This window comes from Bradyrhizobium lablabi (genome assembly GCF_001440475.1).
Classification (GTDB): domain Bacteria; phylum Pseudomonadota; class Alphaproteobacteria; order Rhizobiales; family Xanthobacteraceae; genus Bradyrhizobium; species Bradyrhizobium lablabi.
The window spans coordinates 1-57,671 of record NZ_LLYB01000123.1; the positions used below are offsets into that span (position 1 = coordinate 1).

48 protein-coding genes and 1 pseudogene (1 of these 49 running past the window's edge) are annotated in these 57,671 nt (G+C 64.3%); 27 read left to right on the top strand and 22 right to left on the bottom strand.

The window, feature by feature from the left end; genetic code table 11:
- From infB to CQ14_RS33925, 6 genes are all read left to right on the top strand, one after another.
- Positions 1 to 2,033, top strand: a 2,033-nt coding sequence (infB, locus tag CQ14_RS33900; RefSeq protein ID WP_057862116.1) for a translation initiation factor IF-2, incomplete at its 5' end; no start/stop codon positions are given.
- A 153-nt stretch (positions 2,034 to 2,186) separates the two neighbouring features.
- Positions 2,187 to 2,600 carry a 30S ribosome-binding factor RbfA gene (gene rbfA / locus CQ14_RS33905; RefSeq protein ID WP_057862117.1) on the top strand — a complete coding sequence of 138 codons (414 nt, stop codon included), beginning with the start codon at positions 2,187 to 2,189 and terminating at the stop codon, positions 2,598 to 2,600.
- Positions 2,600 to 3,733, top strand: a complete 1,134-nt coding sequence (gene truB / locus CQ14_RS33910; RefSeq protein ID WP_057862118.1) for a tRNA pseudouridine(55) synthase TruB — start codon at positions 2,600 to 2,602, stop codon at positions 3,731 to 3,733. The genes rbfA and truB overlap by 1 nt, the downstream gene beginning before the upstream one ends.
- A gap of 2 nt (positions 3,734 to 3,735) precedes the next feature.
- The gene (gene rpsO / locus CQ14_RS33915; protein WP_028347859.1) at positions 3,736 to 4,005 is read left to right on the top strand and encodes a 30S ribosomal protein S15; all 270 of its coding nucleotides are present in this window, start codon (positions 3,736 to 3,738) and stop codon (positions 4,003 to 4,005) included.
- A gap of 321 nt (positions 4,006 to 4,326) precedes the next feature.
- On the top strand, positions 4,327 to 6,483 hold the full coding sequence (gene pnp / locus CQ14_RS33920; RefSeq protein ID WP_057862119.1) for a polyribonucleotide nucleotidyltransferase: 2,157 nt from the start codon (positions 4,327 to 4,329) through the stop codon (positions 6,481 to 6,483).
- Positions 6,484 to 6,710: 227 nt separating this feature from the next.
- Positions 6,711 to 7,460, top strand: a complete 750-nt coding sequence (locus CQ14_RS33925; protein ID WP_057862120.1) for a superoxide dismutase — start codon at positions 6,711 to 6,713, stop codon at positions 7,458 to 7,460.
- A gap of 83 nt (positions 7,461 to 7,543) precedes the next feature.
- Here CQ14_RS33925 and katG read toward each other — a convergent pair whose 3' ends face one another.
- Positions 7,544 to 9,697: a catalase/peroxidase HPI gene (katG, locus tag CQ14_RS33930; RefSeq protein ID WP_057862121.1), complete on the bottom strand. Its 2,154-nt coding sequence runs from the start codon at positions 9,695 to 9,697 to the stop codon at positions 7,544 to 7,546.
- 104 nt (positions 9,698 to 9,801) lie between these two features.
- On the opposite strand from katG, the gene CQ14_RS33935 reads away from it, so the two are divergent.
- Positions 9,802 to 10,776 (top strand): LysR substrate-binding domain-containing protein, encoded by a 975-nt coding sequence (locus CQ14_RS33935; protein ID WP_057862122.1) that lies wholly within the window; start codon positions 9,802 to 9,804, stop codon positions 10,774 to 10,776.
- On the opposite strand, the gene CQ14_RS33940 is transcribed toward CQ14_RS33935, so the two are convergent.
- Entirely contained in the window at positions 10,760 to 12,757 is a 1,998-nt protein-coding gene (locus CQ14_RS33940; RefSeq protein ID WP_245320741.1) for an autotransporter family protein, read from the bottom strand. The two genes, CQ14_RS33935 and CQ14_RS33940, sit on opposite strands and share 17 nt — an antisense overlap.
- Positions 12,758 to 12,929: 172 nt before the next feature.
- On the opposite strand from CQ14_RS33940, the gene CQ14_RS33945 reads away from it, so the two are divergent.
- From CQ14_RS33945 to CQ14_RS33955, 3 genes are all read left to right on the top strand, one after another.
- On the top strand, positions 12,930 to 13,385 hold the full coding sequence (locus CQ14_RS33945) for a GNAT family N-acetyltransferase (RefSeq protein ID WP_057862124.1): 456 nt from the start codon (positions 12,930 to 12,932) through the stop codon (positions 13,383 to 13,385).
- A gap of 80 nt (positions 13,386 to 13,465) precedes the next feature.
- Positions 13,466 to 14,296, top strand: coding sequence for a hypothetical protein (locus CQ14_RS33950; protein WP_057862125.1), 831 nt, complete (start codon positions 13,466 to 13,468; stop codon positions 14,294 to 14,296).
- A 32-nt stretch (positions 14,297 to 14,328) separates the two neighbouring features.
- The gene (locus tag CQ14_RS33955; RefSeq protein ID WP_057862126.1) at positions 14,329 to 14,925 is read left to right on the top strand and encodes a glutathione S-transferase family protein; all 597 of its coding nucleotides are present in this window, start codon (positions 14,329 to 14,331) and stop codon (positions 14,923 to 14,925) included.
- Positions 14,926 to 14,993: 68 nt separating this feature from the next.
- On the opposite strand, the gene fabV is transcribed toward CQ14_RS33955, so the two are convergent.
- The 3 genes from fabV to fabA all read right to left on the bottom strand — a co-directional run bounded on the left by fabV (position 14,994) and on the right by fabA (position 18,055).
- On the bottom strand, positions 14,994 to 16,163 hold the full coding sequence (fabV, locus tag CQ14_RS33960; RefSeq protein ID WP_057862127.1) for an enoyl-ACP reductase FabV: 1,170 nt from the start codon (positions 16,161 to 16,163) through the stop codon (positions 14,994 to 14,996).
- An 84-nt stretch (positions 16,164 to 16,247) separates the two neighbouring features.
- The gene (gene fabB, locus CQ14_RS33965) at positions 16,248 to 17,471 is read right to left on the bottom strand and encodes a beta-ketoacyl-ACP synthase I (RefSeq protein ID WP_057862128.1); all 1,224 of its coding nucleotides are present in this window, start codon (positions 17,469 to 17,471) and stop codon (positions 16,248 to 16,250) included.
- 62 nt (positions 17,472 to 17,533) lie between these two features.
- The gene (gene fabA / locus CQ14_RS33970; RefSeq protein WP_057862129.1) at positions 17,534 to 18,055 is read right to left on the bottom strand and encodes a 3-hydroxyacyl-[acyl-carrier-protein] dehydratase FabA; all 522 of its coding nucleotides are present in this window, start codon (positions 18,053 to 18,055) and stop codon (positions 17,534 to 17,536) included.
- A 336-nt stretch (positions 18,056 to 18,391) separates the two neighbouring features.
- Here fabA and irrA point away from each other — a divergent pair, with 336 nt between their 5' ends.
- Positions 18,392 to 18,883, top strand: coding sequence for an iron response transcriptional regulator IrrA (irrA, locus tag CQ14_RS33975; protein ID WP_057862337.1), 492 nt, complete (start codon positions 18,392 to 18,394; stop codon positions 18,881 to 18,883).
- 136 nt (positions 18,884 to 19,019) lie between these two features.
- On the opposite strand, the gene CQ14_RS33980 is transcribed toward irrA, so the two are convergent.
- A complete protein-coding gene (locus tag CQ14_RS33980) occupies positions 19,020 to 19,547 on the bottom strand; it encodes an SH3 domain-containing protein (RefSeq protein ID WP_057862130.1) in 528 nt (175 codons plus the stop codon).
- 344 nt (positions 19,548 to 19,891) lie between these two features.
- Here CQ14_RS33980 and CQ14_RS33985 point away from each other — a divergent pair, with 344 nt between their 5' ends.
- Positions 19,892 to 20,893 carry a 2-hydroxyacid dehydrogenase gene (locus CQ14_RS33985; RefSeq protein ID WP_057862131.1) on the top strand — a complete coding sequence of 334 codons (1,002 nt, stop codon included), beginning with the start codon at positions 19,892 to 19,894 and terminating at the stop codon, positions 20,891 to 20,893.
- A 105-nt stretch (positions 20,894 to 20,998) separates the two neighbouring features.
- On the opposite strand, the gene CQ14_RS33990 is transcribed toward CQ14_RS33985, so the two are convergent.
- Positions 20,999 to 21,913 carry a LysR family transcriptional regulator gene (locus CQ14_RS33990; RefSeq protein ID WP_057862132.1) on the bottom strand — a complete coding sequence of 305 codons (915 nt, stop codon included), beginning with the start codon at positions 21,911 to 21,913 and terminating at the stop codon, positions 20,999 to 21,001.
- A 121-nt stretch (positions 21,914 to 22,034) separates the two neighbouring features.
- On the opposite strand from CQ14_RS33990, the gene CQ14_RS33995 reads away from it, so the two are divergent.
- Positions 22,035 to 23,042, top strand: a complete 1,008-nt coding sequence (locus tag CQ14_RS33995) for an aldo/keto reductase (RefSeq protein WP_057862133.1) — start codon at positions 22,035 to 22,037, stop codon at positions 23,040 to 23,042.
- Positions 23,043 to 23,081: 39 nt separating this feature from the next.
- On the opposite strand, the gene CQ14_RS34000 is transcribed toward CQ14_RS33995, so the two are convergent.
- A complete protein-coding gene (locus CQ14_RS34000; RefSeq protein WP_057862134.1) occupies positions 23,082 to 24,182 on the bottom strand; it encodes a hypothetical protein in 1,101 nt (366 codons plus the stop codon).
- 80 nt (positions 24,183 to 24,262) lie between these two features.
- On the opposite strand from CQ14_RS34000, the gene CQ14_RS34005 reads away from it, so the two are divergent.
- Positions 24,263 to 24,952 carry a TetR/AcrR family transcriptional regulator gene (locus CQ14_RS34005; RefSeq protein WP_057862135.1) on the top strand — a complete coding sequence of 230 codons (690 nt, stop codon included), beginning with the start codon at positions 24,263 to 24,265 and terminating at the stop codon, positions 24,950 to 24,952.
- Here the strand turns inward: CQ14_RS34005 and CQ14_RS34010 are convergent.
- Positions 24,921 to 25,724 carry a HesA/MoeB/ThiF family protein gene (locus CQ14_RS34010; RefSeq protein ID WP_057862136.1) on the bottom strand — a complete coding sequence of 268 codons (804 nt, stop codon included), beginning with the start codon at positions 25,722 to 25,724 and terminating at the stop codon, positions 24,921 to 24,923. The genes CQ14_RS34005 and CQ14_RS34010 overlap by 32 nt on opposite strands.
- Before the next feature lie 157 nt (positions 25,725 to 25,881).
- On the opposite strand from CQ14_RS34010, the gene CQ14_RS34015 reads away from it, so the two are divergent.
- A complete protein-coding gene (locus CQ14_RS34015; protein ID WP_057862137.1) occupies positions 25,882 to 27,258 on the top strand; it encodes a serine protease in 1,377 nt (458 codons plus the stop codon).
- A gap of 129 nt (positions 27,259 to 27,387) precedes the next feature.
- Here the strand turns inward: CQ14_RS34015 and ggt are convergent, their stop codons facing one another.
- A complete protein-coding gene (gene ggt, locus CQ14_RS34020) occupies positions 27,388 to 29,067 on the bottom strand; it encodes a gamma-glutamyltransferase (RefSeq protein WP_057862138.1) in 1,680 nt (559 codons plus the stop codon).
- A 247-nt stretch (positions 29,068 to 29,314) separates the two neighbouring features.
- Here ggt and CQ14_RS34025 point away from each other — a divergent pair, with 247 nt between their 5' ends.
- A complete protein-coding gene (locus tag CQ14_RS34025; RefSeq protein ID WP_057862139.1) occupies positions 29,315 to 30,085 on the top strand; it encodes a ParA family protein in 771 nt (256 codons plus the stop codon).
- A gap of 116 nt (positions 30,086 to 30,201) precedes the next feature.
- On the opposite strand, the gene CQ14_RS34030 is transcribed toward CQ14_RS34025, so the two are convergent.
- Both CQ14_RS34030 and mutM read right to left on the bottom strand, forming a co-directional pair.
- Positions 30,202 to 30,768: a GNAT family N-acetyltransferase gene (locus tag CQ14_RS34030; protein ID WP_057862140.1), complete on the bottom strand. Its 567-nt coding sequence runs from the start codon at positions 30,766 to 30,768 to the stop codon at positions 30,202 to 30,204.
- Positions 30,756 to 31,637, bottom strand: coding sequence for a bifunctional DNA-formamidopyrimidine glycosylase/DNA-(apurinic or apyrimidinic site) lyase (gene mutM, locus CQ14_RS34035; protein WP_057862141.1), 882 nt, complete (start codon positions 31,635 to 31,637; stop codon positions 30,756 to 30,758). The genes CQ14_RS34030 and mutM overlap by 13 nt, the downstream gene beginning before the upstream one ends.
- Before the next feature lie 79 nt (positions 31,638 to 31,716).
- Here mutM and ubiE point away from each other — a divergent pair, with 79 nt between their 5' ends.
- From ubiE to trxA, 11 genes and pseudogenes are all read left to right on the top strand, one after another.
- Positions 31,717 to 32,478, top strand: a complete 762-nt coding sequence (gene ubiE, locus CQ14_RS34040) for a bifunctional demethylmenaquinone methyltransferase/2-methoxy-6-polyprenyl-1,4-benzoquinol methylase UbiE (RefSeq protein ID WP_057862142.1) — start codon at positions 31,717 to 31,719, stop codon at positions 32,476 to 32,478.
- Positions 32,475 to 34,049: a 2-polyprenylphenol 6-hydroxylase gene (ubiB, locus tag CQ14_RS34045; RefSeq protein ID WP_057862143.1), complete on the top strand. Its 1,575-nt coding sequence runs from the start codon at positions 32,475 to 32,477 to the stop codon at positions 34,047 to 34,049. Before ubiE ends, ubiB begins: the two co-directional genes overlap by 4 nt.
- Before the next feature lie 59 nt (positions 34,050 to 34,108).
- Positions 34,109 to 35,545 carry a bifunctional phosphopantothenoylcysteine decarboxylase/phosphopantothenate--cysteine ligase CoaBC gene (coaBC, locus tag CQ14_RS34050; RefSeq protein ID WP_057862144.1) on the top strand — a complete coding sequence of 479 codons (1,437 nt, stop codon included), beginning with the start codon at positions 34,109 to 34,111 and terminating at the stop codon, positions 35,543 to 35,545.
- Positions 35,542 to 36,000: a dUTP diphosphatase gene (gene dut / locus CQ14_RS34055; RefSeq protein WP_057862145.1), complete on the top strand. Its 459-nt coding sequence runs from the start codon at positions 35,542 to 35,544 to the stop codon at positions 35,998 to 36,000. Before coaBC ends, dut begins: the two co-directional genes overlap by 4 nt.
- A 172-nt stretch (positions 36,001 to 36,172) precedes the next feature.
- Positions 36,173 to 38,692 carry a PAS domain-containing sensor histidine kinase gene (locus CQ14_RS34060; RefSeq protein WP_057862146.1) on the top strand — a complete coding sequence of 840 codons (2,520 nt, stop codon included), beginning with the start codon at positions 36,173 to 36,175 and terminating at the stop codon, positions 38,690 to 38,692.
- Positions 38,689 to 40,209: a tRNA (adenosine(37)-N6)-threonylcarbamoyltransferase complex ATPase subunit type 1 TsaE gene (gene tsaE / locus CQ14_RS34065; RefSeq protein WP_057862147.1), complete on the top strand. Its 1,521-nt coding sequence runs from the start codon at positions 38,689 to 38,691 to the stop codon at positions 40,207 to 40,209. The genes CQ14_RS34060 and tsaE overlap by 4 nt, the downstream gene beginning before the upstream one ends.
- A 92-nt stretch (positions 40,210 to 40,301) precedes the next feature.
- A complete protein-coding gene (locus tag CQ14_RS34070; protein WP_057837488.1) occupies positions 40,302 to 40,625 on the top strand; it encodes a PilZ domain-containing protein in 324 nt (107 codons plus the stop codon).
- A gap of 128 nt (positions 40,626 to 40,753) precedes the next feature.
- Positions 40,754 to 41,476: a nucleotidyltransferase family protein gene (locus CQ14_RS34075; protein ID WP_057862148.1), complete on the top strand. Its 723-nt coding sequence runs from the start codon at positions 40,754 to 40,756 to the stop codon at positions 41,474 to 41,476.
- 222 nt (positions 41,477 to 41,698) lie between these two features.
- On the top strand, positions 41,699 to 44,842 hold the full coding sequence (gene addB / locus CQ14_RS34080; protein ID WP_057862149.1) for a double-strand break repair protein AddB: 3,144 nt from the start codon (positions 41,699 to 41,701) through the stop codon (positions 44,840 to 44,842).
- A pseudogene (gene addA / locus CQ14_RS34085) lies at positions 44,836 to 48,368 on the top strand (double-strand break repair helicase AddA). The gene addB and the pseudogene addA overlap by 7 nt, the downstream one beginning before the upstream one ends.
- Before the next feature lie 71 nt (positions 48,369 to 48,439).
- Complete coding sequence (gene trxA, locus CQ14_RS34090; protein ID WP_016847387.1) at positions 48,440 to 48,760, top strand: thioredoxin; 321 nt, start codon at positions 48,440 to 48,442, stop codon at positions 48,758 to 48,760.
- A 166-nt stretch (positions 48,761 to 48,926) separates the two neighbouring features.
- Here trxA and CQ14_RS34095 read toward each other — a convergent pair whose 3' ends face one another.
- The 10 genes from CQ14_RS34095 to rpsA all read right to left on the bottom strand — a co-directional run.
- Positions 48,927 to 49,667: a metallophosphoesterase family protein gene (locus CQ14_RS34095; protein WP_057862151.1), complete on the bottom strand. Its 741-nt coding sequence runs from the start codon at positions 49,665 to 49,667 to the stop codon at positions 48,927 to 48,929.
- Between the two features lie 242 nt (positions 49,668 to 49,909).
- Entirely contained in the window at positions 49,910 to 51,250 is a 1,341-nt protein-coding gene (locus CQ14_RS34100) for a bifunctional folylpolyglutamate synthase/dihydrofolate synthase (protein ID WP_057862152.1), read from the bottom strand.
- Positions 51,247 to 52,188 carry an acetyl-CoA carboxylase, carboxyltransferase subunit beta gene (accD, locus tag CQ14_RS34105; RefSeq protein ID WP_057862153.1) on the bottom strand — a complete coding sequence of 314 codons (942 nt, stop codon included), beginning with the start codon at positions 52,186 to 52,188 and terminating at the stop codon, positions 51,247 to 51,249. Before accD ends, CQ14_RS34100 begins: the two co-directional genes overlap by 4 nt.
- A 103-nt stretch (positions 52,189 to 52,291) precedes the next feature.
- On the bottom strand, positions 52,292 to 53,128 hold the full coding sequence (gene trpA, locus CQ14_RS34110; protein WP_057862154.1) for a tryptophan synthase subunit alpha: 837 nt from the start codon (positions 53,126 to 53,128) through the stop codon (positions 52,292 to 52,294).
- The gene (gene trpB, locus CQ14_RS34115) at positions 53,125 to 54,342 is read right to left on the bottom strand and encodes a tryptophan synthase subunit beta (protein ID WP_057862155.1); all 1,218 of its coding nucleotides are present in this window, start codon (positions 54,340 to 54,342) and stop codon (positions 53,125 to 53,127) included. Before trpB ends, trpA begins: the two co-directional genes overlap by 4 nt.
- On the bottom strand, positions 54,339 to 54,998 hold the full coding sequence (locus CQ14_RS34120; protein WP_057862156.1) for a phosphoribosylanthranilate isomerase: 660 nt from the start codon (positions 54,996 to 54,998) through the stop codon (positions 54,339 to 54,341). The genes trpB and CQ14_RS34120 overlap by 4 nt, the downstream gene beginning before the upstream one ends.
- A 63-nt stretch (positions 54,999 to 55,061) precedes the next feature.
- The gene (locus tag CQ14_RS34125; RefSeq protein ID WP_057862157.1) at positions 55,062 to 55,454 is read right to left on the bottom strand and encodes a LapA family protein; all 393 of its coding nucleotides are present in this window, start codon (positions 55,452 to 55,454) and stop codon (positions 55,062 to 55,064) included.
- Positions 55,455 to 55,534: 80 nt separating this feature from the next.
- Positions 55,535 to 55,840, bottom strand: a complete 306-nt coding sequence (locus CQ14_RS34130; protein ID WP_057837498.1) for an integration host factor subunit beta — start codon at positions 55,838 to 55,840, stop codon at positions 55,535 to 55,537.
- A 171-nt stretch (positions 55,841 to 56,011) separates the two neighbouring features.
- Positions 56,012 to 56,992 (bottom strand): signal peptide peptidase SppA, encoded by a 981-nt coding sequence (gene sppA / locus CQ14_RS34135; RefSeq protein ID WP_057862158.1) that lies wholly within the window; start codon positions 56,990 to 56,992, stop codon positions 56,012 to 56,014.
- A 311-nt stretch (positions 56,993 to 57,303) separates the two neighbouring features.
- Positions 57,304 to 57,671 carry the final stretch of a 30S ribosomal protein S1 gene (rpsA, locus tag CQ14_RS34140; protein WP_057837500.1) on the bottom strand. The gene runs 1,333 nt beyond the window's last position, so the window shows 368 of its 1,701 coding nt (coding positions 1,334–1,701); the start codon falls outside the window, past its right edge — the gene reads right to left on this strand; it ends in the stop codon at positions 57,304 to 57,306.

Below are 57,671 nucleotides of genomic sequence, written 5' to 3' on the forward strand. Positions count from 1 at the left end.
CCGCGACGCCGGCTGCGCGCACGCCCGTCGCCGCCGATGGCTCCGACGAGGACGAAGGTCCGCGTCAGGTTCGGCGCGGCCCCGGCGGCGCCATGCGCCCCGTGGCGGCTCCCAAGACCACCCACAAGCCCGGGCCGCAGAAGGAGCGCGGCCGCCTGACGGTGGTCACCGCGCTCAATGACGATGTGCGCGAGCGCTCGATCGCCTCGTTCCGCCGCCGTACCCAGCGCCTGAAGGGCCACGCCTCCAACGAGCCGAAGGAAAAGCTGATCCGCGAGGTCACGATTCCGGAAGCCATCACCATCCAGGAACTCGCCAACCGTATGTCGGAGCGCGCGGTCGACGTCATCCGCCTGCTGATGAAGCAGGGCGCGATGCACAAGATCACCGACGTGATCGATGCCGACACCGCGCAACTGATCGCCGAGGAATTGGGCCATACCGTCAAGCGCGTCGCCGCGTCCGACGTGGAAGAGGGCCTGTTCGACATCGTTGACGACACCACCGATACCGAGCCGCGCTCGCCGGTCGTCACCGTGATGGGCCATGTCGACCACGGCAAGACCTCGCTGCTCGACGCGCTGCGCCATGCCAACGTGGTGTCGGGCGAAGCCGGCGGCATCACCCAGCATATCGGCGCCTATCAGGTGACCTCGCCGGAAAGCGGCAAGAAGATCACCTTCATCGACACCCCCGGCCACGCCGCGTTCACCGCGATGCGCGCCCGCGGCGCCAAGGTCACCGATATCGTGATCCTGGTGGTGGCGGCCGATGACGGCGTCATGCCGCAGACGGTGGAAGCGATCAACCACGCCAAGGCGGCGAAGGTACCGATGATCGTGGCGATCAACAAGATCGACAAGCCCGACGCCAAGCCGGAGCGCGTGCGCACCGAACTGCTGCAGCACGAGGTTCAGGTCGAATCGTTCGGCGGTGAAGTCGTCGACGTCGAGGTCTCCGCCAAGAACAAGACCAATCTCGACAAGCTGCTCGAGATGATCGCGCTGCAGGCCGAGCTGCTCGATCTCAAGACCAATTCGGAACGGCCCGCCGAGGGCACCGTGATCGAAGCCAAGCTCGATCGCGGCCGTGGCCCGGTCGCCACCGTACTGGTCCAGCGCGGCACGCTGCGGGTCGGCGACATCATCGTGGCCGGCGCCGAGATGGGCCGCGTCCGCGCGCTGATCTCGGATCAGGGCGAGAACATTGACGAGGCCGGACCTTCGGTGCCGGTCGAGGTGCTCGGCTTCAACGGCCCGCCGGAAGCCGGCGACCGCCTTGCTGTCGTCGAGAACGAGGCCCGTGCCCGCCAGGTCACGAGCTACCGCGCCCATCAGAAGCGCGAGAACGCCGCCGCGTCGATTTCCGGCATGCGCGGCTCGCTCGAGCAGATGATGTCGCAGCTCAAGACTGCGGGCCGCAAGGAATTCCCGCTGATCGTGAAGGCCGACGTGCAGGGCTCGCTCGAAGCGATTTTGGGATCGCTGGAAAAGCTCGGCACCGAGGAAGTCGCCGCGCGCATCCTGCATGCGGGCGTCGGCGGCATCTCCGAATCCGACGTCACGCTGGCGGAAGGCTTCAATGCCGCGATCATCGGCTTCTCGGTGCGCGCCAACAAGGAAGCTGCCGCGGCCGCCAAGCGCAACGGCATCGAGATCCGCTACTACAACATCATCTACGATCTCGTGGACGACATCAAAAAGGCGATGTCCGGCCTGCTCGCGCCGACGCTGCGCGAAACCATGCTGGGCAATGCCCAGATCCTGGAAGTGTTCAACATTTCCAAGGTCGGCAAGGTCGCCGGTTGCCGCGTCACCGACGGCACCGTGGAGCGCGGCGCCAATGTTCGCCTGATCCGCGACAACGTCGTGGTGCACGAGGGCAAGCTTTCGACGCTGAAGCGCTTCAAGGATGAAGTGAAGGAAGTGCAATCCGGCCAGGAATGCGGCATGGCGTTCGAGAATTACGGCGACATGCGTGTCGGCGACGTCATCGAGTGTTATCGCGTGGAGACGATCCAGCGCTCTCTGTAAGTCCAAACCTTACGAAGAGCTTCGGATTTTATAGACTGAGAATGTGGCGTCATGGCCGGACTTGTTCCGGCCATCCACGTCCTGATCCTGATTTAACAAGCAAGACGTGATGCCCCGCGAGACGCGCGGGCTTGACGGCTATGAGAGACTCTAATGCCCCGTCACCACAACAAGGGTTCCGCTCCCGGCGGCTCGCAACGACAATTGCGCGTCGGCGAAACCGTGCGCCATGCCCTCGCCGATATTCTGTCGCAGGGTAACGTTCACGACCCCGACCTCGAAGGCCACATCATCACAGTTCCCGAGGTGAGGATGTCGCCTGACCTGAAGCTCGCGACGATTTACGTGATGCCGCTCGGCGGCCGCAACACCGACATCGTGCTCGCGGCGCTCGATCGCAACAAGAAATTCCTGCGCGGCGAGATCGCTCACCGCGTTAACTTAAAATTTTCCCCCGAACTCCGCTTTCGCGTCGACGAACGATTCGACGAAGCGGAACGGATCGAGAAATTACTGAGAACACCTGCGGTGCAAAGAGACCTCGCACCCGATTCGGACGACAAGTGATGACGATGCCCACCGCCAACCGCGTGATCGCGCAGCAAACCGCCGATTCGCACGCCGCTGAAAAAAATATTTTTTCAGGTGAGTCGCGCGACGACGACGAACGCCGCGTCAACGAAGGTGAGCGCCGCGCCAACAACGATCCGCGCCAGAAGCAGCCGCGCCAGAACAATCAGCCGCGGCGCGACAAGCGCGACGTTCATGGCTGGGTCGTTCTCGACAAGCCGATCGGCATGACCTCGACGCATGCGGTTGCGGTGCTCAAGCGCCTGTTCCAGGCCAAGCGCGCCGGCCATGCCGGCACGCTCGATCCGCTGGCCTCCGGCGGCTTGCCGATCGCGCTCGGTGAAGCCACCAAGACCGTTCCCTTCGTGATGGATGGCCGCAAACGCTACCGCTTCACGGTCGCCTGGGGTGAGGAGCGCGACACCGACGATACCGAGGGCCGCGTGGTCAAGACCTCCGACCTCAGGCCCTCGGCGGAGGCGGTGCGGGCCCTGCTGCCGCAGTTCACCGGCCTGATCGAGCAGATCCCGCCGCAATATTCGGCGATCAAGGTCCAGGGCGAGCGGGCCTATGATCTGGCGCGGGACGGCGAAACCGTCGAATTGAAGCCCCGGCCGGTCGAGATTCACGAATTAACCCTTGTGGAACATGGAGATAACGGCCAGTCCGTGTTCGAGGCCGAGTGCGGCAAAGGTACTTATGTAAGGGCGCTGGCCCGCGATATCGGCCGGATTCTGGGCTGTTTCGGCCATATCTGCGCGTTGCGGCGGACTTTGGTCGGCCCATTCCGCGAGACGGACATGATTCCGCTGGAAGAGTTGGAGGCTTTATGCAATAGAGCCGCGTCTGGCGAGGGAAGCCTCGCCGACGCGCTTTTGCCCGTTGAGACCGCGCTGGACGACATCCCGGCACTGGCCGTCACACGGGCTGATGCGGCAAGGCTCCACAGGGGCCAGGCCGTTTTGTTGCGCGGACGGGATGCGCCCAATAGTAGCGGCACAGTCTATGTCACGGTGGCAGGCCGGCTTCTGGCCCTCGCCGAAATTGGCAATGGCGAACTCATCCCCAAGCGCGTGTTCAACCTGACCGGGCTGACTGCCAGCCCCGGTCGCAGCAATGAAAGAGTTTGACGATGTCGATTACCGCCGAACGCAAAGCGGAAGTCATCAAGACGAATGCCACCAAAGCCGGCGACACCGGCTCGCCCGAGGTCCAGGTTGCGATCCTTTCGGAACGCATCAACAATCTCACGGGCCACTTCAAGACCCACGTGAAGGACAATCATTCACGCCGCGGCCTGCTGAAGCTCGTGTCGACGCGCCGCTCCCTTCTCGATTACATCAAGAAGAAGGACGAGGCGCGTTACAAGGCATTGCTCGAAAAGCATAACATTCGTCGTTGATTTGAGAGTACGCGCGCGCAGATTGCGCGCGTTTTCGCATGATTTCCCGAAGAAAACGGACTCCGATTGTTGGAGACGATCATGCGCAAGGAGCATCATCCGACAAGGATCGTGCTCGACAAACGCCCAGCAGCAATCCGGCCGCTGGGCAGGGCAAGGTGCCCGTGACTGCCGAGAGGATGGACGCCATCCGAAATATAAAGACCATGGCAGGATCGCCAGATGCTGATCTCGCAAAAGCGACCAGCATCTCGCCGTCTTGCGCATGGTCTTTGTGTTTTTGGGCTCCGCGCTCTCGTGAACCCATGAAAGAAGACCACTATGTTCAATAAGCATTCCGTCGAGATCGACTGGGGTGGACGTCCCCTCAAGCTGGAAACCGGCAAGATCGCCCGTCAGGCCGACGGCGCCGTGATCGCCACCTATGGCGAGACCGTCGTGCTCGCCACCGTCGTCGCTGCGAAAGCGCCGCGTGAAGGCGTCGACTTCCTGCCGCTGACCGTCGACTACCAGGAAAAGACCTATGCCGCGGGCCGCATTCCCGGCGGCTATTTCAAGCGCGAGGGCCGTCCGACCGAAAAGGAGACGCTGGTCTCCCGCCTGATCGACCGCCCGATCCGTCCGCTGTTTGCCGATGGCTGGCGCAATGAAACCCAGGTCATCGTCACCGTGCTCTCGCACGACATGGAAAACGATCCCGACGTGCTGTCGATGGTCGCCGCTTCCGCCGCGCTGACCCTTTCGGGCGCCCCGTTCAAGGGACCGATCGGTGCGGCACGCGTCGCCTTCAGCAACGACGAATACATCCTCAACCCGACGCTCGACGAGATGACCGACACGCAGCTCGAGCTCGTCGTCGCCGGCACGACCGACGCGGTGCTGATGGTCGAGTCCGAAGCCAAGGAGCTTTCGGAAGAGATCATGCTCGGCGCCGTCATGTTCGGCCATCGCCACTTCCAGCCGGTGATCAAGGCGATCATCGAACTGGCCGAGAAGGCCGCCAAGGATCCGCGCGAAGTCACCACCATCGACAACAGCGCGATCGAAAAGGAAATGCTTGGCCTGATCGAGCAGGAGCTGCGCGCAGCCTACGCGATCCCGATCAAGCAGGACCGCTACGCAGCAGTCGGCGCCGCCAAGGAAAAGGTGATCGCGCACTACTTCCCGGAAGGGCAGGAGCCGAAATACGACAAGCTGCGCATCGCCGGCGTGTTCAAGGAGCTCGAAGCCAAGATCGTGCGCTGGAACATCCTCGACACCGGCAAGCGGATCGACGGCCGCGACGTCAAGACCGTGCGCAACATCGTCGCCGAAGTCGGCGTCTTGCCCCGCGCTCACGGCTCGGCGCTGTTCACCCGCGGTGAGACCCAGGCGATGGTCGTGACCACGCTCGGCACCGGCGAGGACGAGCAGTATATCGACGCGCTGTCGGGAACGTACAAAGAGACGTTCCTGCTGCACTACAACTTCCCGCCCTACTCGGTCGGTGAAACCGGACGCCTCGGCGGCACCAAGCGCCGCGAGGTCGGCCACGGCAAGCTCGCCTGGCGCGCCATCCACCCCGTGCTGCCGCCGCACCACGAATTCCCCTACACGGTGCGCGTGGTCTCCGAAATCACCGAATCCAACGGCTCGTCGTCGATGGCCTCGGTGTGCGGCGCCTCGCTGGCGCTGATGGATGCAGGCGTTCCCCTGAAGCGGCCGACCGCGGGTATCGCGATGGGCCTCATTCTCGAAGGTTCGCGCTTTGCGGTCCTGTCCGACATCCTCGGCGACGAGGATCATCTCGGCGACATGGACTTCAAGGTGGCCGGCACCGACCAGGGCATCACCTCGCTGCAGATGGACATCAAGATCGAGGGCATCACCGAGGAGATCATGAAGGTCGCCCTCGGTCAGGCCAGGGAAGGTCGTATCCACATCCTCGGCGAGATGGCCAAGGCGCTCACCAACGCCCGCGCCGAGCTCGGCGAATACGCGCCGCGTATCGAGACCTTCAAGATCGCGACCGACAAGATCCGTGAAGTGATCGGCACCGGCGGCAAGGTGATCCGCGAGATCGTCGAGAAGACCGGCGCCAAGGTCAACATCGAGGACGACGGCACCGTCAAGGTCGCCTCCAACGACGGCGAGGCGATGAAGGCTGCGATCAAGTGGATCAAGTCGATCGCCTCCGACCCGGAGATCGGCCAGATCTACGACGGCACCGTGGTCAAGGTGATGGAGTTCGGCGCGTTCGTAAACTTCTTCGGCGCCAAGGACGGTCTCGTCCACATCAGCCAGCTTGCCTCGGCGCGCGTGCAGAAGACCTCCGACGTCGTCAAGGAAGGCGACAAGGTCAAGGTCAAGCTGCTCGGCTTCGACGACCGCGGCAAGACGCGGCTGTCGATGAAGGTGGTCGACCAGACCACCGGCGAGGACCTCGAGGCCAAGCAGAAGGCGGAAGCCCAGGCGCCGCGCGAAGCGGCCGGCGAGTAAGGCATCGCAAAAACGTGAACAAAAGGGTGGCCAAACGGCCACCCTTTTTTGTTGCCCGCCCGAGTTACATTGCCGGGACCGCAGCACCTGTGCGATTACGTCGCAGGCTCACGAGGGTAGAAAACCAAACCCGATCCCGCACACCGCCCGTATCTTGCCGCGCGCAGCGGCCTTCGGCGTTCGACCACAGATATTTAGCCAGTTCACCTACAGGTAAGGAGAAGTCTATGTCATCCATGTCCCGGCGCCATTTGATGTTTGCGGCAACCGGTATCGCGGCCATTGCTGCAGCCCCGCGTCTTGTCTTCGCGCAGGCCGCGGCGCCCGCCCCGGCAGCAGCCGCCCCGACCGGCCCCTTCACGCTGCCGCCGCTGGCCTATCCGACCAATGCCTTCGAGCCCCACATCGACGCCAAGACGATGGAAATCCATCACGACCGCCATCACGCGGCCTATGTCACCAACATGAACAACGTCGCCAAGACCAATCCGCAATTGGGCACGGCGAAGATCGAGGACGTGCTCGGCAATCTGAATGCGCTGGACGACAGCATCAAGTTCACCGTCCGCAACAATCTCGGCGGCCACGCCAACCACACCATGTTCTGGGAGATCATGGGCCCGAACGGCGGCAAGCCGGAAGGCGAGGTGCTGGCGGCAATCGATCGCGATCTCGGCGGCCTGGAAAAATTCCAGAACGATTTTAACGCCGCCGGCGGACGCCAGTTCGGCTCCGGCTGGGTGTTCGTGACCGTGAGCAAGGACGGCAAGCTCGCGATCGAAACCCGTCCGAACCAGGACAACCCGATGATGGACGGCAAGCGCGCGCTGATGGGCAACGACGTCTGGGAGCACGCCTATTACCTGAACTACCAAAACCGCCGCGCCGATTATCTCAAGGCGTGGTGGAATACGGTGAACTGGGCCAAGATCGCGGAGCGTTATGCCGCAGCGAAGGCCGGCACGCTCGGCGTGTGATCCGCGACCGATCTGAGCAACCTATGTGAAAAGGGCGGCCTTTCGGCCGCCCTTTTTGGTTTTGCAGATCGCTTCCTTGAGGATCAGGCGACCTCGAACCGATCGAGGTTCATCACCTTGGTCCACGCCGCCACGAAATCCTTGGCGAATTTCTCCTTGGCGTCCGCGGACGCGTAGACTTCCGCGAAGGCGCGGAGCTGCGCGTGCGAGCCGAAGATCAGGTCGACGCGGGTGCCGGTCCACTTGACCGCATTGGTCTTGCGGTCGCGGCCTTCATACGCGCCGTCGGAGCCGGCGGGCTGCCACTGCGTGCCCATGTCGAGCAGGTTGACGAAGAAGTCGTTCGTCAGCGTGCCCGGCTTGCTCGTGAGGACGCCGTGCTTCGACCCGCCGAAATTCGCGCCGAGAACCCGCAGGCCGCCGACGAGAGTCGTCAGTTCGGGACCCGTCAACTGCAGCAATTGCGCCCGGTCCACCAGCGCCCCCTCAGGCGACATGAACTGATGCTTCTTGCTGTTGACGTAGTTGCGGAAGCCATCCGCACGCGGCTCGAGCGGCGCAAAGGACTCGACGTCGGTCTGGTCCTGCGACGCATCCGCGCGACCCGGCGTGAAGGGCACCTTCACATCCAGCCCGGCGTCCTTGGCGGCCTTTTCAACTGCCGCGCTGCCGCCGAGAACGATCAGGTCGGCCAGCGAAACCTTCTTGCCGAACTCCTTCTGGATCGCTTCGAGCTTGGAGAGCACCGTCTTGAGCTCGGCCGGCTGGTTGACCTCCCAGTCCTTCTGCGGGCTGAGGCGGATGCGCGCGCCGTTGGCGCCGCCGCGCTTGTCGGAGCCGCGGAACGTCGAGGCTGACGCCCATGCGGCCGAGACGAGCTGTGACACCGACAGGCCGGAGCCGAGAATCTTCGTCTTCAGCGCAGCGATGTCCTGCTCGCCGATGACGGGATGATCCACCGCCGGGATCGGGTCCTGCCAGATCAGCGCTTCCTTTGGCACCAGCGGGCCGAGGTAGCGCGCGATCGGGCCCATGTCGCGGTGCGTGAGCTTGAACCAGGCCCGTGCGAACGCGTCGGCAAACTGCTCCGGATGCTCGTAGAAGCGCCGCGAGATCTTCTCATAGGCCGGGTCGAAACGCAGCGACAGGTCGGTAGTCAGCATGGTCGGCACATGCTTCTTCGACTTGTCGTAGGCGTCCGGGATCGAGGCTTCGCCGCCTTTCGCCTTCCACTGCTGCGCGCCGGCCGGGCTCTTCGTCAGCTCCCATTCGTTTTCGAACAGGTTCTTGAAGAACAGGTTGCTCCACTTCGTCGGCGTCTGCGTCCAGGTGACTTCCGGGCCGCCGGTGATCGCGTCAGCGCCGATGCCGGTGCCGTACTTGCTCTTCCAGCCAAGACCCTGGTCTTCGAGCGCACCGCTTTCCGGGTCCGCTCCCACCAGCGACGGATCGCCGGCGCCGTGGGTCTTGCCGAAGGAGTGGCCGCCGGCGATCAGGGCGACGGTCTCTTCGTCATTCATCGCCATGCGGAAGAAGGTTTCGCGGATGTCCTTGGCCGCCGCGAGCGGATCCGGCTTGCCGTTCGGCCCTTCCGGATTGACGTAGATCAGGCCCATCTGCACGGCGCCGAGCGGCTCCGCGAGCTGGCGTTCGCCGCTGTAGCGTTCGTCGCCGAGCCAGGTGCCTTCAGGCCCCCAGAACAGCTCCTCGGGCTCCCAGACGTCGGCGCGGCCGCCGGCGAAGCCGAAGGTCTTGAAGCCCATCGATTCCAGCGCGACGTTGCCGGCGAGAATCATCAGGTCGGCCCAGGAGATCTTCCGGCCATACTTCTGCTTGATCGGCCACAACAGCCGGCGCGCCTTGTCGAGGTTGGCATTGTCAGGCCAGCTATTCAGCGGCGCAAACCGCTGCTGACCGGCGCCGGCGCCGCCGCGGCCGTCGGTGATGCGGTAGGTGCCCGCGCTGTGCCAGGCCATGCGGATCATCAGGCCGCCATAGTGACCGAAGTCGGCCGGCCACCATTCCTGCGAGTCCGTCATCAACGCAGTGAGGTCCTTGATCACGGCGTTGAGGTCGAGCGTCTTGAATTCCTTGGCGTAGTCGAATGCTTCCCCCATCGGATCGGACAGCGTCGAATTCCGATGCAGGACCGATACGTCCAGCGCATCCGGCCACCAGTCGCGGTTCGTGCGCACGCGATTGCCGCCCGAGAACGGGCATTTGGTTTTGTCGTCCATGATTGTCTCCTGATGGTCCTTCCAGTCTGGAATTGGAAGCAATCTAAGCGCCGGCCTCCATCAGGTGAAGTTGATTTTAATGATCGAACTGATAAGATATTCTGATGATGCAGATGACGCTCAGACAGCTTCGCTATTTCGATGCGCTGGCACGTCACGGCCATTTCGGGCGCGCGGCCGAGGCGTGTTCGATCTCGCAACCGGCGCTGTCGATGCAGATCAAGGAAATGGAGGAAGTTTTGGGCGGCGTGCTGCTGGAGCGTAGCGCCCGGCAAGTCACGTTGACGAAGTTCGGGGAGGAGATCGTCCAGCGCGTCCGCGATATCCTGCGTTCGGTCGATGAACTCGGTGACTTCGCGCGCGCCTCGCGCGACCGGCTGGCGGGACGCTTGCGCATCGGCATGATCCCGACGATCGCGCCCTATCTCCTGCCCAAGGTGATCGAAAACCTGGCGCGCATGCACCCCGAGCTCGACATTCACGTCCGCGAGACGCTGACGCCGAAACTGATCAAGGAAGTCGTGGAGGGACGGCTCGACACGGCGATCGTCGCCTTGCCGGTATCCGAACCTTCGCTGACCGAGGTCATCTGTTTTTCAGAAAATTTCCTGCTGGTGCGGCCGGGCGAGGACGAGGGAACGCCGGTGCCGAGCCACGAGACGCTGCGCGAGATGCGGCTCTTGCTGCTGGAAGAGGGACACTGCTTCCGCGACCAGGCGCTGTCGTTCTGCAACATGCAATCCTCGCCGCCGCGGGAAGTGCTGGATGCAAGCTCGCTGTCGACGCTCGTGCAAATGGTCGGCGCCGGCATCGGCGTCACCCTGATCCCGGAAATGGCGGTGGGCGTGGAAACCCGCTCGGCGTCGGTCTCCGTCGCCCGCTTCAGGAATCCGCAGCCGTCGCGAACCATCGGCATGGTCTGGCGCAAGACGAGCCCGCTGGCCGGACAGCTTCAGCAGATATCGGAAGTGGTTTGCCTTGCCGCCGACGCGCTCCGCGAACAGCGCGAGGCGAAATCGCCTTCACGGAAGGTGCACACCAGCGCGGCTGCGCCAGCCAGTTCTAGAGTTTTATCCTGAACGTGAACGATCCCGTCTGATTCAGAAAGCCGGAAGGGCTGGTCTGCACGCCGTAGCGCGCGCTGAGATCCAGATTCTCCATACGCTGCGAAGCCAGTCCGATCCCCGCCGAATAGAGCCAGGGCGACTGGATGAACGCCGTGGTGACGAAGCTGTCGCCGCCGGCCGCGAACGCCGCCGATATCTGCAGCCGGTTGTTGAGCAGATTGTAACCGGCCGCGCCGTCGGCGGTGAGCCAAAGGCGGTCGGCGATCCGGTACGAGCCTTTCGCGCCCGCACTCAGCATCAGTTCGCGATAGAGCTGCGAACTGACGTTGAGGTTCAGTCCGCCCGCGCCGCTTTCGCTGTAGCCATCAGCGCGTACCTGCGCGTAATCAAGCCGCAGCGACGGCAGAAGCGAAAATCCCTCGTGGACCGGAATGAGCTGTTTGAGCGCAAGTCCGGCATGACCGGTGGTGCTGAGATAATCGGCGGCGGCCGTGCTGCCCACGAACGAGAGCGAGCGCTTGACGCGGTTCTGATTGATGCCGCCATCGAGCAGGAAATCGATTTCAGTGCCGGGCTTCAGCGCATAGGCGCCATAGAGCCCAAACTGATAGCTATCCAGTCCAAGCCGGTTGGGCACGGTCGGATCGCTGCCCGCGATGTTCTGATGCCCATACGAAAACAATCCGCCGAGCACCGCTTGCGACGACATCGGCGTATCGACGCCGGCAACGAAGCCGCCGCCGTTCGCACGGTATCCGGGCGCGCCGCCATTGCGGCCCTGGCTGGTGCTGCCGCCGAGCGGCTTGAGCCAGACATTTCGTTCTGCCACCGTTCCGCCGGTGCGCAGGCTGTAGGCGTCATCAAGCCGGCCGTAGACGCTTTGCGCAAGCGCGCGTTGCGAGGCATAGGTCGCCTGCGACGCCGCCCCGGCGAGCACGGGCAAGGTCTGGCTGATGGCATTCGAAAGCGCCGGCGCATCGAGATTGTCGAGGATCGAAAATGTCGGCGCCATCGCGCCGGTCAACCCGAGCGGCGTTGACGCCATCCGGTCGAGCACAACAGCGGCACCGAGGCCTGCGCGATTGTTCTGCCCCGCCAACACCTCGGCATAGGGCTGCACGAGGGAAATGCTGGCCCATCCTCCGGTCGGATTGCCGGAGAGATCGTAGGTGCTGACGAGCATTTGCGCGCCTGACGCATTGCCGGACGCGGCGCCGTAAAGGCTGGTGAGCGTGCCATTAGACAACGTGTTGAAGAGCACCCGCCCCTCGGGTGTGATGGAGCTGAGCAGGGTGAAATTGCCGGCGTTACGTCCAGTGGGCGCAGCACCACTGCCCCAGAAGTATCCGTTCTGATAGTCGCTCACCACGAAGCGGCCCGGCGTTGTGGTACCGAACATCAAAGGGCTCGTGATGCGCCAGCGCGTGCCCGAGGTCCACGCCCATTCCGGCACCGAATTGGCCATCACGGGTTGCGGCGTCGGCGGCACGAAGGTCAGGGGATCGTACGGGACCATGTAGGCCCAATGCGTGATCAAGAGGTTGTCGCCCGTGATCATCTGCATTTCCATCTGCGTCACGCCATTGACGAGACGCATCTGGCCGAGGCCGACGGTGACGGCGCCGCCGCCGACCGGCGTAAACACCATGGTGATTTGCCCCGCCGTCGTGACAAAACCCTGGATCGTCGAATTCTCGGGGTGCGACGCCGTTCCGAGCGCGAGCGTCGCGCTGCTGATCCCGGTGAATGCGCCGTTGGTGGCGGTCCCCAGCGACCACAGCGTCTGATCGCCGATCGGAATCGGATGGGAAAAGCCAGTTCTTGGCGCGGCATAAGCGAGGAGTTGCGGAACCGGCACGTACCAATGCGAATTGGAGAGCGCCGTATCCCAGATCGCGGATTGCGCGCAGGCTGGCCCGCCGATACCCGCCACGATGAGGCCGGTCGCGCTTGTCAACAGATGCGAGCGAGTCCAGCGTGTCAGCAACGCCACTTTCCTTCCGTGAAAGCCGTAGAAGCGGCCTCGCTGACACCTCGCGCAGAGGCATTGCGGACATGGCCGTTACGACCGAAATGCACTGTGCGCGGCGGCACTGTCCTCCCATGTTCATGGGGCACGGCCGCCTCGAATCCGACTGTCGCAACAGAAGCCTGGATGCATTGCCGTGCCTGAGCCCATGATCCGCCCTGCCCGCTCCGACGAATATGACGAAGTCGCGCGCGTCTGGATGGAAAGCTGGGTATCGACCGGGCTTGAGGGCGCCAGCGATTCCTTGCTGGCGAAGTTGCGCGCCCGGGTTCGGATGGAAATCGAGAAAGGCTGGAGCCTCTACGTCGCCGACGACAACGGAAAATTGGCAGCGATGCTCGCGCTGCATCTGCCCGATTGCTATCTCGATCAATTATTCGTCGCGCCCGAATATCAGGCCGACGGTCTCGGGCGCCAACTGCTTGCCTTCACGCGGCAGCATTTGCCGGATGAAATCTGGCTGCGCTGCGTGCGCGAGAATGAAAAGGCCTGGCGCTGGTACGAGCGCGAGGGCTTTGCGTTCGAGAAGGAAGAGGTCGAGCCGACGAACGGCCGTGTCATGAAATATTATCGATGGAGGAAATCGGCGTGAAAGCCAGCGCTTTGCTTGCAGTCGGCGCGCGCACGCTATAGTTTTCGCACTTGGTGCAATCAACTTTTGTTCTTTCTGACATGTTGCGTAACTCCGCTGCCGCCGTCATCCTCATCTCATGCTTCACGGCAACTGCATGGGCCCAAGCTCCTTCAACGACGGGTCCGGCGGCTTCGCCACCCTCCAAACCCGCGACAAAGAAAGCGGCGCCCAAGGCCAAGGCGGCCGCGAAGCAACCGGTTGCGGAAACCGGACCTTGCCGACTTGGCGTCATCTCCGCCCTTGGAGATCGCTTCTCCGTTCATAAATTCGGCCTCACGATATTCGAGAATGAAGAAAGCGAAGCTCCGATTGACGGCTGGGGGCTGGACGATCTGCCGCTTGCACGGGTGCGCGCGGCGACCGGCGCCGATCCGTCCGTGCGACGGATTGCTTATCCAAAGGGAGCGTTCGAACCCCACTACAATCCGAAATCGAGATTCCTGCCGGATCCAAGCGAGGGTTTGCCAGCAATCGTCCGGAACATCACTTCCAACGCAAACTGCGAGCGCTATCTGGTCATAACGAAATACAACGCGGTGGTGTCGGGCACCAAAATGGAGATCAAAGGCATCGGCGCGTACAGTCAGGGCATCGGATCTTTCGCCAGACATTACCATCTGTTCGCCAATGTTGCGATCAACATGTACGACGGCACGAGTTACGAGAGAATCAGCCGTACACTTGCCGCTCTTGGCGCTACGTTTGCCGGGGGTCTCGGACTGACGGAAGATCCACTCACCAAGCTCGACGAACAGCTCTTTCCCAATCCTCCCGAGTCTGCATCCAGCAGTGCGGCTCTCAAGGAGAGAACGCGCGCACTTGTTTCGGCACGACTTGACCGCATGATTCCCGTCTACCTCCAGCCGTGAAGCAACGGCACGATCTGAATGGGAGACACGCAATGATAAAACTCTACTGGTCGCCCCGCTCGCGCTCATTCTCCGCCATCTGGCTGCTCGAAGAGACCGGGCTGCCCTACGAGCGGGTGCTCACCGACATCACCACGGGCGCCCAGAAGACGCCGGAATATCTCGCGATCAATCCGATGGGCAAGGTGCCGGGGCTGAAGGACGGCGACGCCGCGCTCGGCGAAGCGGCGGCGATCTGCGCCTACATCGCCGACCGCTATCCGGAAACCAACCTCGCGCCGGCCGCAACGGACCCGCTGCGCGCACGGTATCTGCAATGGCTGTTCTTTTCGCCTGCCTGCATCGAGCCGACGCTGATCCAGCTCTTCACGAAGCTGGAGGTGCCGGCGAGCACGGCGTCATGGGGAAGCGCCGCACAGACCCTCGACGTGCTCGATAGCGCGCTGCAGAAGGGGCCGTGGATTCTCGGCGAGAAGTTTTCAGCCGCCGACATCATGCTGGGCTCGGGCCTGAACTTCGCCGTGCGCCTGTTCAAGATGGTGCCGCCGCGGCCGTCGTTCGACGCCTATATCGAGCGCTGCGTGGCTCGCGCGGCGTTCCAGCGCGCGGAGAAGATCGCGGCGGGGTGAGTTCGTGTAGCCCGGACACAAAATCGCGAAAACAACCCCATGCAAAGTAGAACGGTTGCCCGAATGGCTCACGCGACGACGCGGGGATCCACATCCTGCGCGTAGTCGACGCCGTCGATGCCAAACCCGAACAGGCGAAGGAATTCTCGCCTGTATTCCGCAAGGTCGGCCAACTCACCGAGCGATTCCGTCGTGAGCAGAGGCCATCGACGCGACACTTCCGCCTGAACTTCTGATGAAAGCTCCCAGTCGTCGACCCTGAGGCGCTGCGCCTCGTCAAGTTCGGCACCTGGGCCAAGGCGGGTCCGGAACAGGCGATCGATCTGTTCGATGCAGCCTTCGTGGAGCCCGAGCTGCTTCATCACCTTGAACAGCACTGTCCCATAGAGCGGCACCACCGGAATGGCCGAGCTCGCCTGGGTGACGACAGCCTTCAGCGCCACCACGCGGGCCGCGTCCTGGCCGAGCCGGCCCCGGATCGCTTCCGCCTTGCGGTCGAGATCAACCTTGGCGCGACCCAGCGTGCCGTTCCAGTAGATCGGCCAAGTCAGCTCGCTGCCGATATAGGTGTAGTTGAGCGTCCGGAAGCCCGGCGCCAGCACACCGGCGTCCGCAAGCTGGTCGATCCAGCGCTTCCAGTCATCACCGCCCATCACCGCGACCGTGGCGGTGGCTTCATCCTCGCTCGCCGGCGCAATGGTCGTCTCGTAGACCTCGCCGGTTTCGGTATTGAGGGTCTTGATCTCGACGGGAGCGCCCAGCGGCTTGATCGCCGAGCGCCAGGTCTTGCCGGTGACCGGATCTGTGCGGACCGGAGCGGCCATGCTGTAGACCAGCATGTCGAGTTGTCCGAACTTTTCGCGCACACGCTCGATGAAGGTCTTCTTCAGCTCGTCGGAGAAGGCATCGCCCTCGAGCGTGAGGGGCGATCGTCCGATCCTCTCGGCCTCGATCTCGAAGGCGCGATTGTTGTACCAGCCGGCGCTGCCTGTTCGGGTTGCCGTGGGCTCACGTTCCAGCGACACGCCAATGGTCTCCGCCCCGCCCGCGAAGGTCGCAACGATGCGGCTCGCGAGACCATAGCCCGTTGAGCATCCCAGCACGGCGACGCGCTTGGGGAATTCCGGAACAGCCCCCTGGCGGAGGACATAGGCGATCTGCTCGCGGACATTTTTGGCGCAGCCGACAGGATGTGCCGTCGTGCAGATGAAGCCTCGCACGCGCGGTTCGATGATCATGCTTACCCCGTTCCGGATTGTAGCAGCGTCCCCGTCCGCCGCCTGCCGACCTCTTGGTGCAAGCGAGGTGGGGTAAAAACGAACTTACGCATCCATCCGCTTGAACACCAGCGTGGCATTGGTGCCGCCGAAGCCGAAGGAGTTCGACAGCACGGTGCCGAGCTTGGCGTTGTCGATGCGCTTGCGCACGATCGGCATGTCGGCAAAGACCGGATCGAGCTCGGTGATGTGGGCACTTTCGCAGACGAAGCCGTTGTTCATCATCAGAAGCGAATAGATCGCTTCCTGCACGCCAGTGGCGCCGAGCGAATGGCCGGTCAGCGCCTTGGTCGCCGAGATCGGCGGGCACTTGTCGCCGGTGCCGAACACTTTTCGGATCGCCTCGATTTCCGGTGGATCGCCGGCCGGCGTCGAGGTCGCGTGCGGATTGATGTAATCGACCGGGGTCTTCACCGTCGACAATGCCATGCGCATGCAGCGCTCGGCGCCTTCGCCCGACGGCGCGACCATGTCGTAACCATCCGATGTCGCGCCGTAGCCGACCACCTCGGCATAGATGCGCGCGCCGCGCGCCTTGGCGTGCTCGAGTTCTTCCAGCACGACGACGCCGGCGCCACCGGCGATGACGAAGCCGTCGCGGCTGATGTCATAGGGGCGCGAAGCGGTGGCGGGCGTATCGTTGTATTTCGAGGACATCGCGCCCATCGCGTCGAACAGCACCGACAGTGACCAGTCGAGCTCCTCGCAGCCGCCGGCGAAGATCACGTCCTGCTTGCCGATCTGGATCGTCTCATACGCGTTGCCGATGCAATGGTTCGAGGTCGCGCATGCCGAGGAGATCGAATAGTTGACGCCCTTGATCTTGAACCACGTAGCGAGCGTCGCAGACGCGGTCGACGACATCGCCTTCGGCACCGCAAACGGCCCGACACGCTTCGGACCCTTGGTGCGGGTGATGTCGGCGGATTCAACGATGGTGCGCGCGGACGGACCACCGGAGCCCATGATGATGCCGGTGCGGACGTCGGACACTTCCGCCGGCGTCAGGCCGGAATCCTGGATCGCCTGCTCCATCGCGATGTGATTCCAGGCCGCGCCCTCGCCGAGGAAGCGCATCGCGCGCCGGTCGATGACGTCAGCCGGATTGATGGTCGGCGCGCCCTGCACCTGCGAACGAAAGCCCATCTCGGCGTATTTCTCTGCCCGCTTGATGCCGGACTTCGCGTCGTGAAGGCTCGCAAGCACTTCCTGGGTGTTGTTTCCGATGGACGAGACAATGCCCATCCCCGTAATGACAACCCGCTTCATGATCGCCTCGCCTTACCGTTTCGTTCGTCTGTGAAAATATGTTGGTTGCGCAATCGCGCCGCTCAGCCCGGCGCGGTGCCCTGCTTGAACAGCCCGACTTTCAGATCCTTGGCGCGATAGATAATCTCGCCATCCATGGAAAGCCAGCCGTCGCCGACGCCAAGCACCAGCTTTGAACGCATCACGCGCTTCATGTCGATGTTGTACACAACCTTGCGGGCGTTCGGCAGCACCTGACCGGAGAACTTCAGTTCTCCGAGCCCCAGCGCCCGGCCGCGTCCCTCGCCGCCGATCCAGCCGAGGTAGAATCCGACCATCTGCCACATTGCGTCCAGGCCGAGACAACCCGGCATGACAGGATCATTCTTGAAATGGCAGCCGAAAAACCAGAGGTCCGGCTTTACATCGAGTTCAGCGCGGATCAGGCCCTTGCCGAATTCACCGCCCTTGTCGGCAATCTCGGTGATGCGATCGAACATCAGCATCGGCGGCAGCGGCAATTGGGCATTGCCCGGGCCGAACATCTCGCCGCGGCCACAGGCCAGCAAGTCCTCGTATTCGTAACCGCTGCGGCGATCCAGCATGGTATTCAGCCTTTACTTAGATGTCCCGATGGAGCGCTTTTTGAGCGAACCGGACCCGTTATCCCTGCGGAAACGCATGTTCCCGCAATTTGGCGCTACTTAGGGTGCTATCGGCATTAGCCTCTGCCGAAATCGCATATGTGGTCCGCGCGCTCTGTAACATAGGCATTAGGGGCCGGGAAAGCGCTGGAACGGGCTAAAACGCCGCGTCGGGCGCGGTTGTTCCGGCCCAACCTTGGGCCAGTTCTAGTTGCGAAAAACTTGCATCTACCTGATTTCCTTTTATATTGGGCAAGAATATTGCCCAGTTTAGCGCGTGTGGTACCCGAAGTGGAAATGAACGACCAAGCCTCGCCCCCGAATGACGACGGTATCGATCCGGCAGCCCGTGCCGCCGGACATCAGCCGGCGTTGACCGGTTGTCCCTGGCACGACGTCAACGAAATGTTGCAGGCCGCGGGCCTCAGGCCCACCCGCCAGCGCATGGCTTTGGGCTGGCTGCTGTTCGGCAAGGGCGCACGCCATTTGACTGCGGAAATGCTGTACGAGGAAGCGACGCTGGCCAAGGTGCCGGTCTCACTCGCCACCGTCTACAACACGCTCAACCAGCTCACCGATGCCGGCCTGCTGCGCCAGGTCTCGGTCGACGGCACCAAGACCTATTTCGACACCAACGTCACCGCGCACCATCACTTCTATCTCGAAAACAACCACGAGCTGGTCGACATTCCCGACCCGCATCTGGTGCTGTCGAAGATGCCCGACGTGCCGGAAGGCTACGAGATCGCCCGCGTCGACATGGTCGTGCGGCTGCGCAAGAAGCGCTGATTTTCGTGTAAACTTGCAGGGTGGGCAAAGGCGCACTTGCGCCGTGCCCACCGTCTATCCGAAATCACGAAAAGAAATGATGGGCACGCTTCGCTTTGCCCACCCTACGGTTCTGCGCGAGACGCGCGTACGCGCCTCAATCCACCTTCTCATCGGCGTAGACGCCCCACAGGCGCTGCTGCTCGATCCAGCCGTCGAAGCCGTTGCCGATCACGCGGCACCAGCCGTTGGTGCATTTCTTGACCTGGGCGACGACGCCGGCCTGCAGCCGGGCCGCGATCGCGCTGGTCCGATCGGGACGATCATAGAGCGATGCCAGCTCGTCCTTGGTCTTCATGGTCACCACTGCAGTGCGGCGGCCGGACAAGAGCGAGTGATAGACCCAGCCCTCGGATCCCTCCGAATCGCGCACGCGGCGCCAGTTCTCGAATTCGGCAGTGATTTCGACCGGCAGGCCCGAGCGGGTATAGACCCAGGCGACGTCATTGTCCTTGGTCGGACCGGCCCGCACATTCACATGATCGGATTTGAGGCTGACATAGCGCGGCACCGGCAGGCCGCTCGTGGTGGCGGCCGAATCCTTGGCCGAAAATCCTGTGCTGACGGAAGCGACAAGCCAGCACCCCACCAGCACCGCCACCGAACAGAAACGCCTCAACGCCATCAACCCGTCTCCTGCCGAGCCAACCGCAACTCGAATCCTTCGAGTTGAAACCGCCCGCTACGCCCGAAAACCCCAGACCCCTGTGCCCCGCTTTGACCGCACCCGGCTTGCGACACCCGAGGGGTTCTTGTCTTGGCCCGGCCTTCTGATAGAGAGGACGGAACGCCTAAAACCAGAACGCCTGGGATTTTCCGCCGAAAATCCGAGGAAGTATTGGGGAACCCAAGGGACTTGCCTCAGCAAACAGCCGGATACCGGGACCGCGTGGCCATCGCAGTGTCGAACAACCGGGTTAATGAGGCCTGAACGGCGCGCTGCAGCGCACCCCCTCATGAGAGCAGGACATGTCGGTTAAGAAAAAACCTCTCGTCGTCGTCACCCGCAAACTGCCGGACTCGATCGAGACCAGGATGCGCGAGCTGTTCGACGCGACGTTGAATCTCGACGACACGCCGATGACGCCGCAGCAGATTGCCGAAGCCAGCCGTTCGGCCGACGTGCTGGTACCGACCGTCACCGACACGATCAACGAGGAGATGCTCAAGCACCCCGATTGCAAGCTGCGCATGATCGCCAATTTCGGCAACGGCGTCGACAATATCGACGTCACGGCGGCCCATGCGCGCGGCATCACGGTGACCAACACGCCGAAAGTGCTGACCGAAGACACCGCCGACATGACCATGGCGCTGATTCTCGCCGTGCCACGCCGGCTGATCGAAGGCGCAACCATCCTCCCCGACGGCAAGAGCTGGCCGGGCTGGTCGCCGACCTGGATGCTCGGCCATCGCATCGGCGGCAAGCGGCTCGGCATCCTCGGCATGGGCCGCATCGGACAGGCCGTCGCCCGCCGCGCGCGCGCCTTCGGCCTGCAGATCCACTATCACAACCGCCGTCCCGTGGCGCCGCGCATCGCCGAGGAGCTGGGCGCGACCTACTGGGAAAGCCTCGACCAGATGCTGGCGCGGATGGACATCATCTCGGTGAACTGTCCGCATACGCCGGCGACCTATCACCTGTTGTCGGCGCGGCGGCTCAAGCTGATCCGCAAAGAAGCCTATATCGTCAATACCGCGCGCGGCGGGGTGATCGACGAGGACATGCTGATCAAGCTGCTGGAAGCCGGCGACATCGGCGGCGCCGCTCTCGACGTCTACGAGCACGAGCCCGCGGTCAATCCGAAGCTGGTGCGGCTCGCCAAGGCCGGCAAGGTGACGCTGCTGCCGCATATGGGCTCGGCCACGATCGAAGGCCGCGTCGAGATGGGCGAGAAGGTGATCATCAACATCAGAACCTTCCTCGACAACCACAAGCCGCCGGATCGCGTGCTGCCCAGCATGCTGTGAGCGGGAAGTCCGTAGCCCGGATGGAGCGAAGCGCAATCCGGGAAAACTGAGTCCGCGAGTCGCACCGTCCCCGGATTTCGCTTCGCTTCATCCGGGCTACGGATACTACCTGCTCTTCCGACTTTCTCGCTTGCGCCATTCCGCAACGAAGGCGACGAATGCGGCAAGCGCCGGCGGCGGCTGACGCCGGCTCGGATAATACAAAAACGGTCCCGGAAACGGCGCGCACCAATCGTCGAGCACGCTGACCAGCGCGCCCGACTTGATGCCGTAGCGCACGTAACCTTCGAACGTCATCCAGAAGCCGACGCCGTCATGGACGGCGCGCAACGCGAGGCCAAGATAGGTCGCGATCAGCTTGGCCGGCGGTGAGACCTTAACCACACGGCCCGCTTTCTCAAATTCCCAATCCAGCATTGCACCGCTGCCGAAGCGGGTGCGGATGCAGGCGTGATCGAGCAGATCCTTCGGCGCGTCCGGCCCGCCATGCCGCGCCACATATTCCTTCGACGCCACGACCGCGTAACGCTGCGGCGCACCGAGCGAGACGGCGATCATGTCCTGCGCCAGATGTTCGCCATAGCGCACGCCGGCGTCAAAGCCGGCGGCGACGATATCGACAAATGAACTCTCGCCGACGATCTCCAGGTCGATTTTCGGATGCTTCTGCAGAAACGGCGCCACCATCGGCGCCAGCACCAGGTCGATCGCCGGCGGCGGTGCGTTGATGCGCAGGCGCCCCGAGGGCACACCACGCAAGCCGCGCACCTGATCAATCGCCTCGCCGACATCCGATATCGCAGGTACAACGCGGGCCAGCAGCAGCTCGCCGGCTTCGGTCAGCGCAACGCTGCGCGTGGTGCGGTTCATCAGGCGCACGCCGAGCCGCTCCTCCATGTCGCGCAGGCGCTGGCTGAGGCTCGAGACGGAAACGCCCTGCTCGGTCGCGGCGCGGCGGAAATTCCGCGCGCGCGCGATGGCGACGAAAGCACTGAGGTCGCGGAGGTCGAAATCTTTCATTGTTCGATATACTGAACAAGCTATTACGAATTGTCCAGCTTATCGCCTGCAGCCGCGAGGGTTCATATCAGCTTCGTCACGACGGCGCGGAACAGCCGCCGGCAATTCGAGGAGAACCATCATGGAACAGCGCAAACTCGGCTCTACCGGCCCTAACGTCTCCGCCATCGGTCTCGGCTGCATGGGCATGTCGGACTTTTACGGCCCCGCCGACCGCAACGAGAGCATCGCCACCATCCACGCCGCGCTCGATGCCGGCATCACCCTGCTCGACACCGGCGATTTCTACGGCATGGGCCACAATGAAATGCTGATCCGCGAAGCGCTCACGTCGCGCAGCCACGACAACCTGCAGATCAGCGTCAAGTTCGGCGCGCTGCGCGATCCGCAACGGGGCTTTCTCGGATATGACAGCCGACCGGCGGCCGTGAAAAACTTCGTCGCCTACTCGCTGCAGCGGCTCGGCGTTGACACCATCGATATCTACCGGCCGGCGCGGCTCGATCCCGATGTACCGATCGAGGATACGATCGGCACGATGGCAGACATGATCAAGGCCGGCTGGATCAGGCATATCGGCCTTTCCGAAGTCGGCTCCGAGACCATCCGCCGCGCACATGCCGTGCATCCGATCGCCGATCTGCAGATCGAATATTCGCTGATCGCGCGCGGCATCGAGAGCGACATCCTGAAGACCTGCCGCGAACTCGGCATCGGCATCACCGCCTATGGCGTGCTGTCGCGCGGGTTGATCAGCGGTCACTGGTCGAAGGACCGCGCGGACGCCAAGGATTTTCGGCAGATGAGCCCCCGTTTTCAGGCCGGCAATATTGAGAGCAATTTGAAGCTGGTGGATTCACTTCGCGCCGTCGCGGGCGATCTCGGCGCGTCACCCGCCCAGGTCGCCATCGCCTGGGTCACCGCGCAAGGTAATGACATCGTACCGCTGGTCGGCGCCCGTCGCCGCGACCGCCTCTCCGAGGCGCTCGGCGCGCTCGATGTGAAACTGACGGAAAAGCATCTCACCGCACTCGCCAAGGCTTTTCCTCCGGACGTCGCCGCTGGCGGGCGCTATCCCGAGTCGCAGCTCGCGCATCTGGATAGCGAGAAGTCGGCCAAGGCATCCTGACCTCGGCGATGCCCGCTCAAACCGGTGACGCCTGTGTCGTCACCCCTGAGCGGGCCAGCTGCGACCGATCGTCGTCACCGCGGTCAGCCGGTCGCCATTGCGGGAGGAGGTCACGCGGATCTGCCTCGCCACGGCCCAATCCGGTTGCGTTGGGGAAAGGGCGATGACGGTCGTCCCGGCCTGACGCTTCTCCTCGACCGATCCCGACACGATCGTCTCGCCTTCCATCGCGAGGCTGAAACGCCCCGCGTTATCGAATGCGAGATCGAGCCCACCCTTAAGCCCCTCGCCTGCGAGCTTTCTGATCCGCATGACCCGCAGCCCATCGCGATGCGCAAAGGCCTCGATCGATTCGCCGGCCCCATCGTCTCTCGTGATATGCAGCCTGCCATCCGGGTCGCGGTTTGCGATGCGATAGGCCATGGCCCCATCAGCGCTATCGAGGATCCATCGTTCCCCGACCGCCATTCGGGCGGGCCTTGTCTTCACGCGATAGCCGATGGTTCCGGCGCGAATGGCGCCGAACGTATGCCCTTCCGTGAAATAGCCTTCATGCGCGACGAAGGGCCCCGAGCGGATCTTGACGGGAACCTGAAAGTGCGTACCGCCGACGAACACCGCCGTCTGCGGGCCCGCCAGCGTGCTGGCGCGCCGCCGCATCAGCGGCAGGCTGCTGTTCGGCGAGTGGCTGCCGGGATCGGAGACGCCGCCACGCCCGGGATCCGGCTCGCCGACACTGGTAATGTCGAGCACGACAGGTTCACCTGCATGCGAGTCAAATTCCAGCCGCGCGTGCCGCCTTCCCGGCACGGCGTCGACCGCAAGCGCGATGTCGCGGCGGCAGGTCTGGCGCGCGACGCTCTGTCCTTCGGCCGATAGCTCGTCATCGTTGACGTGATCGATCTGGCTCTGGTCGTGACGGGTCAGGATTGCGCGGATCGCGGGCGTGCCGTCCTCGCGATATCGGATCATGGCTTCCACGGCCTCATAGTCGGGATGGCCGCTGAAGAACGCCATGATGTGCAGATCTTCGCGGCGAAACCGCAGCAGGAAAGGCTGCAGCAGGTCGGGCGGCAGAACGATGCCCGCCTCGCTCACGGCCCGCTTCTCCGGCGTCGAAATCAGTTCTTGTCCACGCATGATTGCGCGCGACCGTTTTGAGTACCCATGAGTACTCGCTATACAGTACCCATGGGTACTCAGTCAAGGCAGCGATGAAAATGGGGCGTTCGGACAAGGCGACGAAGCAGCCGCAGGAAATTTCTCCACGCGAGGAGGAGATCCTGCGGGCTGCGTTCGATGTCTTCACGGAAAAGGGCTTTCACGGCGCGACGATGCTCGACGTCGCGAGCCGGGCGCGCGCCTCCAAGGCAACGCTTTACGCGCGCTACCCGAGCAAGGAGGCGCTGTTCGAGGCGCTGATGGCCTGGGCGACCCGACAGGGTACCGATGCACTGGACACCATTGCCGCCGACGAAACGCTCGATCCGCTAACCGCGCTGCATCGCATTGCCGCGCAATTGCTCGCCCTGATGCTGCAGCCGAGAAAACTGGCGCTGTTCCGGATCGCGGTCGCGGAGGGTAACCGGCTGTCCGCAGTCGGTCGCACCTACAGCGTCTTCACCAGGGACCACGGCATGGCGTGCGTTCGTACGATCGTGACGCGGCTGTTGAAGCAGGGACGGATCGTAATCGACGATCGCGCCGAATTCGGACACAGCTTCATCGGACTGTTGCAGGGCGAACTCTTCATGCGCGCGCTATTGGGCACGATCCCCGTTCCACCTCGCCCGGAGATTGACCGGCACGCACAGCGCGCCGTGACGCGCCTAATGCGGGCCTATGCAGCACCGGCCAGCCCAAGGCCTGAAGAAGACTTCACGCCGCATGCCCGCTCAGATCGACGATAACAGGCGTATCGCCATTGAGCGGATTTTGCGGATCGCGCGCGTAGCGCAGGGTTTCGAAGCGCATCGCGCGCGCGTCCACCATCACCAGCCGCCCGACCAGGCTCTCGCCGAAGCCGACGATTTCGCGGATCGCCTCCAGCGCCATCATCGAGCCCAGCATGCCCGCCAGCGCGCCCATCACGCCGGCCTCGGCGCAAGCTGGCACGGTGCCGGGCGGCGGCGGTTCGGGAAACAGGCAGCGATAGGTCGGGTTGAAGCGGCCGTCGGCGTCCCGTTCATGCGCCCGGATCGTGGTCAGCGATCCGTCGAACTGACCCAGCGCCGCCGTGATCAGCGGCTTGCCGGCGAAGAAACAAGCGTCGGAAATCAGATAGCGGGTTTCGAAATTGTCGGAGCCGTCGAGCACGAGATCGTAGTCGTCGATCAGCGACATCACGTTCCCCGCATTGAGGCGCACCGCATGCGGATCGAACTGAACATGGGGATTGAGCGCGCGAACCGTCTCCGCGGCGCTGTCGACCTTGAGCCGGCCGATGTCAGGCGTGGTGTGGATGACCTGCCGCTGCAGATTGGACAGTGAGACGATATCGTCATCGACAGCGCCGAGCCTGCCGACGCCGGCCGCCGCCAGATACATCAACACCGGCGCGCCGAGGCCGCCGGCGCCGATCACCAGCGCCGAGGCCTGCTTCAGCGCGGCCTGCCCGGGGCCGCCGACGTCGCGCAGCACGATGTGGCGGGCATAGCGTTCGAGTTCGTCGGCCGTCAGCATAATCGCACTATTTCCTTCTCCCGCATCCCGACTGTCAGACCATAGCGAGGGAAACCGGAGATTCCCTGAACCGGGGCGCGGTTGTTGCCGACTAAGCAGATGTGCTTAATTGGCCGGACGTCAATGATCGCACTCCCCTCTTCCGCCGGGATTTGTCATGAGATTGGTGCCTTCAGCAACATGGATGATCGCAGCCTCGGTCTTTGTGATCGCCGGGACCACCGCGCAGGCGCAAATGACGCCGCCCTTCACAGCGGGTGCCCAGCCGAAACAAGTCACGACGGTGCCGGTGCGCCCCGCGCTGCAGAAGCCGGAGGACACCGCCAAGGCGCTGGAACAGGCCGAGCGGCTGGCGCTGCAGTCGGACCTCGCCTGGGTCGGACAATATAACGGCGCCATCACCGGCGACGTCAGCGAACGCATGGTCAATGCGATCAAGGAATTCCAGAAATCCCGCGGGGGCAAGCCGACCGGCGTGCTCAACCCGCAGGAGCGCGGGGCGCTGGCCGATACCGCCAAGAAAAAGCAGGAAAGCGTCGGCTGGAAGATCGCCACCGATCCCGGCACCGGCGCGCGGCTCGGGATTCCCACCAAGCTGGTGCCGGCGCAGGCCAGCGACGCCAACGGCACCAAATGGACTTCGCCGACCGGCACGATCCAGATTCAACTGGCGCGGCGCAGGGAGGCCAATCCGACCACGGCCAAGCTTGCCGAGCGCGAGAAGAAGGAGCCGGGCCGCAACATCGATTACACCGTGGTCAAGCCGGATTTCTTCGTGCTGTCCGGCTTGCAGGGCCTGAAGAAGTTTTACATGCGCGGCACTTTCAAGGGCGACGAGGTCCGCATCCTCACCATCATGTACGATCAGGCGACCGAAAACACGGTGGAGCCGGTCGTGATTGCGATGTCGAGCGCGTTCAACGCGTTTCCGGCGCCTGCGCAGGCAGCGGGACCGCCGCCGCGCAAGACCGTGGAATACGGCACCGGTGTCGTCGTCGGTGACGACGGCGCCATCATCGCCGATCGCCAGATCACCGATGGCTGCCTCACGGTCGCGATCGCAGGCTTGGGCAATGCCGATCGCGTCGCCGAGGACAAGGAGCACGATCTCGCGCTGCTGCGCATCTATGGCGCACGCGGGCTGAAAGCGCTCAACCTCGCCAACTCCGCCACAAAAACGGCGCTCGATCTCACCGGCATTGCCGATCCGCAGAACCAGGGCGGCGGCGCCGCGGTAACCAGCGCCAAGGCTTCGGTGGCCCAGCTCGGCGGCGGCGATATCGCATTGACGCCCGCGCCGGCGCTCGGCTTTTCCGGCGCGCCCGCGCAGGATGGCGATGGCAGGTTTGCCGGCATCGCGCTGTTGAAGCCGGTTCAGGTAGCCGGGCCCGCGAATGGCGCGCCCACAGGCCAGGCGGTGCTGGTGACCAGCGATACGCTGCGCGAATTTCTGAAGGCCAATGGCGTTAATCCGGCAGGTGGATCGGCGGACGCCAAGGCGTCAGTGGTTCGCGTGATCTGCGTCAGGAAGTAAGCTGTCGTCACCTGCGAATGCAGGTGACCCAGTATCCAGAGACGTTTGTGACAGAGCCGATAGGCCGCGGCGTACTGGATACCCGCATCCGCAGGTATGACATTCTTTAGCGCGGCAAGAGCAAAGGTCTTAGCTCAACCCGAACCTCACACCGGCGCGCGCGAGACCGCCGGCGACGCCGATCGGCGTTCCGTCCGCGCGCCAGCACGCCGCGCCCGACATCGTGCCGTCCTCGTGGAACTGGATCGCATTCATGCCGCCGGCAACCGTCGGCATCGGCTGCACCCTGTGACCGATCGCGACAAGCTTGGCGCGAACATCGTCTGATACCGCCAGCTCGACCTCGAGCGCATTGCCCTCGGTCCAGACCCGCGGGGCTTCGACAGCCTCCTGCAGGCTCATGCCGTGGTCGATCAGGTTGATCAGCGCCTGCATCGCACTCGGGAAGATCCGCTTTCCGCCGGGCAGGCCGAGCGCGTAAACGAGCTTGCCGTCGCGCAACGCCATCATCGGCGACATCGACGTCGTGACGCGCTTGCCCGGCGCCAGCGACAGCGCATGGCCCGGACGGGGATCGTAGAGGTTCATGTAATTGTTCGGGATGGCGCCGAGGCCGGGAATCAGAATCTTGGCGCCGAACAAATTGTTGATGGTCTGCGTGGTCGCGACCACGTTGCCGAACGCATCGGCTGCGGTCATGTGGGTGGTGTCGGCGCTTTCGAGCTGCGCCACACCCGCGCCCCAGGCCTGCGCGCGGTTCGGATCGATCGCGCGGCGGCGCTCGTCGGCATAGGCCTTCGAGGTCAGCCGCTCGACCGGCACGTTGATGAATCCAGGGTCGCCGCTGGCGGCGGCGCGGTCGGCGAAGGCGATCTTGAGCACTTCGGCGAGATAATGGATGGTGTCCGCCGAGCCGAAGCCGAGCTGTGCGATATCATAGCCTTCGAGAATGTTGAGCATCTGTGCGATGTGCACGCCGGAGGCCGCGGGCGGCGGCGGCCCCAGAATTTGCCAGCCGCGATAATCGGCGCGGATCGGCTGGCGCTCGACCGTCTTGTAGCCCGTCAGGTCCTCGCGGGCGATGAAGCCGCCGTTCTTCTTCATGTAGTCGACAAGAATGTCGCCGAGCGGCCCGTGATACAGCGCCGCTTCGCCATGCTGCGCGATGTAGCGCAGCGTCTCCGCATATTCCGACTGCACCACGCGCTCGCCGGCTTTCAGCGGTGTCCCGTTGGGCAAATAGATCGCCGAGATCGCCTTGTCCTTCAACATTTCCGCCGCGCTGTCGGTAATGCATTCGTGCAAGTAGGGCGTCGCCGCATAGCCGCGGGAGGCATATTTGATGGCGGGCTGCATGACATCGGCGAGCGGCATGGTGCCGAACCGCCGCAGCGTCTCGCACCAGGCCTTCAGCGAGCCCGGCACGGCGACCGCCCTCGGTCCAGTCAGATTTTCGTCGCCGACGGTATCGAACACGTCGTGCGCCGAACCGGGCTTCGAGGTGTAGGTATCGGGCCTCACCGCCAGCGGCACCGTGCTCTGGCCGTCGATGAAGCGGTGGCTGCCGTCGGCCAGCCGGACATGGGCCATGCCGCCGCCGATGATGCCGACCATCATCGGCTCGACGACCGTCAGCGCAAACAGGGTCGCGATCGCGGCATCAATGGCGTTGCCGCCCGCCGCCAGCATTTCCGCGCCCGCGCTCGAGGCCAGCGGGTGATTGCTGACGACCATGCCGCGGCTGCCGGCCGCAGGCTGCTTCTGGCACTGAAAAGTGGTGGCTGCGCGATCCCGCCAATGACCCGTCATGCTGTTTTCCCGTTTCTTGTTGTGGTTTCACCAGGCACAAACTGCACCACGCGGCAGTATTTACCCGGATGACCACCATTCCAGAATCGGGCATCATTGCAAGCTGACTGATTCGGACTACCGCGATCCCCTGACCTTTGGATCGGGCTGGGCACGTCTGAGAGAGCGCGTAATTTGGCGTCGCAGAATGCGGCGCAGCTCGTGTGCCGAAACCCAAAATGCCAGAAAGCCATCCAGAGGACTTGAAATGCAGACGATCGTATTGGCCACCCAGAAGGGCGGCGCGGGGAAAAGCACGCTCGCCATCAGCCTAGCGCTTGCCGCCATCCGGGCCGGGCACAATGTCCGCCTGATCGAAACGGATACACAGGGCACCGTTTCGAACTGGAAGCGCCGCCGCCCCTATGCCGCGCCGATCGTCGAGCCGATCTACGCCGCAAGGGAGGTCGAACAACGCCTGCAATCGCTCGAGCGCGAGGGCGTGACGGTAACCATCGTCGATACCGCGGGCGGGATCAGCGCCGCGACCAATTCAGCCATTCGTTATGCCGACTTCTGCCTGATTCCGACGCGCCCGAGCATCGCCGACATCGAGGCGACGGCCGCGACGCTCAGCGTCATCAGGGCCTGGCACAAGCCGTTCGCCTACGTCCTGAACCAGACCCCGATCCGGAGCGCGGCGCGCCTCGCCGGCGCGGAGAACCTGTTGAGCGACGAGGCCGCGCTCGACATCGGCGACATTCTTGCCAAACCTGTCATCGTGATGCGCAACGATCACCAGGACGCCCTGAGCGCCGGCCTTGCGGTCTGCGAACATGCTCCAGGCGGAAAATCCGCGGAAGAAATCCGGGCGCTCTGGCAGTGGCTCGACGCAAGGCTGGGCAATGTGGCGACAGCCCGTGACAAGCCGATCGTCGAGAAGTTGGTGGAAAGACGCGAGATTCTTCCCGCAATGGCTGCGCTCCCGTCCATCGCAAACGACAGTGCTCGCTTCCTGAGAGTCCTGGCTCGAACCTGATACCCCTCTCCCGCGTCGACCGCGCGGGGGAGCACCGCGATGACCTGGCCGCCGAAGCTCGGCGATCGAGGGCGGAAGCAATCCGGCCACCAGCCCTGCCGGATTGCTTCGCCTCGCTATCGATTTCGGCGCAGCCAGTTTTCCCGCGTCACGCGCCATTTTTCCGCAAGCGTCTGACCGTCGTGATGGGCAAGCTCGACATAGCCGAGGAACTCGGCGCCGGTCTTCTGCTTGACCCGGCGTGACGCCGCGTTGGTCGCAGCATTGCAGGCGTAGAAGCTCTCGATCCCGAGCGTTCGGAAGGCAAAATCGTTTACCGCCGAGACGGCTTCGCTCATCAAGCCCTGATTCCAATAGCGCTCCGCGAGCCAGAAACCCCGGTTGCCCTTCACATTGTCCGACCGCGGGCGAAAGCGAATATTTCCGATCGCCTCGCCATCACCGCCGCGCAGCACCAGCATCCAGTTATAGATCTCCTCCCCCGCGGCGACCCTTTCCAGTTCGCGCGTAATGAAGGTCACCGCACCGTCTTCCGGATACGGCCAGGGAACGACCTGCGCGAGATGCTGGATGATGTTCCAGTTGTTGAAATGGCGCTGGATCGCCGGTGCATCCGTCAGCGCCAGCGGCCGCAGGATCAATCGTTTCGTTTCGAGCGTCGGTGTGACGGTTATTTCTGACATTTCGGACACCAGAAGGTGGAGCGGCCGTTCTGCACGAAGCGCCGCACGATGCCGCCGCAGTTCTTGGTCTGGCACTTCTCGCCTTCGCGATCATAGACCTGGAACGAGTGCTGGAAGTAGCCAAGCTCGCCCGATGTCAGGCGGTGGTCGCTGATCGAGGAGCCACCGGCCTTGATCGCCTGATTCAGCACCGAATGGATCGCACTCACCAGTCGTCCTGCATGATCGGTCGGCTCGCCCTTTTTCGTCGCCAGCGTCGCCGCCAACCGGCGCGGCGACAGATGCGACCGGTACAGCGCCTCACAGACATAGATATTGCCGAGGCCGGCGACCACCCGCTGGTCGAGCAGCGCGGCCTTCAGGCTGGTCTTCTTGTTGGCGCAGGATGCCGCCAGCATCGCGGCGTCAAATTCGTTGCCGAGCGGCTCCGGCCCGAGATCCTTCAACAGCGGTTCGTCCTCCAGCGCATTGCGGGCGATGATCTTCATATAACCGAAACGGCGCGGATCGTTGAACACGATCGCCGAGCCCGATGACATATGAAACACCACGTGGTCATGCGCGCGGTCCTCGCTGCGCGGATGGTGGAATTGGCCGGGCGCGCTGTCGTTGACGCCGTCCAGCACTCGGAACGAACCGGACATGCCCAGGTGCATCAGCAGGACATCGCCGGAGCCGAGATCCGCCATCAGGTATTTGGCGCGGCGGCCGAGGCCGGTCACGGTCTGGCCCTCCAGCCGCGCGATAAAATCTTTTTGAAAGGGAAACCGCAGATCCTTCCGGCGGGCTTCCGCCTTGAGGATTTTCGACCCCTCCATGGCGGGCTGCAGGCCGCGGCGGACGGTCTCAACTTCGGGCAATTCGGGCATACAGGCATTCACCTTATGGAGGTGACGTGATAGCGCCATTGCGGCCGGCGCGCTATGGTTGGCCTATGGAGTAAAGTTGATGGATCGGCCGGATCAAACCACCCATTTTGGCTTCAGGGACGTACCCTTGGGCGACAAGCAGACGCTGGTGAACGACGTTTTTCACAGCGTGGCACGGCGTTACGACCTGATGAACGATCTGATGTCGGCGGGCCTGCACCGGGTCTGGAAGAACATCATGATCACGGCGCTCAATCCGCCGAAAAACGACGCGCCGTTTGCCCTGCTCGACGTCGCCGGCGGTACCGGCGATATCGCCTTCCGCGCGGTGGAGGCGGCCGGCCTGGGCTTCCACGCCACTGTCTGCGACATCAATACCGACATGCTCGAGGTCGGCCGCAACCGCGCGCTGGCGCGCCATCTCGACCACCAGGTCGCCTTTGTCGAGGGCAATGCCGAGACGCTGGCGTTTCCGGATCGCGCCTTCGACGCCTACACCATTGCCTTCGGCATCCGTAACGTGCCGCGGATCGATGTCGCCTTGCGCGAGGCCTATCGCGTGCTGCGGCCGGGCAGCCGATTCCTGTGCCTGGAATTCTCCACCGTCGACGTTCCCGGGCTCGACTGGCTGTACGACCAGTTCTCGTTCAAGGTGATCCCGCCGCTCGGCCGCGCCGTGACGGGCGATGCGGAATCTTATCAATATCTCGTCGAATCGATCCGGAAATTTCCCCGGCCCAATCAGTTTGCCGAGATGATCCGCGCCGCCGGCTTTGCGCGGGTGAAGTGGGAAAGCCTCTCCGGCGGCATCGTGGCTTTGCATTCGGGCTGGCGTTTGTGATTTCTGCGGCGCCCCACATCGCGCGGCTCGTCCGCGCCGCTTACGTGTTCGCGCGCGAAGGCGTGTTCGGCGTGGTCGACCCGAGCCTGGTGCCGCCGCCCGGGCAGCTCGCGCTGCGCCTGGCGCGGCTGATCGAGCGGCCCGGCGTCAAGGTCGGTCCGCGGCTGTCGCGCGCGCTGACGCGGCTGGGCCCCGCCTATCTCAAGCTCGGACAGTTTCTGGCGACCCGCCCCGACGTGGTCGGCATCGCGATGGCGCGCGATCTGGAAAGCCTGCAGGACCGGCTGCCGCCGTTTGCGCAAGTTGAAGCCGAGGCCGTGATCGCCGCATCGCTGGAACGCCCTGTGGCGCAGGCTTTTATCAGCCTGGGACCGTCGGTCGCCGCCGCCTCGATCGCCCAGGTACATCGCGGCGAGGTGGAGCGCGATGGCGTACGCCGGCCGGTCGCCGTAAAAGTCCTCCGTCCCAATGTCGCCTCGCGGTTCCATCGCGACCTCGCCGACTTCTTCTTCGTCGCGCGCAATGCGGAAGCGCACTCGGCCGAAGCACGGCGGCTGCGGCTGATAGAAGTCATCAACACCATGTCGCGCTCGGTCGCGATGGAGATGGATTTGCGGCTTGAGGCAGCCGCGCTATCCGAGATGGCGGAGAACACGCGCGACGATCCGGATTTCCGCGTGCCGACCGTCGACTGGGACCGCACCACCCACAACGTGCTGACGATGGAGTGGATCGACGGCATCGCGCTGAACGACCACGCCCGCCTTGAAGCCGCACAGGTCGATTTGCCCGATCTCGGCCGCAAGGTGATCCAGAGTTTTCTGCGCCACGCGCTGCGCGACGGCTTCTTTCATGCCGACATGCATCCCGGCAATCTGTTTCTCGACGATGCCGGCCGGCTGGTCGCGGTGGATTTCGGCATCATGGGCCGGCTCGGGCTGAAGGAGCGGCGCTTCCTTGCCGAGATCCTGCTCGGCTTCATCACGCGCGACTACCGCCGCGTCGCGGAAGTGCATTTCGAGGCTGGCTATGTGCCGGGCCATCACTCGGTGGAGAATTTCGCGCAGGCCATCCGCGCCATCGGCGAGCCGATCCACAATCGCACCGCCGAAGAAATCTCGATGGCCAAGCTGTTGACGCTTCTTCTCGAAGTCACCGGCCTGTTCGACATGCAGACCCGGCCCGAACTGATCCTGTTGCAAAAGACCATGGTGGTGGTCGAGGGGGTGGCGCGCGGCTTCGATCCCAAACTGGATATCTGGAAGGTCGCCGATCCCGTGGTGCGCGAATGGATCGAGCGCAATCTCGGTCCCTTGGGGCGGGTTCAGGGCGCGCTATCAGGCGCGGGCGAACTCGGCCGCGTCATGACGGGGCTGCCCGCCATCGCCTCGCGGGCGGTTGCCGTGATCGAGAACATGGAGAGGATGACCCGCGAGGGCCTGACGCTGTCGCCGGAGACGATCGCCGCCCTGGGCCGCGCCGAGGGCCGCAAGAGCCGCTGGCGGACGGTGGCGCTCTGGATCATTGCGGCGACCTTTATCGGGATTTTGATCGCCATCCGGCAGTTGTGATTGCAATGCTGGCATAGGATTGCTAGCATTGATGGCAGTCTGTCGCCGGAGGCCCGTCCATGGCCAGCCTGACCATTCGAAAACTCGACGAAGCCGTCAAAGCCTATCTGCGACTCCGGTCGGCCGGGAATGGCCGCTCCGTCGAAGAAGAGGTTCGGGTCATCCTGGGAGAGCTCATCCAGGGGCGCCCCGAATTACCGGGCGGCTCCGTCTCTTCGGCCGAAGCCCCCGCACAGGCCCCGCGCCCGATCAGCGCCTCCAGCGCGCGGAACGTCACCCTGATCATCGGCGGTGGCATCGCCGCCTTCAAATCACTGGAGCTGATCCGGCGATTGAAGGAGCGGCACATCGACGTCCGCTGCGTGCTGACCAAAGCCGCGCAGCAATTCGTCACGCCGCTTTCGGCGAGCGCGTTGTCGCATGAGCGCGTCTACACCGACCTGTTCGACCCCGGTAGCGAGTTCGACGCCGGTCACATCCGCCTCGCGCGCGAATGCGATTTGATCATCGTGGCGCCGGCGACCGCCGACCTGATGGCGAAGATGGCGCAGGGCCACGCCGACGATCTCGCCAGCGCGATCCTATTGGCGGCCGACCGGCCGATCCTGCTGGCGCCCGCGATGAATCCGCTGATGTGGAACAATGCCGCCACCCGCCGCAACGTGCTGCAGCTTCGCCGCGACGGCGTCCAGATGATCGGCCCCAATGCGGGCGAGATGGCTGAATCCAATGAGGCCGGCGTCGGGCGGATGTCGGAGGCCGTCGAGATCGCCGCTGCCGCCGTCGACATTCTGCGCCCGCGGCAGCCGCGCCCGCTCGCCGGCAAGCGCGTGCTGATCACCGCGGGCCCGACGCATGAGCCGATCGATCCCGTTCGCTATATCGCCAACCGCTCCTCCGGCAAGCAGGGCTTTGCCATTGCCGCCGCAGCGCAGGCCGCGGGCGCCGACGTCACGCTGGTCTCCGGCCCGGTCGAACTGCGCGATCCCGCCGGCGTCACGGTGATCCGGGTGGAATCGGCGCGCGACATGCTGCATCGGGTGCAGGCTGCATTGCCGGCAGACATTGCGATTTTCGCCGCCGCCGTCGCGGACTGGCGCGTCGCCAACGAAGGCGAGCAGAAACTGAAGAAGACTTCCGCCGGCATGCCGCCGCTGCAACTGGTCGAAAATCCTGACATCCTCGCGACGATCTCGAAGCTGACGGACAAGCGTCCGCCGCTGGTGATCGGTTTCGCCGCCGAGACCGAGCATCTGATCGACAACGCCAAGGCCAAGATCGCGCGCAAGGGCTGCGACTGGATCGTCGCCAACGACGTTTCGCCCGCAACCGGCGTCATGGGCGGCGACCGCAACACCGTCCACCTGCTGACGCGCGACGATAAGGACACCGGTGTTGACGGCATCCAAGTGGAGTCCTGGCCCGTCATGACCAAGGAACAGGTCGCGGCCGAACTGGTGGCGAAGATTGCCAAGAGCATGGAGAAGAATTCGTGAGCGCGACGGTGAAGGTCGACATCCGCCAATTACCGCACGGCGAAGGTCTCGCCCTGCCGGCCTATCAGAGCGCCGATGCCGCGGGGCTCGACCTGCTCGCGGCGGTGCCGGCGGACGCGCCGCTGATCCTTGCTCCGGGAAAATTCGCGATGGTACCGACCGCGCTCACGATCGCGCTGCCGACGGGCTATGAGGCGCAGGTGCGGCCACGTTCCGGGCTTGCCGCCAAGCATGGCGTCACGGTGCTGAATTCACCGGGTACTGTGGATGCGGATTATCGCGGCGAGATCAACGTGCTTCTGATCAACCATGGCGACGCACCCTTTCCGATCAAGCGCGGAGAGCGCATCGCACAGATGGTGATCGCGCCGGTAGTGCAGGCGGAGCTGGTTCCCGTGGCGTCGCTCTCGACAACCGATCGCGGCAGCGGCGGATTCGGGTCGACCGGGCGCTGATTTGCGGCGGTAACCACGGCTGAAATTGGTGATCCGCCGATTTCTACACAGCCGGATTCACGTTCACGGTCTGAACTCTTACCCCTTGAGTCGCGTTTGGGGGATACTCTCAGTTGATTCGTGCACGGCGGGGGTAGCGCCGGGCCTGCAGTCGTGCGTTTTGGGGCAAATAATGTCGGGCGTAGTCGCGGCGATGCGTCGAACCCTGCTGTCGTGCACCTCACTGGCGCGCCACGGCACGATCGCGCTTGCCATCGCTCTTCCCGCGTTGTCTAAACCCGCGTTCGCCGCCGATTTGACTATCACACAGGCAATTTCCGCCTTGTTCGACCTTAATCACCAGGAATTCGCAGCGCTGACGACGGCGCTGTCGCTGCTCGGCTTCACTGTGGTGGCGGCGATCCTCTTGATGCGCACCCGCATCCGGGCCACCCGCACGGAGCTCAGTCTGCGCGCCGACATCGCCGACCTGCAGGTGCAGGCCGACCGGCTGCGCGCGCTTCTGTTCGCCGAGCCCCAGGTTCTCATCTCGTGGGCGGCTGGCGACAACCGGCCCCAGATCAGCGGCGACACCTCGCTACTGATCTCGCAGGACGCGCTGTCGAACTCGCCGCAACGCATCCTCGCCTTCGGAACCTGGCTGCCGCCGGAACCGGCATTGCAGATGGACCATGCGGTCGATTCGCTATACGAAACCGGCGAAGGTTTTCTGCTCAACCTCTCCACCTCGAACGGCCGCTCGATCGAAGCGATGGGCCGCGCCATCGGCGGGCAAGCCATTGTGCGGATTCGCGAACTCGGCGGCCTGCGTCGTGACCTGGCCGAAGCCAACTTGCGCTACAGAGCGCTGCTGGAGGAGACCGATCTGTTGCGCGACTTCGCTGCCGCGGCGCCCTGGCCGATCTGGGCCAAGAGCGCCGAGGGCAATCTGCGTTACGCCAATACAGCCTATGTCCGCGCCACCGAGGGCGCAAACCTCGCCGACGCGATCCACCGCAACCTCGAACTGCTGGAGAACGACCAGCGCGTCGAGATGGCCAAGGTGCTGAACGACAATTCCACTTTCAGCGCGCGGCTGCCGATCGTGGTCGGCGGCGAGCGGCGCATCTATGACGTTCAGGCACTCAGGCTCAGCGGCGGCAGTGCCGGCATCGCCATCGATGCCAGCGAGGCGACCGCGTTGCGCGACGCCATGGAGCGGATGGCGGAAGCGCATCGCCGCACCCTCGACCAGTTGTCCTCGGGCGTTGCCGTGTTCGACGGCCAGCGGCGGCTGGCCTTCTACAACGAATCCTACCGGCGGCTGTGGGGCCTGGATCAGGCCTTCCTCGATTCCAACCCCGACGATTCCAGCGTGCTCGACCGCTTGCGCGCGACGCGCAAACTGCCAGAACAGCCCGACTTCCGCGCCTGGAAGGCCAAGCTCCACGAAGCCTATCGCGCCGTTGAGCCGGCGACCTACAGCTGGTTCCTGCCCGACGGCCGGGCGCTGAGTGTCGTCACCACGCCAAACCTCGAAGGCGGCGTCACCTATCTGTTCGACAATGTCACTGAAAGCCTCGATCTCGCACGCCGCTACGACCGGCTGACGCGGGTCCAGCATGAAACGCTCGACAATCTTGCCGAGGCGGTTGCGGTGTTCGGCAGCAATGGCCGCGTCGAGCTGTTCAATCCCGCATTCGCCAGGATGTGGAAGCTGTCGGCGGAATCGCTCAAAGAGCAGCCTCACATCGAGACGGTGGAAGCCTGGTGCAAGCCGCTGTTCGACGACGCCCTGACCTGGCGGGCGCTGCGCGAGGCGATCACGGGAATCGAGAACCGGGCGCAGGTGGCGCTGAAGCTCGAGCGCAAGGATGGCAGCGTGCTGGATTGCATGACCATGCCGCTGCCGGACGGCGCGACGCTCCTGACCTTCCAGGACATCACCGACACAGAAAACGTCGAGCGTGCGCTGCGCGAACGCAACGAGGCGCTGGAAGCGGCCGACCAGATGAAGGTCGATTTCGTCCACCACGTGTCCTATGAGCTGCGCGCGCCGCTGACGACCATTATCGGCTTCGCGCATTTCCTCAGCGATCCCTCGACCGGTCCGCTGACGCCGAAGCAGGCCGAGTATCTCGACTACGTCACCAAGTCGACCAACGCGCTGCTGGCGCTGACCAACAACATCCTCGATCTCGCCACCATCGATGCCGGCGCCATGAAACTCGAGCTCGGCCCGGTCAATATCGAAAAGGCCATCCAGGCCGCCGCCGAAGGCATTCAGGACCGGCTGGCGACCGACCGGATCGAGCTCAAGGTCGATATCGATCCCAACATCGGCAACTTCACCGGCGATGAGCGGCGGGTGGTGCAGGTGCTCTATAACCTGCTCGCCAACGCCGTCGGATTCTCGCCGCACGATGCCGCGGTCATCATCAGCGCGCGGCGAACCGAGCATCGCGTGATCTTCACGGTCAGCGACTCCGGCCCCGGCATTCCGGCCGATGTGAAGGACAAGGTGTTCGACTGGTTCGAGAGCCACTCGCACGGCTCGCGCCACCGCGGCGCCGGCCTCGGCCTGTCGCTGGTGCGTTCGTTCGTCGAGCTGCATGGCGGCAAGGTGCGCGTCGATTCAGTGGTCGGCAAGGGCACGACGGTCACCTGCGACTTCCCCGTCGACCAGAACGCACACCGCAACGCCGCCGAATGACCGCCCCGACGACATTCACGGCGGCGCTGGCAAACGAGGCCGCGACGGCGCATCTGATGGCCGACCTCGCGCTCCTGGTCGGCCCCGGCGACGTCATCACGCTGTCGGGCGATCTCGGCGCAGGGAAGACGGCCGCCGCGCGCGCCATGATCCGCTATCTCGCTGATGATCCCGCGCTGGAAGTGCCAAGCCCGACATTCACACTGGCGCAGAACTACGACCTGCCGTTTCCGATCGTCCACGCCGATCTCTATCGCATCAACGATGCGAGCGAGCTGGAGGAAATCGGATTGTCGCCATTGCCCGAAGGCACGCTGGCGCTGATTGAATGGCCCGAGCGCGCCCCCGATGCGCTGCCCGAAGACCGCATCGATATCGCCTTCAGCCATCGCCCGGCGCTTGGCTCCGCCGCACGGGCCGCCGAGATCACAGGCCATGGCAAGGCGGCGGCGCAGGTGGCGCGGCTGAAAGCCTTGAGAAATTTTCTCGAAGACGCCGGCGTTCTGAATGCCGCGCGCGCGCGCATGCCCGGCGACGCCTCGACGCGCTCCTACGCGCGCCTGATCGACAAAGACGGCACGTCGATCCTGATGAATTCGCCGCGCCGCCCGGATGGGCCGGCGATCTATGGCGGAAAATCCTACAGCGCGGCCGTTCATCTCGCCGAGGACGTCAAGCCGTTCGTCGCCATCGACAACGGCCTGCGCGCGCACGGCTTCTCGGCGCCTGCGATCCGCCATGCCGATCTCGATGACGGCTTCCTGATCACCGAGGATTTCGGCAGCGGTGGCATCATCGAAGGCGACCCGCCACGGCCGATCACCGAGCGCTATGAAACGGCGACCGACATGTTGGCGGAGTTGCATCGCAAACCCCTGCCCGAATCGACGCCGCTGGCGCCGCAGGTTTCCTACGACATTCCGCGCTACGATATCGATGCGTGGCTGGTCGAAATCGGCTTGATGCTCGAATGGTACCTGCCGGATCGCGGCGCCGATGTGAGCCAGGAACAACGCGACCAGTTCGTCGCGATGTGGCGAACGCTGCTGGAAAAGCCGGCGGCCGCGCCGCGAACCTGGGTAATGCGGGATTTTCATTCGCCCAACATCATCTGGCTCGCCGAGCGCACCGGGATTTTGCGCGTCGGCATCATCGACTTCCAGGATGCCGTGCTCGGCCCTGCCGCCTACGATCTGGTGTCGCTGCTGCAGGACGCGCGGCTCGACATTCCCGAGCAGCTCGAGCTGGCGCTCCTGACCCGCTACATCAAGGCACGGCGCGCGACCGACAGCCAGTTCGACCCGGCGAGCTTCGCCGAACTTTACGCCATCATGTCGGCGCAGCGGAATACGCGCCTGCTCGGCACCTTCGCCCGGCTCAACCGGCGCGACGGCAAGCCGCAATATCTGCGCCACCAGCCGCGGATCTGGACCTATTTGAACCGCTCGCTGGCGCATCCGGCATTGGCGGCGTTTCGCGAATGGTATGCCGCCAACGTGCCGCCGCCGCTCTCCTGATTTACCTCCTGTTAGCCAACCCGCATTTAATCTGGAACCCGCCATGCTGCGCAGGCATGGCGTAAGCCGGTTTTTGAAACAGGAAGACAGCCATGGCGGGGGCGGAGCGGCGCCGGGGAGATCGGGTCGTATTCGAGCGCGGCTTTGCGGCGCACATGATGGGAATCGATGGCACCTGGCGGCGCGATTGCGTGATGGAAGACGTCTCCGAGACCGGGGCCAAGCTGACGGTCGAAGGCTCGGTCGAGGGTCTTCATCTGAAGGAATTCTTCCTGCTGCTGTCGTCCACCGGACTGGCCTATCGGCGCTGCGAGCTGGCCTGGGTCAATGGCGACCAGATCGGCGTCAATTTCCTGAAACAGGGCGACAAGAAAAAGAAGGCGGCCAAGCGCGGGACCGAGGACGCCGAAGCCTGAGTTTGGATAGCGCCTGCGGCCGTCGTACGGTCGTCATGTGCGGCCACTAAGGCCTCATGGTCGCTGGTTCGCGCGAATCGCCGTGGTATGATCCGCGGCGTGATCTGATGGTTCGAGAAACTCCAAAAATGTCCGTTACGCCCGCCAAAGCCATGGTCCTTGCCGCCGGTCTCGGCCTGCGCATGCGCCCGCTGACCGACCACATGCCGAAACCGCTGGTGAGCGTGGCCGGCCAGCCGCTGCTCGATCACGTGCTAGACAAGCTCGCCGGTGCCGGCGTCGCCGAGGCCGTGGTCAACGTGCACTACCTGCCCGACCAGATCATCCAGCACACCGCAAGCCGCAAGCGGCCCCGCATCATCATTTCCGACGAACGCGACGAGGTGCTCGGCACCGGCGGCGCGGTCGTGAAGGCGCTGCCCCTGCTCGGCACGGAGCCGTTCTTCCACCTCAACGCTGACACGATGTGGATCGACGGCGTGCGGCCCAACCTGGAGCGGCTCGCCGAAACCTTCGATCCCGCGCGGATGGACATCCTGCTGTTGATGGCGCCGACCACCAGCAGCATCGGCTATGCCGGCCGCGGCGATTACGCCATGCTGCCCGACGGCGCGCTGCGCAAGCGGCGCGAGCACCAGGTGGTGCCGTTCGTCTATGCGGGCGCCGCGATCATGTCGCCGTCGCTGTTTGCCGACGCGCCCGCGGGTGAATTCTCTTTGACCAAAATGTTCGACCGCGCCAACGAGCAGGAGCGGCTGTTTGGGCTGCGGCTCGACGGCGTCTGGATGCACGTCGGAACCCCCGACGCGGTGCAGGCAGCGGAAGAGGCGTTTCTGGAAAGCGTGGCGTAATTCCACAGCCGTCATGCCCCGCGAAGGCGGGGCACCCAGTACGCCGCGGTCCCTCGATTCGACCACTACTGTCTCTGGGATACTGGATCACCCCGCTTTCGCGGGTGACGACAGTTATGCAGGGCGGCTGACACCGGTGAGTAGCGGGGGTTATCCGCGCCCACCCATGACCTTCCACCCTTACCTCCCTATATTGGCGCCTGATCTCGAATCAGGCAGCCCATGCGCGTTTTCAGCGTTCCCGTCTCCGTACCTCTCCTGCGCACCGTCATCGCGGCGCTGGTTGACGGCCGGCTGGTCGAGGGATTCGAGGCGCGCAAGGATCCGCTCAATCTCGCGCGCGCGACGCTCTATCTGCCGACGCGGCGCGCCGGGCGGCTGGCGCGGGAAATCTTTCTCGATGAGCTGAAGACCGACGCTGCGATCCTGCCGCGCATCGTGGCGCTTGGCGACATCGACGAGGATGAGCTGGCGTTTTCGCAAGGCTCAGAGCAATTCAGCGGCACGGCCCCGCTCGACATTCCGCCACGGCTCGGCGAGCTGGAACGGCGGCTGACGCTGGCGCATCTGGTGGCGGCATGGGCAAAGAGCCCGGTATCGGCGCCGCTCGTGGTCGGCGGTCCGGCCTCCACACTGGCGCTCGCCGGCGACCTGGCGCGGCTGATGGACGACATGGTGACGCGCGGCGTTGCCTGGGAAGCCCTCGACAGGCTGGTGCCCGACCAGTTCGACAAATACTGGCAGCATTCGCTCGAATTCCTGCGCATCGCGCGCAAGGCATGGCCGGAGCACCTGAAGGAAATCGGCCGCATCGAACCCGCCGAACGGCGCGACCGCCTGATCGAGGCGGAAGCCGCGCGCCTGACCGCGCATCATGAGGGACCGGTGGTGGCGGCCGGCTCGACCGGCTCGATGCCGGCGACCGCGAAATTCCTCCATGCCGTCGCCGGCCTGAAGCTGGGCGCGGTGGTGCTGCCCGGGCTCGACACCGATCTCGACGAGGAAGCCTGGCAGACCATCGGCGGCGTCAGGGACGCGCAGGGCAAATTCACCACGCAGCCTTCCTCGAACCATCCGCAATTCGCGATGCAGGGTCTGCTGGATCGCTTCGGCATCAAACGAAGCGACGTTGAAATCCTGGGCACGCCGGCACCGCAGGGCCGCGAAGTCCTGATGTCGGAGACGATGCGCCCCTCGACGGCAACCGAGCAATGGCATGACCGGCTGGCGCAGCCGGATGTTTCGGAAAAGATCGCTGCCGGCATGACCAGGCTTGCCGTCGTCGAAGCGCCCAGCTCGGAGATGGAAGCGCTGGCGATTGCGGTGGCGATGCGCGAGGCGCGGCATCTGAACAAATCGGCGGCGCTGGTGACGCCGGATCGCGCGCTGGCGCGGCGGGTGATGGCGGCGCTGCGGCGCTGGAATCTCGCATTCGACGATTCCGGCGGCGACGCGCTGATGGATACGCCGAGCGGCATTTTTGCTCGCCTTGCTGCGGAAGCCGCCACGGGCCTGGAGCCGCCGACGCTGCTCGCGCTGTTGAAGCATCCGCTGTTTCGGCTCGGCGGCGCATCCGGTGCGTTCAAGCACGCCATCGAAACCCTCGAACTGGCGCTGCTGCGCGGCACCCGGCCGCAACCGGGAACGAGCGGCCTTGCGCGCGACTTCGATCGTTTCCGCGTCGAGCTCGGAAAGCTCCGGCGCAAGGAGACCTCCTCGCTTCACGCCGCCGAGTTGCGCGCGAAACTGCGGGATGACGAACTCGATCAGGCGCAAACGCTGATCGCGGCGCTACAGAAGGCGCTGGCGCCGTTGGAAGCCATGGGCTCGTCAAAACCGTACGATTTCGCCGAACTGGCGGCACGCCATCGCGAGATCCTGATTGCGTTGTCGTCGGATCAAAACGGCGTCGCCGTTGCTTTCGAGGAAGCCCAGGGCTCGGCGCTGTCGGCGGCGTTCGATGACCTGCTCGCCGAGCAGAAGCCGAGCGGCCTGATGGTCCAGCTCGGCGATTACCCCGAGGTGTTTCAGACCGCCTATGCCGACCGCATGGTGCGGCGGCCGGAATCCGCTAACGCGCAGTTGCAGATCTATGGCCAGCTCGAAGCGCGGCTGACCGAATCCGACCGCGTCATTCTCGGCGGTCTCGTCGAAGGCGTATGGCCGCCGGCGCCGCGGGTCGATCCGTGGCTGAGCCGACCGATGCGCCACGAACTCGGCCTCGATCTGCCGGAGCGGCGCATCGGCCTCTCCGCGCATGACTTCGCGCAATTGTTGGGAACGGATGATGTGATCCTGACCCATTCGGCCAAGGTCGGCGGTGCGCCGGCGGTTGCCTCGCGCTTCCTGCATCGGCTGGAGGCGGTGGCCGGCGAAGCGCGCTGGGACGAGGCCAAAAGCGCCGGCGAAAACTACGTCCGCTTCGCCGCTGAGCTGGATCAACCCGACGCGGTCGAACCAATCGCGCAGCCCGCACCGACGCCGCCGGTCGCGACGCGGCCGACAAAACTGTCGGTCACGGCGATCGAAGACTGGCTGCGCGATCCCTATACGATCTACGCGAAATATATTTTGCGGCTCGATCCGCTCGATCCCGTCGACATGCCGTTGTCGGCGGCCGATCGCGGCTCGGCTATCCATGACGCACTCGGTGAATTCACGCAAAAATTTGCCGACGCTCTTCCCCCGCAGCCTGCGCTGGTGCTGCGCGGCATCGGCGAGAAATTTTTCGCGCCATTGATGGAGCGACCCGAGGCGCGGGCGCTGTGGTGGCCGCGGTTTCAGCGCATCGCCAACTGGTTTGCGGATTGGGAAGAGGCGCGGCGCGGGGACATCGAAAAAATTGCCGCCGAGATCAAAGGCGAGATCAAGATCCCGCTCGACAACGAACGCATCTTCACGCTTTCCGCGCGCGCCGACCGGATCGAGCAGCGCCATGACGGCACCTTCGCGATCCTCGACTACAAGACCGGCCAGCCGCCGACCGGCAAGCAGGTGCGAATGGGCCTGTCGCCGCAACTGACGCTGGAGGCCGCCATCCTGCGCGAAGGCGGCTTCGAGAATATCCACGCCGGCTCCTCCGTCGGCGAACTCGTCTATGTCAGGCTCAGCGGCAACAATCCGCCCGGCGAGCAGCGTTCGCTGGAGCTGAAGATCAGGAACAATGACACGCCGCAGCGGCCGGACGAGGCGGCTGACTACGCCCGCGAGCAACTTGAGGCGCTGATCCGCAAATTCGAGAACGTGGAGACCGCCTACACCTCGCTGAACCTGTCGATGTGGTCGAACCGCTACGGCGCCTATGACGATCTCGCGCGGATCAAGGAATGGTCCGCGGCCGGCGGCCTGGGGATCGAGGAATGGTGAAGGCGCGGCGCACCATTCCCGACGCGGTTCGCGCTACCCAGGCGCGCGCATCCGATCCGGCGGCTTCCGCTTTCGTTTCGGCGAATGCGGGCTCGGGCAAGACGCACGTGCTGGTGCAGCGGGTGATCCGGCTACTGCTCGACGGCGTGGCGCCGGAAAAGATTCTTTGCATCACCTTTACCAAAGCCGCCGCCGCCAACATGGCCGAGCGCGTGTTCACTACGCTGGGCCATTGGGTGACGCTCGACGACGACGCGCTGGATGCCGCGATCCGCGAAGCAGGCATCGCCCATCCCGGCGCACGCCTGCGGAAGTCGGCGCGCAAATTGTTCGCCTGCGCGCTGGAGACGCCGGGCGGGCTGAAGGTACAGACCATTCACGCGCTGTGCACCCGGCTGCTGCAGCAATTCCCGTTCGAGGCCAACGTGCCGGCGCGCTTTGCCGTGCTCGACGAGCGCGACCAGAACGAGATGATGGAGCGCGCCAATCTCGCGGTTTTCCTCGAAGCGTCGCGCAATCCCGACAGCGCCACCGGGCGCGCACTGATGACGGCGATGGCAAGCTCCGCCGACGTCACCTTCAAGGACGTCGTGCGCGAGGCCTGTCTCAGCCGCGACTACTTCATGGCCTGGACGGACGCCGCCGGCAGCGCGCAGGCGGCGGCCGCGCAGATTTCGACGGCGCTCGGTGTTAAGCCCGACGATCGCATCGAGGATGTCGAGCGCGAGATATTGGACGGGCCGAACCTGCCGCGATCGCTCTGGCCGGAAGTCGCGTCTGCTCTGGATTGCGGGAGCAAGACCGATCAGGGCCAGGCCGCCCAGCTTCGCGCAGCGTTGATGTTTTCCGGCGCAGCCCAGGTGGAAGAATATCTCTGCGTGTTCCTCACCGACGCCGATCGCACGCCGCGCAAATCGGTGGTGACGAAGAATTTTGCGCGGGACAATCCTGCGGTTGGGCGTCTGTTCGAATCGGAAGCCCGTCGCCTCGGTCCGCTGATCGAACGCCGCCGCGCGGTGGTGGCGCGCGACCGCACCGAGGCCTTGCTCTATATCGCGACCGCGGCGGCGGCGAATTACCGCCGCGAGAAGCAGGAGCGCGGCCTGCTCGACTATGACGACCTGATCGACAAGACGCTCGCCATGCTCGACCGCGTCGCCTCGGGCTGGGTGCACTACAAGCTCGACCGCGGCGTCGATCACGTGCTGATCGACGAAGCGCAGGATACGAGCCCGCGGCAATGGGACATCGTGGCGCACATCATCTCCGAATTCACTTCCGGAGCGGGCGCCCGCGATGGCGTGGTGCGAACGGTGTTCGCAGTCGGCGACGAGAAGCAGTCGATCTTTTCGTTCCAGGGCGCGGCCCCGCGCGAATTCGACCTGCGCCGGCGGGCACTCCAGCGGAAGTTCGAGGGCGCCGGGCTGAAGTTCGATCCGGTGTCCTTTACCTATTCGTTCCGCTCGGGGCCGGCGATCCTGCATGCGGTCGACCAGGTGTTTCGCGAGCAGCACATCTTTCGCAGCATTCATGCGGTCGATATCGGCAATCCAATTCATCACGCGCTGGCCGATGCCGGGCCGAGCCAGATCGATCTCTGGGAGCTTGCGGAGGCCGATGACCGGCAGGACATTGAAGGCTGGCGCGCGCCGTTCGACGGCGTCTCGGCGACCAGCCCCGAGGTGAAGCTGGCCCGGCGCATTCAGGCCGAGATCAAGACGCTGGTGGCAAGCGGCGCCATGACCGGCAGCAAGGGCGACCGCCGGCCGCTGTGCTATGGCGACATGCTGGTGCTGGTGCGCCGGCGCGGCAACGCATTCGACGCCGTGATCCAGGCGCTGAAGCACGCCGGCATCCCGGTCGCGGGCGCCGACCGCCTCAAGCTGACCGAGCACATCGCGATCATCGATCTGATGAACCTCGCCGATGCGCTGCTGCTGCCGCAGGACGATCTGGCGCTGGCGGTAGCATTGAAGAGCCCGCTGTTCGGGCTCGACGACGACGACCTGTTCAAGATTGCCTTCGATCGCAAAGGCTCCTCCTTACGCGCCGCATTGACCGCGCGTGCCCCAACGGACGCCCGGCTGAGGGACGCGCTCTGGCGGCTCGAACAATGCGAGCGCCGCGTTGCCAGTGAAACGCCGTTTGCGTTCTATGCCTGGCTGCTCGGCGGCGACGGCGGCCGCGCGCGAATCCTGCGGCGGCTCGGACACGAGGCCAACGACGCACTCGATGAGTTCCTGGAGCTGGCGCTGAATTACGAACGCAAGGCGCCGGCCTCGCTGCAGGGCTTTATGGCCTGGCTGCGCACCGCCGATCTCGAAGTGAAGCGCGACATGGAGATTTCGCGCGACGAGGTCCGCGTCATGACGGTGCACGGCGCCAAGGGTCTTGAGGCTTCCGTCGTGTTCCTGGTTGATACCACGACCTCGCCCTCGGATACGCAGCGGCTGAAACTGATCAATCTGCCGGTCGGCAATGCCGACCCGCATGCGCCCGGTGTCGTGGTCTGGGCCGGCCGCAAGGCCGAGGATCCCCCGGCCGTCGCCACCGCCCGCGCGGCAATGATCGGCGACACCGAGGATGAATACCGCCGCCTGCTCTATGTCGCGATGACGCGCGCGGCGGACCGCCTGGTCGTCGGCGGCTGCATGCCCGGCAACATGAAGAGTGTCCGGCCGCTGTCCTGGTACGATCTGATCACCAAGGGGCTCGACGGTTCCGGACTGCAGCTTCAGGAGATCGAAACGGCCGCGGGGCGGGTGAAGCGCTATGCGCGGGCGGAGGAGACCGCACCATCGGCCACTCCGGCTGCTGCGCCCTCCCCGGTGGCGCCGATCGTTCTGCCGAGCTGGCTGCTGACCCCGGCACAGCCCGAAATCTCGCCGGAAAGCCTGCTGCGCCCGTCCGACCCCGCGGACAGCGGGCATCAACCGGTGCGGACTGCCGAATCGCTTATGCAGCGCGCCCGCGCCCTGCGGCGCGGCACGCTGGTGCACCGGCTCCTGCAGTCCCTGCCCGAAATCGCCGTCGAGCGCCGGCGCGAGGCCGCGCTGACCTATCTGGCCCGCAACGCCGACGGCTGGACCGCGGAGGAACGGCAGCGGCTCGCCGAAAGCACGCTGGCCCTGATCGCAGAGGCGCGCTTTGCGCCCGTGTTTGCCCCTGGCAGCCGGGCCGAGGTCTCGATCGTCGGGCGGCTGGAGCGGCCGGGCGGGCGTCCGGCCCTGGTGTCCGGACAGATCGACCGCCTCGTGGTGACCGAAAGCGAGGTCCTGATCGTCGATTTCAAGACCAACCATACCCCGCCGAGCCGGCCCGAGGAGGCCCCGCGGGGCTACGTCCGCCAGCTTGCGCTGTACCGGGCGGTGCTCAGCAAGCTTTATCCCCAGCTCCCGGTGCGGGCCGCGCTACTCTGGACCGAAACCTCTGAATTAATGGAGATTTCGGCCCCCGCGCTGGAGGCCGAGCTGGCATCCATCATCTCGGCGTGACCGCGCTTGACCCGGCAGGATCGCGTTCATAGGTTTGCCACATCATCCCAGGGCGCGATTCTTGACCGCGCCCCTTAATTTCTAACCGAACGAGGTAATTCCGATGGCCGTTGGCAAGGTTTCTGACGCCGATTTCGAAGCCGAAGTGCTCAAGGCGACCGGGCCGGTGGTCGTCGACTTCTGGGCCGAATGGTGCGGCCCCTGCCGCATGATCGCCCCTGCCCTCGACGAGATTTCCGGCGCGATGGGCGACAAGGTCAAGATCGTGAAGCTGAACGTCGACGAGAGCCCGAAGACGGCCTCGAAATACGGCGTGATGTCGATCCCGACCCTGATGATCTTCAAGGGCGGCGAGATGGCCTCCCGCCAGGTCGGCGCCGCGCCGAAGGCCAAGCTGCAGCAGTGGATCACCGCGGCGGTCTGATCGACGCTTTTTTAGAATTTTTCCGACAACGGCCGGCGAATTGCCGGCCGTTTTGTTTTGCAGCCAATGATCTCGTAGCCCGGGTGGAGCGTAGCGTAACCCGGGGCCTTGTTGCAGGCGGCAGAAGCTATCCCACGTTTCGCTTCGCTCCACCCGGGCTACGGGATTAGCGGACCCATCCCGTCGCCAGCGCGGATGCAAATTCAGGATCGCCGTTGCGGCGAGCCAATGCCGCCATAGCATCGCTATCGTACGGCACATGACGGAAGGTGACGCGCCAGCTTCCCGATGCAAGTTCGAGAACCGCGTAGCGGGCGTCGGGCGTGCCCGCCTCTATCCGGTGCGGAAACGGCACGTTGTAGGAAAAGCCGGGACTACCGACGCTGCCGGGATTGACCACCAGGCGTCCGTCGCCGAGCCGCACCGCGCGCGCGATATGGGTATGTGCGCACAGAATCAGCGACTGCGAGATTCCCTCCGCTTCCTTTTCGATGGCCTTCAACGGAGACATCCTGACCGAGCCGTCAGGCGTCACGGTCTCCAGCCAGTAAACATTATCGTCGGCAGGCGTCGCGTGGCAGAGAAACACCTGCTCGCGAAATATCCGCGTTGATGGCACCTTGCGCAACCAGTCGAGATGGTCGATGCCGAGTTGCGCATAAGCGGGCCGGTCCCACGAACCCATCTTCTCGACCGGACGGTCGATCAGCCAGCGATCGTGATTGCCGAGCACGTGAACGGCATCGAGCGCCATCAATGCATCCATGGTGCGCCGCGCTTCGAGCGGGCCGCTCGCCATGTCGCCGAGATTGACGATCTCCTCGATGCCCTGCGCTCGTATGTCGGCAAGGACCGCTTCCAGCGCGAGATAATTTCCATGGACGTCGGCAATCGCGGCAAAACGCATGTTGATTACAGCTCCCCAGTCGTGTCTCACAATGCAACAACGACGCTACGGCTCCTACCTCATTTGGGTGAAACCAGCCTGCAACATTATCCTTGTTTCCTATTGCGGAACTCAGGTTCCTGCTCGCGGCTTTCAGACACGTTGGTTAGTCTTTGCAAACACCGGGGCTGGCGAATTCCATAAACAATCAATTATTTCTTCCCGGGCGGCCGCTGGAAGCAATTCCAGCGGTCATTTAATTTCTAGCCCGGCGGCGTGCCGTTGACCGCGAGCACGTGTCCGGCGAGATAGAGCGAGCCGGTAATCAGAATCCGCGGCGGTACTTCGTAGGCGAGACGTGACAGCGCGTGCAGCGCCGCTTCAACGCTTGCAGCATTTTCCACGCGCATGCCGAGCGCGCGCGCCGCATCTGCCAGCCGGTCCGGCGGCATCGCGTTGTCGCGACCGGGAATCGGCACCGCCATGATATGGCGTGTGAGACCCGCGAAATTGGCGAGGAACGCGCCCGCATCCTTGTTCGCCATCATGCCTGCGATCACCACCAGCGGCCGCGATACCCGCTCTTCGAGATCACCGAGCGCGGCTGCGGCGACGCGGCCGCCTTCAGCATTGTGTCCGCCATCGAGCCAGATCTCGCAGCCCTTCGGCCCCTGATCGACCAGCGCGCCGGCGACCAGCCGCTGCATGCGCGCGGGCCATTCGGCGCCAACGATGCCGGCTTCGAAGGCCGGCATGCCGATCTTGAACGTCTCGATTGCGCGCAAGGTTGCGATCGCAAGGCCGGCATTGTCGAACTGATGCCGCCCGAACAGTTTTGGCGCCGCAAGGTCCAACAGGCCGCGCTCGTCCTGATAGACCAGCCGTCCGCGCTCGACGCCGACATGCCATTGCTGGCCTGCCGCATGAAGCGGCGCGCGCATGCGATTGGCCTGCGCCTCGATCACCGACATCGCCTCCGCCGCCTGCTCCGCGCAGATCACCGGCGCGCCGCGCTTGATGATGGCAGCCTTCTCGCCGGCAATCGCGGTCAGGGAATTACCGAGAAACTCGGTGTGGTCCATGCTGACCGGCGTGATGACGGCGGCGACCGGCCGATCGATGACGTTGGTGGCGTCCAACCTTCCGCCGAGACCGGTCTCCAGCAGCACGACATCGGCGTCATGTTCCGCGAACAGGCAAAACGCCGCCGCGGTCTCCATCTCGAAAATGGTGATCGGATCGCCCGCGTTGACCTGATCGCAATGCTCCAGCACCCGGCGCAATTCGGCATCATCAGCAAGCCGTCCACCGCCGCTCTCGCCGATGCGATAGCATTCGTTGATCCGCACCAGATAGGGCGAGGTGTAGACGTGGACACGCATCCCTGCGGCTTCGAGGATCGCCCGCAGGTAAGCGATGGTAGAGCCCTTGCCATTGGTGCCGGCGATATGGATCACCGGCGGCAGCGTCCGCTCGGGATGATCCAGCCGCGCCAGCAGGCGGTGCATGCGATCGAGGCTGAGATCGATGCGCTTCGGATGCAGCGCAGACAGCCGCGCGATCAACTCACCGAGCGGCTGAGGATTGGCGGCCGGCAGGCTCACGCGTGGGGCGCAGCCGGCACAGCTTCCGGCGCCGAGACGATCTGGGCGGGGTCCGTGACCTGCGGCGAAGGCCTGGAGGCTGTTTCGAGCGGCGGCGATTTGGTCAAGAGCCGGCACAGCCGCGCCAGCGTCGGACGCATCTCGTGGCGATGCACCACCAGGTCGATCATGCCATGGTCGAGCAGATATTCGGCGCGCTGGAATCCTTCCGGCAGCTTCTCGCGGATGGTCTGCTCGATCACGCGCGCGCCGGCGAAGCCGATCAGCGCGCCCGGCTCGGCAATATGGACGTCTCCCAGCATGGCGTAGGACGCAGTAACGCCGCCGGTGGTCGGATTGGTCAGCACCACGATGTAGGGCAGCTTCGCCTCGCGCAGCATCTGCACGCCGACGGTGGTGCGCGGCATCTGCATCAGCGACAGGATGCCTTCCTGCATGCGCGCGCCGCCGCTAGCCGCGAACATGATGAAGGGCGACTTCTTTTCGAGCGCAAGCTCGAGCCCGCGCACGATCGCCTCGCCCGCGGCCATGCCGAGCGAGCCGCCCATGAAGTCGAAATCCTGCACCGCGATGACGACGCCGGCGCCTTCCAGCTTGCCGTAGCCGACCTTGATCGCGTCGTTCAGCCCGGTCTTGGCGCGGGCATCCTTGATGCGGTCGACATATTTGCGCTCATCGCGAAACTTCAGCGGATCGGCCGTCACCTCGGGCAGGGCGATGTCGTACCAGGTCTCGTTGTCGAAGATCGACTTCAGCCGCGCCACCGCGCCCATGCGCATGTGATAGTTCGAGCCGGGGATGACGAACTGGTTGGCCTCGACGTCCTTGTAGAACACGAGCTGCCCGGAATCCGGGCACTTGATCCACAGATTCTCCGGCGTCTCGCGGCGCAGGATGTTGCGGATTTTTGGCCTGACGACGTTGGTGAGCCAATTCATGGTTCGCTCCGAAATGCGGTTGAACGCATCAGATGAGATATATGGCCGCCCGCCCGAAGGCAGGCAAGCCGCCGTTAACGTCTATTTCCACGCAAATTGTGGCTTATTCCGCAGCCTGCTTCGCGCCCCGGACGCCCTGCGCCAGCGACGCCACCAGATCGGCGACCGCGGCTACCGTCTTGCTGGTCGCCTGCCCCTGGGTATCGAGGCTGTCTCGCAACGCATCGACCAGGGCCGTGCCGACCACGGCGCCATTGGCCTTCTCGGCAATCGCGCGCGCCGCCTGCGGCGTGCGGATGCCAAAGCCCACGCACACCGGGAGCTTGGTGTGACGCTTGATACGGGCGACCGCATCGCCGACGGCCTTCGAATCGGCCGCGGCAGCGCCGGTAATACCGGTGATCGAGACGTAGTAGACGAAGCCGGAGGTATTCGCGAGCACCGCGGGCAGACGCTTGTCGTCGGTCGTCGGTGTCGCGAGGCGGATGAAGTTGAGCCCGGCCTTCAGCGCGGGAATGCAGAGCTCATCGTCCTCCTCCGGCGGCAGGTCGACGATGATGAGGCCGTCGACGCCCGCGCTCTTGGCGTCGGCGAGGAACTTGTCGACGCCATAGATGTAGATCGGATTGTAATAGCCCATCAGCACCAGCGGCGTGGTGTCGTCCTCCTTGCGGAAGCCGCGCACCATCTCGAGCGTCTTCCGTAAGGTCATACCGCCTTTGAGAGCGCGCAGGCCCGCGGCCTGGATCGACGGACCGTCCGCCATCGGATCGGTGAAGGGCATGCCGATCTCGATGATATCGGCGCCGGCCTTGGGCAGCGCCTTGATGATGTCGAGCGATGTCTTCGGATCAGGATCGCCGGCCATCAGGAAGGTGACGAAAGCCGAGCGGCCTTCTTTTGCGAGTTCGGCAAAGCGTGCATCGATACGGGTAGTCACTGCTTCTTGCCTTTCAATATCTCCGTGATCTGCGGAATATCCTTGTCGCCGCGGCCGGAAAGATTGACCACCATCAGGTGGTCCTTCGGCCGCTTCGGCGCGAGCTCGGTCACCTTGGCGATCGCGTGCGCCGACTCCAGCGCGGGCGGAATGCCCTCCAGCCGCGACAGCAGCATGAAGGCGGCAAGCGCTTCGTCGTCGGTCGCGGAAAGATACGTGACACGGCCGGTCTCGTGCAGCCACGAATGCTCCGGGCCGATGCCGGGATAGTCAAGGCCCGCCGAGATCGAATGCGCATCCTGGATCTGGCCGTCATCGTCCATCAGCAGATAGGTGCGGTTGCCGTGCAGCACGCCGGCCCGGCCGCCGGCGATCGAGGCGGCATGGAGTTGCGTGAGCCCATGCCCCGCCGCTTCGACGCCAAAAATTTCGACCGAGGGATCGTCGAGGAAGGGATGAAACAGGCCCATCGCGTTGGAGCCGCCGCCGATGCAGGCGACCAGCGAATCCGGCAACCGGCCTTCGGCCTCCTGCATCTGCTTGCGGGTTTCCTCGCCGATCACCGACTGGAAGTCGCGCACCATCATCGGATAGGGATGCGGCCCCGCCACCGTGCCGATACAGTAGAAAGTGTTGTGCACGTTGGTGACCCAGTCGCGCAGCGCCTCGTTCATGGCGTCCTTCAGCGTGCGCGTGCCTGACTGGACCGGCACGACCTTGGCGCCCAGCATCTCCATGCGGAACACGTTCGGCGCCTGACGGGCGACGTCCACCGCGCCCATATAGACCACGCATTCCAGGCCGAAGCGCGCGCACAGCGTCGCGGTGGCGACGCCATGCTGGCCGGCGCCGGTCTCGGCGATGATGCGCTTCTTGCCCATGCGTCGCGCGACCATGATCTGGCCGAGCACGTTGTTGACCTTGTGCGAGCCGGTATGGTTCAGCTCTTCGCGCTTCAGATAAATCTTGGCGCCGCCGAGATGTTCGGTGAGCCGCTCGGCGAAATAGAGCGGCGACGGCCGGCCGACATAGTCCTTGAGATAACCGTTCATCTCGGTCTGGAACGACGGATCGGCCTTGGCCGCCGCATAGGCTTTTTCCAGGTCGAGGATCAGCGGCATCAGCGTTTCCGCGACGAAGCGGCCGCCGAAATTACCGAAATGCCCGCGTTCGTCGGGGCCGGTGCGGAATGAATTGGGTAGCTTGGGATTCATCGGACCATCAGTCCTTCGCTGGCGCGCGCGGCGCGAATGAAATTGCGGATCAGCTCGGGATCCTTGACGCCGGGCGAGCTTTCAACGCCGGAAGATACATCGACGCCGCCGGCGCGGGTGACGCGAATGGCCTCCGCCACATTGTCGGCGGTAAGGCCGCCCGAGACCATGAACGGCAGTTTGAGATCGAGCTTTTCCAGAACGTGCCAGTCGAACACCGCGCCCAGCCCGCCGGGGCGAGTAGCGCCCTTCGGCGCACGGGCATCGAACAGGATGCGATCGGCCACACTGGCATAGCCCGGCAGCGCCGCGAGATCGGTTGAGGTCTCGACCGCAACCACCTTCATCACCGGAAGGGAAAACTTCGCCTTGATGTCGCGCACCCGCGCGATGGTTTCCTTGCCGTGTAGCTGCAGGAGATCCGGCCGCAACGTCTCGATGACGTTTTCCAGCGTCGCATCGTCGGCATCGACCGTCAGCGCCACCTTGGTCGCGCGGCCCTTGGCCTGCTTACCGAGTTCGCGCGCGACCTCGAGGCCGAGATGGCGCGGCGACGGCGGAAAGAACACGAAGCCCACCATGTCGGCGCCCGCCGAGAGCGCTACCTCGAGCGTCTCGCGCGTGGACAGGCCGCAAATTTTGACGAGCAGGGACATGGTCTCTCGGGCGCATAGTTCGAGCCCCGTAACCGGCCGGAACCGGGGCTGACGGGGCGGGTTCTACAACGTCGCGCCCTGCTTGTCTCGCCCGGCGGCCCCATAGAATCCGTAACTGGACGGCGCCGGAAGCCGCTGCTGATCGGCCCGGGACACCGCCGCCGCAGCTCGCAAATCAGCCGTTTCCGCCCGGGCACGGCGGGCATCCGCCTCGTGGTGGCGCGCCGCCCGGCGCCAGTGGCGCTGCCGGAACCAGGTCGCCATGCCGCCAGCCACGACCCCCAGAATGGCCACCGTAATGATCACGGCGAACAGCGGCATGCTCACCGCAATCGCCGGATCGGCCGCATTGAAGGGATCGAACGACACCGTCACGAAATGGCGGTTGGCCACCGCAAAGACGATGAAGATCAGGCCTAGGGGGATGACGACCAGCGCCGTGAAGAACTTTCGCATGACCATCTCTCGGTGTGATGGAGAAAGGCGGGTACGAGCCCCGCAACACGGCTACATCGCGTCAAAGTCCGAAAAAAGCCTTACGCACCGGCCTCGGGCGAGCTGTCGTCGCGATTCAGCCGCTCGCGCATTTCCTTGCCGGTCTTGAAGAACGGGACGCTCTTCTGGTCGACCGGCACATGCGCGCCGGTGCGTGGATTGCGGCCTGCGCGCGCTGGGCGATGTTTGACCGAGAAGGCGCCGAAGCCGCGCAACTCGACACGGTCGCCGCGTGCCAAAGCCGCGACGATCTCATCGAGGATCGCGTTCACAATGTTCTCCACATCCCGCTGATAGAGGTGCGGGTTGTGCTCGGCGATGCGCTGAACAAGTTCGGATTTGATCATCGAAGTTGGGATCCGGGATCGTGCGGATATCCATTTCCGTGAAAATGCCTTGAACTGTCAAGACGCTAAATCACTTTTGGGCAACGCGAAATGGCCTGAAGGGCGGCCCGGAAGGGGATTGTGACGACACCCGCAATGCGGGAACAGTGGATCCGAAGCAGCCGGTGCGGTTCAGTTGGATGCAGCGGGGCGCCACAACGCCAACATACCGTCGAGCGCCAACTGGTCGACTGCCTGCGCGACGCCGGCCTGCTCGATCTGGCGCGCAATGGAACTCAAGCCGAGCGCATCGAACGCGATGGAAGCCGCCGCGCGCAGGAATGTCAGGTCGCCAAACTGCGGGGTGAGCTTGAAGTCGCGCACCGGCAGGTCGCTTTTGATCTTCTTTTCGGCCACCAGCCACGCAACGGCTGATTTTTCATCGCCAAGTTGATCGACCAGCTTCAATTCGACCGCCTGGCGGCCGGTGAAGACGCGGCCGTCAGCGACCTTTTCGAGTAGCGCCTCATCCATGCCGCGCCGATCCTTCACCAGGCCGCGGAACCAGGCATAGGAATCCTTCACCAGCGCATCGAGCGCGGCGCGAGCCTCCGGGCTGGTCGGCTCGAAACCGTTGGGCGCAGCCTTTAACGGCGAGGATTTCACTTCCTCGACCTTGACGCCCACGGTCTTCATCAGCTCGGTGAAATTCGGAAATTGAAACAGCACGCCGATCGAGCCGACCAGCGAGCTCTGGCGGGCGACGATATGATCGGCGGCGAGCGCCGTGATGTAACCGCCCGACGCGGCCAGTCCCTCGACCACCACGACCAGCGGCTTCTTGGCCTTCAGCCGCACCAGGGAATCGTAGAGCTGTTCGGAGCCGGCCGTGGTGCCGCCCGGCGAGTTGATATGCACGATGACGGCGGCGTGGCTCGACTTCTCCAGCCGCTCCAGCGCCTCGACGCGCTGCTGGTCGCTGCGGATCAGTCCCTCGATATTGACGCGCGCGATCGATCCCGACGCGGTCAGCGCTGCCGGCCCGCTCCTGGTCGCGAGCGCACCGACGGTGACGATCGCGGCAATAGCAACCAGGCTGGCCGCAATGCGCCAGAACGTCAACTTCCGGCGGATCCTGCGGCGATCGACGATCACGTCCGAATCGAGCGACATCGAATTTCTCCTGAAATATCCCGGTCGTTTTGCATCCGCAGCGCTAGCGAAGCATTACCTGATTACATCAATTGCGGTGCAATATGAAGAAAACAAGACCCCTGCTTCCCTTCTCCCCTTGTGGGAGAAGGTGGCGCGGACGAAGTCCGCGACGGATGAGAGGTCTGTCTCCGCGGAGAGAACCCCTCATCCGCCTTCGCCTCGCGAAGGCACCTTCTCCCACAAGGGGAGAAGGAGGGATACCGCCTCCTGAACGAAAAAGGCCCCGGTCGAAACCGGGGCCTGATGTCGCAGACAGATAAGCTGAAAGCTTACTTCTCGCGGTTCTTCAGCGCGGTGCCGAGGATGTCGCCCAGCGTCGCTCCCGAATCGGAGGAGCCGTACTGCGCGATGGCTTCCTTCTCTTCGGCCACTTCCAGCGCCTTGATGGAGACCTGCACCTTGCGGGCCTTCTTGTCGAACTGGATCACGCGGGCATCGACCTTCTCGCCGACGGCAAAGCGTTCGGCGCGCTGATCGTTGCGGTCACGGGCGAGCTCCGAGCGCTTGATGAAGGTGGTGAAGTCGGTGCCCGAGATCTTCACCTCGATGCCGGCTTCCTTCACTTCGAGCACTTCGCAGGTCACGACCGCGCCCTTCTTGACGTCGCCCGGCTCGGCGAAGGGGTCGCCTTCGAGCT

Coding starts and splice junctions, on each gene's coding strand:
- fabB (WP_057862128.1), bottom strand. CDS start 17,471: ATGAAGCGGGTTGTCATTACGGGGATGGGCATTGTCTCGTCCATCGGA.
- CQ14_RS33995 (WP_057862133.1), top strand. CDS start 22,035: ATGGAACAGCGCAAACTCGGCTCTACCGGCCCTAACGTCTCCGCCATC.
- trpB (WP_057862155.1), bottom strand. CDS start 54,342: ATGAATCCCAAGCTACCCAATTCATTCCGCACCGGCCCCGACGAACGC.
- CQ14_RS34000 (WP_057862134.1), bottom strand. CDS start 24,182: ATGCGTGGACAAGAACTGATTTCGACGCCGGAGAAGCGGGCCGTGAGC.
- CQ14_RS34010 (WP_057862136.1), bottom strand. CDS start 25,724: ATGCTGACGGCCGACGAACTCGAACGCTATGCCCGCCACATCGTGCTG.
- fabV (WP_057862127.1), bottom strand. CDS start 16,163: ATGATCATCGAACCGCGCGTGCGAGGCTTCATCTGCACGACGGCACAT.
- sppA (WP_057862158.1), bottom strand. CDS start 56,992: ATGTCGCTCGATTCGGACGTGATCGTCGATCGCCGCAGGATCCGCCGG.
- CQ14_RS34025 (WP_057862139.1), top strand. CDS start 29,315: ATGCAGACGATCGTATTGGCCACCCAGAAGGGCGGCGCGGGGAAAAGC.
- CQ14_RS34130 (WP_057837498.1), bottom strand. CDS start 55,840: ATGATCAAATCCGAACTTGTTCAGCGCATCGCCGAGCACAACCCGCAC.
- rpsO (WP_028347859.1), top strand. CDS start 3,736: ATGTCGATTACCGCCGAACGCAAAGCGGAAGTCATCAAGACGAATGCC.
- CQ14_RS34120 (WP_057862156.1), bottom strand. CDS start 54,998: ATGTCCCTGCTCGTCAAAATTTGCGGCCTGTCCACGCGCGAGACGCTC.
- ggt (WP_057862138.1), bottom strand. CDS start 29,067: ATGACGGGTCATTGGCGGGATCGCGCAGCCACCACTTTTCAGTGCCAG.
- irrA (WP_057862337.1), top strand. CDS start 18,392: ATGAACGACCAAGCCTCGCCCCCGAATGACGACGGTATCGATCCGGCA.
- coaBC (WP_057862144.1), top strand. CDS start 34,109: ATGGCCAGCCTGACCATTCGAAAACTCGACGAAGCCGTCAAAGCCTAT.
- trxA (WP_016847387.1), top strand. CDS start 48,440: ATGGCCGTTGGCAAGGTTTCTGACGCCGATTTCGAAGCCGAAGTGCTC.
- CQ14_RS33980 (WP_057862130.1), bottom strand. CDS start 19,547: ATGGCGTTGAGGCGTTTCTGTTCGGTGGCGGTGCTGGTGGGGTGCTGG.
- truB (WP_057862118.1), top strand. CDS start 2,600: ATGACGATGCCCACCGCCAACCGCGTGATCGCGCAGCAAACCGCCGAT.
- accD (WP_057862153.1), bottom strand. CDS start 52,188: ATGAATTGGCTCACCAACGTCGTCAGGCCAAAAATCCGCAACATCCTG.
- CQ14_RS33990 (WP_057862132.1), bottom strand. CDS start 21,913: ATGAAAGATTTCGACCTCCGCGACCTCAGTGCTTTCGTCGCCATCGCG.
- ubiE (WP_057862142.1), top strand. CDS start 31,717: ATGGATCGGCCGGATCAAACCACCCATTTTGGCTTCAGGGACGTACCC.
- CQ14_RS34015 (WP_057862137.1), top strand. CDS start 25,882: ATGAGATTGGTGCCTTCAGCAACATGGATGATCGCAGCCTCGGTCTTT.
- CQ14_RS34060 (WP_057862146.1), top strand. CDS start 36,173: ATGTCGGGCGTAGTCGCGGCGATGCGTCGAACCCTGCTGTCGTGCACC.
- CQ14_RS34030 (WP_057862140.1), bottom strand. CDS start 30,768: ATGTCAGAAATAACCGTCACACCGACGCTCGAAACGAAACGATTGATC.
- CQ14_RS33950 (WP_057862125.1), top strand. CDS start 13,466: ATGTTGCGTAACTCCGCTGCCGCCGTCATCCTCATCTCATGCTTCACG.
- CQ14_RS34005 (WP_057862135.1), top strand. CDS start 24,263: ATGGGGCGTTCGGACAAGGCGACGAAGCAGCCGCAGGAAATTTCTCCA.
- CQ14_RS33985 (WP_057862131.1), top strand. CDS start 19,892: ATGTCGGTTAAGAAAAAACCTCTCGTCGTCGTCACCCGCAAACTGCCG.
- CQ14_RS33935 (WP_057862122.1), top strand. CDS start 9,802: ATGATGCAGATGACGCTCAGACAGCTTCGCTATTTCGATGCGCTGGCA.
- mutM (WP_057862141.1), bottom strand. CDS start 31,637: ATGCCCGAATTGCCCGAAGTTGAGACCGTCCGCCGCGGCCTGCAGCCC.
- CQ14_RS34125 (WP_057862157.1), bottom strand. CDS start 55,454: ATGCGAAAGTTCTTCACGGCGCTGGTCGTCATCCCCCTAGGCCTGATC.
- CQ14_RS34095 (WP_057862151.1), bottom strand. CDS start 49,667: ATGCGTTTTGCCGCGATTGCCGACGTCCATGGAAATTATCTCGCGCTG.
- tsaE (WP_057862147.1), top strand. CDS start 38,689: ATGACCGCCCCGACGACATTCACGGCGGCGCTGGCAAACGAGGCCGCG.
- fabA (WP_057862129.1), bottom strand. CDS start 18,055: ATGCTGGATCGCCGCAGCGGTTACGAATACGAGGACTTGCTGGCCTGT.
- CQ14_RS34075 (WP_057862148.1), top strand. CDS start 40,754: ATGTCCGTTACGCCCGCCAAAGCCATGGTCCTTGCCGCCGGTCTCGGC.
- pnp (WP_057862119.1), top strand. CDS start 4,327: ATGTTCAATAAGCATTCCGTCGAGATCGACTGGGGTGGACGTCCCCTC.
- rbfA (WP_057862117.1), top strand. CDS start 2,187: ATGCCCCGTCACCACAACAAGGGTTCCGCTCCCGGCGGCTCGCAACGA.
- CQ14_RS33925 (WP_057862120.1), top strand. CDS start 6,711: ATGTCATCCATGTCCCGGCGCCATTTGATGTTTGCGGCAACCGGTATC.
- CQ14_RS34070 (WP_057837488.1), top strand. CDS start 40,302: ATGGCGGGGGCGGAGCGGCGCCGGGGAGATCGGGTCGTATTCGAGCGC.
- CQ14_RS33955 (WP_057862126.1), top strand. CDS start 14,329: ATGATAAAACTCTACTGGTCGCCCCGCTCGCGCTCATTCTCCGCCATC.
- addB (WP_057862149.1), top strand. CDS start 41,699: ATGCGCGTTTTCAGCGTTCCCGTCTCCGTACCTCTCCTGCGCACCGTC.
- katG (WP_057862121.1), bottom strand. CDS start 9,697: ATGGACGACAAAACCAAATGCCCGTTCTCGGGCGGCAATCGCGTGCGC.